General features: G+C 61.6%; 42 protein-coding genes and 6 tRNA genes (2 of these 48 running past the window's edge). 32 read left to right on the top strand and 16 right to left on the bottom strand.

What is annotated here, in order from left to right; all coding sequences use genetic code 11:
* From rnhA to JNO51_RS11660, 10 genes are all read left to right on the top strand, one after another.
* Window positions 1-428: the 3' portion of a ribonuclease HI gene (gene rnhA, locus JNO51_RS11705; RefSeq protein ID WP_215777388.1), read on the top strand. It extends 13 nt beyond the left edge of the window; only the last 428 of its 441 coding nucleotides appear in the window; its start codon lies off the left edge, out of view; it ends in the stop codon at window positions 426-428.
* A 35-nt stretch (window positions 429-463) separates the two neighbouring features.
* Entirely contained in the window at window positions 464-1,183 is a 720-nt protein-coding gene (dnaQ, locus tag JNO51_RS11700) for a DNA polymerase III subunit epsilon (RefSeq protein ID WP_215777386.1), read from the top strand.
* A complete protein-coding gene (gene ispD, locus JNO51_RS11695) occupies window positions 1,180-1,863 on the top strand; it encodes a 2-C-methyl-D-erythritol 4-phosphate cytidylyltransferase (protein ID WP_215777384.1) in 684 nt (227 codons plus the stop codon). The genes dnaQ and ispD overlap by 4 nt, the downstream gene beginning before the upstream one ends.
* Window positions 1,860-2,342 (top strand): 2-C-methyl-D-erythritol 2,4-cyclodiphosphate synthase, encoded by a 483-nt coding sequence (ispF, locus tag JNO51_RS11690; RefSeq protein WP_215777381.1) that lies wholly within the window; start codon window positions 1,860-1,862, stop codon window positions 2,340-2,342. Before ispD ends, ispF begins: the two co-directional genes overlap by 4 nt.
* Before the next feature lie 85 nt (window positions 2,343-2,427).
* Window positions 2,428-3,087: a ribose-5-phosphate isomerase RpiA gene (gene rpiA / locus JNO51_RS11685; RefSeq protein WP_215777379.1), complete on the top strand. Its 660-nt coding sequence runs from the start codon at window positions 2,428-2,430 to the stop codon at window positions 3,085-3,087.
* Window positions 3,088-3,182: 95 nt separating this feature from the next.
* Entirely contained in the window at window positions 3,183-3,887 is a 705-nt protein-coding gene (phoU, locus tag JNO51_RS11680) for a phosphate signaling complex protein PhoU (protein WP_215777376.1), read from the top strand.
* A gap of 170 nt (window positions 3,888-4,057) precedes the next feature.
* Window positions 4,058-5,524: an exopolyphosphatase gene (ppx, locus tag JNO51_RS11675; RefSeq protein WP_371822932.1), complete on the top strand. Its 1,467-nt coding sequence runs from the start codon at window positions 4,058-4,060 to the stop codon at window positions 5,522-5,524.
* Between the two features lie 495 nt (window positions 5,525-6,019).
* Window positions 6,020-6,847 (top strand): formate/nitrite transporter family protein, encoded by an 828-nt coding sequence (locus tag JNO51_RS11670; RefSeq protein ID WP_215777372.1) that lies wholly within the window; start codon window positions 6,020-6,022, stop codon window positions 6,845-6,847.
* 64 nt (window positions 6,848-6,911) lie between these two features.
* Window positions 6,912-7,940: a patatin-like phospholipase family protein gene (locus JNO51_RS11665; protein WP_215777369.1), complete on the top strand. Its 1,029-nt coding sequence runs from the start codon at window positions 6,912-6,914 to the stop codon at window positions 7,938-7,940.
* Window positions 7,941-8,083: 143 nt separating this feature from the next.
* The gene (locus JNO51_RS11660; RefSeq protein WP_215777366.1) at window positions 8,084-8,566 is read left to right on the top strand and encodes a heme-degrading domain-containing protein; all 483 of its coding nucleotides are present in this window, start codon (window positions 8,084-8,086) and stop codon (window positions 8,564-8,566) included.
* 9 nt (window positions 8,567-8,575) lie between these two features.
* On the opposite strand, the gene hemG is transcribed toward JNO51_RS11660, so the two are convergent.
* Entirely contained in the window at window positions 8,576-9,151 is a 576-nt protein-coding gene (gene hemG / locus JNO51_RS11655; protein ID WP_215777363.1) for a menaquinone-dependent protoporphyrinogen IX dehydrogenase, read from the bottom strand.
* Window positions 9,152-9,255: 104 nt separating this feature from the next.
* Here hemG and JNO51_RS11650 point away from each other — a divergent pair, with 104 nt between their 5' ends.
* Window positions 9,256-9,951, top strand: a complete 696-nt coding sequence (locus JNO51_RS11650; protein WP_215777361.1) for a dienelactone hydrolase family protein — start codon at window positions 9,256-9,258, stop codon at window positions 9,949-9,951.
* A 50-nt stretch (window positions 9,952-10,001) separates the two neighbouring features.
* Here the strand turns inward: JNO51_RS11650 and JNO51_RS11645 are convergent, their stop codons facing one another.
* On the bottom strand, window positions 10,002-11,519 hold the full coding sequence (locus JNO51_RS11645; RefSeq protein WP_215777358.1) for a TolC family outer membrane protein: 1,518 nt from the start codon (window positions 11,517-11,519) through the stop codon (window positions 10,002-10,004).
* 110 nt (window positions 11,520-11,629) lie between these two features.
* On the opposite strand from JNO51_RS11645, the gene JNO51_RS11640 reads away from it, so the two are divergent.
* Both JNO51_RS11640 and JNO51_RS11635 read left to right on the top strand, forming a co-directional pair.
* Entirely contained in the window at window positions 11,630-12,331 is a 702-nt protein-coding gene (locus JNO51_RS11640) for a transglutaminase-like cysteine peptidase (protein WP_215777355.1), read from the top strand.
* A 10-nt stretch (window positions 12,332-12,341) separates the two neighbouring features.
* Complete coding sequence (locus tag JNO51_RS11635) at window positions 12,342-14,261, top strand: LapD/MoxY N-terminal periplasmic domain-containing protein (RefSeq protein WP_252346072.1); 1,920 nt, start codon at window positions 12,342-12,344, stop codon at window positions 14,259-14,261.
* 58 nt (window positions 14,262-14,319) lie between these two features.
* Here JNO51_RS11635 and JNO51_RS11630 read toward each other — a convergent pair whose 3' ends face one another.
* The 3 genes from JNO51_RS11630 to JNO51_RS11620 form a co-directional block, all read right to left on the bottom strand.
* A complete protein-coding gene (locus JNO51_RS11630; protein WP_215777350.1) occupies window positions 14,320-26,604 on the bottom strand; it encodes an Ig-like domain-containing protein in 12,285 nt (4,094 codons plus the stop codon).
* Window positions 26,605-26,707: 103 nt separating this feature from the next.
* Complete coding sequence (locus tag JNO51_RS11625; RefSeq protein ID WP_215777347.1) at window positions 26,708-28,114, bottom strand: HlyD family type I secretion periplasmic adaptor subunit; 1,407 nt, start codon at window positions 28,112-28,114, stop codon at window positions 26,708-26,710.
* Window positions 28,111-30,303 (bottom strand): type I secretion system permease/ATPase, encoded by a 2,193-nt coding sequence (locus JNO51_RS11620; RefSeq protein ID WP_252346071.1) that lies wholly within the window; start codon window positions 30,301-30,303, stop codon window positions 28,111-28,113. The genes JNO51_RS11625 and JNO51_RS11620 overlap by 4 nt, the downstream gene beginning before the upstream one ends.
* Before the next feature lie 198 nt (window positions 30,304-30,501).
* On the opposite strand from JNO51_RS11620, the gene JNO51_RS11615 reads away from it, so the two are divergent.
* A complete protein-coding gene (locus JNO51_RS11615; RefSeq protein ID WP_215777344.1) occupies window positions 30,502-32,865 on the top strand; it encodes a heavy metal translocating P-type ATPase in 2,364 nt (787 codons plus the stop codon).
* A 53-nt stretch (window positions 32,866-32,918) separates the two neighbouring features.
* On the opposite strand, the gene JNO51_RS11610 is transcribed toward JNO51_RS11615, so the two are convergent.
* The 3 genes from JNO51_RS11610 to lgt form a co-directional block, all read right to left on the bottom strand.
* Window positions 32,919-33,689 (bottom strand): MBL fold metallo-hydrolase, encoded by a 771-nt coding sequence (locus JNO51_RS11610; RefSeq protein WP_215777342.1) that lies wholly within the window; start codon window positions 33,687-33,689, stop codon window positions 32,919-32,921.
* 164 nt (window positions 33,690-33,853) lie between these two features.
* Window positions 33,854-35,755 (bottom strand): M14 family metallopeptidase, encoded by a 1,902-nt coding sequence (locus JNO51_RS11605; protein ID WP_215777340.1) that lies wholly within the window; start codon window positions 35,753-35,755, stop codon window positions 33,854-33,856.
* A 239-nt stretch (window positions 35,756-35,994) separates the two neighbouring features.
* Complete coding sequence (gene lgt / locus JNO51_RS11600) at window positions 35,995-36,849, bottom strand: prolipoprotein diacylglyceryl transferase (protein ID WP_215777338.1); 855 nt, start codon at window positions 36,847-36,849, stop codon at window positions 35,995-35,997.
* A gap of 212 nt (window positions 36,850-37,061) precedes the next feature.
* Between lgt and ilvD the strand changes: the two genes are divergently transcribed.
* From ilvD to ribD, 7 genes are all read left to right on the top strand, one after another.
* On the top strand, window positions 37,062-38,909 hold the full coding sequence (ilvD, locus tag JNO51_RS11595) for a dihydroxy-acid dehydratase (RefSeq protein WP_215777336.1): 1,848 nt from the start codon (window positions 37,062-37,064) through the stop codon (window positions 38,907-38,909).
* Between the two features lie 85 nt (window positions 38,910-38,994).
* Window positions 38,995-39,717, top strand: coding sequence for a transporter substrate-binding domain-containing protein (locus JNO51_RS11590; RefSeq protein WP_215777334.1), 723 nt, complete (start codon window positions 38,995-38,997; stop codon window positions 39,715-39,717).
* Window positions 39,718-40,314: 597 nt separating this feature from the next.
* Window positions 40,315-41,358, top strand: a complete 1,044-nt coding sequence (locus JNO51_RS11585; RefSeq protein ID WP_215777331.1) for a hypothetical protein — start codon at window positions 40,315-40,317, stop codon at window positions 41,356-41,358.
* 109 nt (window positions 41,359-41,467) lie between these two features.
* Complete coding sequence (gene glyA / locus JNO51_RS11580) at window positions 41,468-42,718, top strand: serine hydroxymethyltransferase (protein ID WP_215777329.1); 1,251 nt, start codon at window positions 41,468-41,470, stop codon at window positions 42,716-42,718.
* Between the two features lie 199 nt (window positions 42,719-42,917).
* Window positions 42,918-43,382, top strand: coding sequence for a transcriptional regulator NrdR (nrdR, locus tag JNO51_RS11575; protein WP_215777327.1), 465 nt, complete (start codon window positions 42,918-42,920; stop codon window positions 43,380-43,382).
* A complete protein-coding gene (locus tag JNO51_RS11570) occupies window positions 43,379-43,930 on the top strand; it encodes a GNAT family N-acetyltransferase (protein ID WP_215777325.1) in 552 nt (183 codons plus the stop codon). Before nrdR ends, JNO51_RS11570 begins: the two co-directional genes overlap by 4 nt.
* A gap of 20 nt (window positions 43,931-43,950) precedes the next feature.
* Complete coding sequence (ribD, locus tag JNO51_RS11565; protein WP_215777322.1) at window positions 43,951-45,054, top strand: bifunctional diaminohydroxyphosphoribosylaminopyrimidine deaminase/5-amino-6-(5-phosphoribosylamino)uracil reductase RibD; 1,104 nt, start codon at window positions 43,951-43,953, stop codon at window positions 45,052-45,054.
* Here ribD and JNO51_RS11560 read toward each other — a convergent pair.
* Window positions 45,026-45,916, bottom strand: coding sequence for an alpha/beta fold hydrolase (locus JNO51_RS11560; protein ID WP_215777320.1), 891 nt, complete (start codon window positions 45,914-45,916; stop codon window positions 45,026-45,028). The genes ribD and JNO51_RS11560 overlap by 29 nt on opposite strands.
* A gap of 112 nt (window positions 45,917-46,028) precedes the next feature.
* On the opposite strand from JNO51_RS11560, the gene JNO51_RS11555 reads away from it, so the two are divergent.
* Together JNO51_RS11555 and JNO51_RS11550 are read left to right on the top strand one after the other, a co-directional pair.
* Entirely contained in the window at window positions 46,029-46,883 is an 855-nt protein-coding gene (locus tag JNO51_RS11555) for a GyrI-like domain-containing protein (RefSeq protein WP_215777318.1), read from the top strand.
* Window positions 46,884-47,026: 143 nt separating this feature from the next.
* A complete protein-coding gene (locus JNO51_RS11550; protein WP_215777316.1) occupies window positions 47,027-47,575 on the top strand; it encodes a calcium-binding protein in 549 nt (182 codons plus the stop codon).
* A 74-nt stretch (window positions 47,576-47,649) separates the two neighbouring features.
* On the opposite strand, the gene guaB is transcribed toward JNO51_RS11550, so the two are convergent.
* Window positions 47,650-49,113, bottom strand: a complete 1,464-nt coding sequence (gene guaB / locus JNO51_RS11545) for an IMP dehydrogenase (RefSeq protein WP_215777314.1) — start codon at window positions 49,111-49,113, stop codon at window positions 47,650-47,652.
* Window positions 49,114-49,277: 164 nt separating this feature from the next.
* On the opposite strand from guaB, the gene uvrC reads away from it, so the two are divergent.
* The 7 genes from uvrC to JNO51_RS11510 all read left to right on the top strand — a co-directional run bounded on the left by uvrC (window position 49,278) and on the right by JNO51_RS11510 (window position 52,248).
* Window positions 49,278-51,086 (top strand): excinuclease ABC subunit UvrC, encoded by a 1,809-nt coding sequence (gene uvrC / locus JNO51_RS11540; RefSeq protein ID WP_215777312.1) that lies wholly within the window; start codon window positions 49,278-49,280, stop codon window positions 51,084-51,086.
* A gap of 32 nt (window positions 51,087-51,118) precedes the next feature.
* Window positions 51,119-51,700, top strand: a complete 582-nt coding sequence (gene pgsA / locus JNO51_RS11535) for a CDP-diacylglycerol--glycerol-3-phosphate 3-phosphatidyltransferase (protein WP_215777309.1) — start codon at window positions 51,119-51,121, stop codon at window positions 51,698-51,700.
* Between the two features lie 73 nt (window positions 51,701-51,773).
* Window positions 51,774-51,849: transfer RNA gene (locus JNO51_RS11530), tRNA-Gly, on the top strand.
* Between the two features lie 25 nt (window positions 51,850-51,874).
* Window positions 51,875-51,950, top strand: a tRNA-Gly gene (locus tag JNO51_RS11525).
* A 21-nt stretch (window positions 51,951-51,971) separates the two neighbouring features.
* A tRNA-Gly gene (locus JNO51_RS11520) sits at window positions 51,972-52,047 on the top strand.
* Between the two features lie 21 nt (window positions 52,048-52,068).
* A tRNA-Gly gene (locus JNO51_RS11515) sits at window positions 52,069-52,144 on the top strand.
* A gap of 30 nt (window positions 52,145-52,174) precedes the next feature.
* Window positions 52,175-52,248, top strand: a tRNA-Cys gene (locus tag JNO51_RS11510).
* Window positions 52,249-52,318: 70 nt separating this feature from the next.
* Here JNO51_RS11510 and JNO51_RS11505 read toward each other — a convergent pair.
* The 4 genes from JNO51_RS11505 to JNO51_RS11490 form a co-directional block, all read right to left on the bottom strand.
* Complete coding sequence (locus JNO51_RS11505; protein ID WP_215777307.1) at window positions 52,319-52,498, bottom strand: zf-HC2 domain-containing protein; 180 nt, start codon at window positions 52,496-52,498, stop codon at window positions 52,319-52,321.
* Window positions 52,489-53,055 carry a sigma-70 family RNA polymerase sigma factor gene (locus JNO51_RS11500; RefSeq protein WP_215777305.1) on the bottom strand — a complete coding sequence of 189 codons (567 nt, stop codon included), beginning with the start codon at window positions 53,053-53,055 and terminating at the stop codon, window positions 52,489-52,491. Before JNO51_RS11500 ends, JNO51_RS11505 begins: the two co-directional genes overlap by 10 nt.
* Window positions 53,056-53,194: 139 nt before the next feature.
* Complete coding sequence (locus JNO51_RS11495; RefSeq protein WP_215777302.1) at window positions 53,195-54,379, bottom strand: class I SAM-dependent rRNA methyltransferase; 1,185 nt, start codon at window positions 54,377-54,379, stop codon at window positions 53,195-53,197.
* Window positions 54,380-54,605: 226 nt separating this feature from the next.
* A tRNA-Asn gene (locus tag JNO51_RS11490) sits at window positions 54,606-54,681 on the bottom strand.
* Between the two features lie 204 nt (window positions 54,682-54,885).
* On the opposite strand from JNO51_RS11490, the gene JNO51_RS11485 reads away from it, so the two are divergent.
* Together JNO51_RS11485 and JNO51_RS11480 are read left to right on the top strand one after the other, a co-directional pair.
* Complete coding sequence (locus JNO51_RS11485) at window positions 54,886-55,893, top strand: folate-binding protein YgfZ (protein WP_215777298.1); 1,008 nt, start codon at window positions 54,886-54,888, stop codon at window positions 55,891-55,893.
* A 123-nt stretch (window positions 55,894-56,016) separates the two neighbouring features.
* Window positions 56,017-56,322, top strand: a complete 306-nt coding sequence (locus JNO51_RS11480) for an H-NS family nucleoid-associated regulatory protein (RefSeq protein ID WP_215777295.1) — start codon at window positions 56,017-56,019, stop codon at window positions 56,320-56,322.
* 66 nt (window positions 56,323-56,388) lie between these two features.
* Here the strand turns inward: JNO51_RS11480 and JNO51_RS11475 are convergent, their stop codons facing one another.
* Together JNO51_RS11475 and JNO51_RS11470 are read right to left on the bottom strand one after the other, a co-directional pair.
* Window positions 56,389-57,516 carry a M14-type cytosolic carboxypeptidase gene (locus JNO51_RS11475; protein WP_215777293.1) on the bottom strand — a complete coding sequence of 376 codons (1,128 nt, stop codon included), beginning with the start codon at window positions 57,514-57,516 and terminating at the stop codon, window positions 56,389-56,391.
* A 142-nt stretch (window positions 57,517-57,658) separates the two neighbouring features.
* Window positions 57,659-57,671: the 3' end of a phasin family protein gene (locus JNO51_RS11470; RefSeq protein WP_215777290.1), read on the bottom strand. Its footprint extends 548 nt past the window's final position; the window shows 13 of its 561 coding nt (coding positions 549-561); the start codon falls outside the window, past its right edge; it ends in the stop codon at window positions 57,659-57,661.

Here is a 57,671-nt window from a genome sequence, read left to right as displayed (position 1 = left end):
AGGTAGAGATTTATACCGACGGCGCCTGCAAGGGGAATCCCGGACCGGGCGGCTGGGGCGCACTGCTGCGTTATAACGGACAGGAAAAAGAGCTGTTCGGCGGCGAACCGGACACCACCAATAACCGCATGGAGCTGCGGGCGGTCATTGCGGGCCTGCAGGCCCTGACCCGTCCCTGCAGTGTCGTGGTCTATACCGACTCCCAGTATGTCAAGAACGGCATCAGCGAGTGGATCCACAACTGGAAAAAACGTGGCTGGAAAACCGCCAGCAAGGAACCGGTGAAAAACGCCGACCTGTGGCAACTGCTCGATGCCGCCCGTGAGCGGCACCAGGTCGAGTGGCGCTGGGTCAAGGGCCATGCCGGCCACGAATTCAATGAGCGGGCGGACCAACTGGCCAACCGCGGCGTCGAGTCCATTTTGTAATTTTCTGCCGCCGGGCGGCAGCGCAGGTGCATCGCATGAGACAAATCATCCTCGATACCGAAACCACCGGTCTCGAACCCTCGCAGGGCCATCGCATCATCGAGTTTGCCGGTCTGGAAATGATCAACCGCAAACTGACCGGGCGGCATCTGCATCTGTATTTCCATCCCGACCGGGCCATCGATCCGGACGCCGAGCGCGTGCATGGCATATCGCTCGACTTCCTGGCGGACAAGCCGCGCTTTTCCTCCAGCGGTCGCGAGGTGGTGGAGTTCATTCGCGGTGCCGAACTGATTATCCACAATGCACCATTTGACGTCGGCTTCCTCAACGCCGAATTCGAGCGCATCGGCATCGAGCCGGTCAAGCAGCTCTGCAGCAGTGTCATCGATACCCTGGCCATGGCGCGGGATCAGTTTCCCGGCAAGCGCAACAGCCTGGATGCCCTGTGCGACCGCTTTGACATCGATCGTTCCAATCGGACACTGCACGGCGCCCTGATCGACTGCGAGCTGCTGGCCGAAGTCTATCTGTCGATGACGCGCGGGCAGGAAAGCCTGGTCATGGACATCGAGCTGGATGATGGCCAGGACCTGCAAATGCACAGCGAAGGTTTCGAGCGCAAGCCTTTGTCGGTGCTGCGCGCCGATGACGCCGAGCTGGCCGAACATCAGCGCTATCTCGATGATCTGGACAAAATCGTCAAGGGCGCCTGTCTGTGGCGGACGCTGGAAGGCGGGGAGGGGACGGCATGACACGCTATGTGGCCCTGGTGCCCGCCGCCGGCAACGGCTCGCGTTTCGGTGCCGCCTGCCCGAAACAATATCTGCAGCTGGGTGGCCGCCCGCTGATGTGGTACACGCTGGCCACCCTGTGCGAGGTAGCGGCCATCGAACAGGTGGTGCTGATTCTCTCGCCCGGTGACGAGTGGTTTGACGACTACCAGTGGGATTTGCCCAAGCTGTCCGTCCATCGTGTTGGTGGCGCATCGCGTGCCCTGACGGTACGCAACGGCCTGGAGGCGCTGCAGCTGAGCGCTGAAGACTGGGTATTGGTGCACGACGCCGCACGTTGCTGTCTGTCGGTGGCCATGGTCGAGCGGCTGCTGAGTCAGGTCGGCGATGATGCGGTCGGCGGCCTGCTGGCCATGCCGGTACCCGATACCGTCAAGCGTGCCGACCGCGAGGGACGCGTGGCCATGACCCTGCCCCGCCAGGGGATGTGGCTGGCACAGACCCCGCAGATGTTCCGGGCCGGTACGCTGTCCCATGCCCTGGCCGGGGAGCTGGGCGACGGGGTGACCGATGAAGCGTCGGCCATCGAGCGCCTGGGACTCAAGCCGGTGCTGGTGGAGGGGGATGCCAGCAATTTCAAGGTGACCTGGCCACGTGATCTGCCGCTGGCGCGGGCCATTCTGGAGGCAAGAAAATCATGACGGACTGGCGTGTCGGACAAGGCTATGATGTGCACCGGCTGGTGCCGGGTCGCCCTCTGATGCTGGGTGGCATTGAAATCGCCCATGATCACGGCCTGCTGGGGCACTCGGATGCCGATGCCCTGTTGCATGCCATCACCGATGCCGTACTGGGCGCGGCCGGCCTGGGGGATATCGGTCGTCACTTCCCCGATACCGACGAACGCTTTCGCGGTGCGGACAGTGCCAAGCTGCTGCAGGAAGCCTATGCCCGGGTGCGTGCCGCCGGCTGGCAGCTGGTGAATGTCGATGCCACCGTGATTGCCCAGGCGCCGAAGCTGGCCGGACATATCGATGCCATGTGCGGGCGGATTGCCGCCATTCTGGCGCTCGATCCGGCCTGCGTGAATGTCAAGGGCAAGACCAATGAGAAACTGGGTTATCTTGGCCGCCAGGAAGCGATCGAGACCCAGGCCATCTGTTTGCTGCAACGCGCATGACCTGCGACATATGCCTTTTTTCATTCATCTGGGATAATGAAGTACAGTCCTGTCATAACATGAACACATTACGGGAGATTGTTGAATGTTGACCCAAGACCAGCTCAAGCTTGCAGTGGCCAAAAAGGCCCTGGAATTCATCCCGGACGAAGCCATCATCGGCGTCGGCACCGGCAGCACCGTCAATCTGTTCATCGATGAGCTGGCCAGCATCAAGGGCCGGCTCAAGGGAGCGGTCTCCAGCTCCAACGCCAGTACCGAGCGGCTCAAGGCGCACGGCATTCCGGTCTACGACCTGAATACCGTCGATCAGCTCCCGGTCTACATCGATGGCGCCGACGAGATCAATCACTACCTGCACATGATCAAGGGCGGCGGCGGTGCGCTGACGCGCGAAAAGATCGTGGCGGCCGCGGCCGATCAATACATCTGCATCGCCGACGAAAACAAATATGTCGAGATGCTCGGCGAGTTTCCGCTGCCGATCGAGGTGGTGCCGATGGCGCGCAGCTATGTTGCGCGCGAACTGGTGCGCCTGGGCGGACATCCGGAGCTGCGCAAGGATTTTGTCACTGACAACGGCAACATCATTCTGGACGTGCACGGCCTGAAAATCAGCAAACCGGTCGAACTGGAAGAGACCCTCAACCAGATCGCCGGTGTCGTCACCAACGGCCTGTTTGCCAAACGTCGTGCCGACGTGCTGGTACTCGGCCGCCAGAGCGGTGTGGAAATTCTCAAGTAATCTCGCTGTTGATCCGGCCAGCATGAACTGTCATCTGACTGTCATCTGGCCGGTTTAAAATCCGCGTTTATCAGTTTCAAATGCATGAGGCGTAAATGGCTGAACATACTTCCAAACAGTTTGATCTCGAGCTGGAAAACGTGCGTACGCGCGTGCTGCAGATGGGCGGCCTGGTCGAGCAGCAGATCCGCTCGGCGATCGAGGCGCTGATGGCCGGCGATATCGAGAAGCTGCAGAAGGTGGTGGATCAGGATACCCAGGTCAACGCCATGGAAGTCTCCATTGACGACGACTGCACCCACATCATTGCCCGCCGCCAGCCGGCGGCCAGTGACTTGCGCATGGTGATGACGGTCATCAAGACCATTACCGATCTGGAGCGGATCGGTGACGAGGCGCAGAAAATCGCGCGCATGGGCAAGACCATTTACCAGACCGAACGTTATCAGGTGCCGCGCTTCCGTGAGATCCGCAAGATGGCCGAGGTGGCGCTGGGCATGGTGCGTCGCGCACTGGATGCCTTTGCCCGCATGGATGTCAGTGCAGCCGAGGAGCTGGAGCGCGAAGATCGCCGTCTGGACGACGATTTCAATGCCGAGCTGCGCCAGCTGATTACCTTCATGATGGAAGACCCGCGCACCATCAGCATGTCGATCGATACCCTGTTCATGGCCAAGGCCATCGAGCGTATCGGTGACCATGCCACCAATATCTCCGAGTATGTGGTCTATCTGGTCAAGGGGACGGATATCCGTCACCTGCCGCCGGAAGCCAAGCTGAATGCAGCGACGGGCGTCTGATGACGACGACGTACTAAACACAGGGGTGACGGCCTCGGCAAAACAGCGGTAACATTCGGTTGCCGCTTTTTTTATGCTTATATGATGAAGATATGCCCCGGCATGGGGTATTCACCAAACCCTCCGCCGAAGGGGCTGCCTTGACTACCGAATCACAACCTTCTTACGACGTGCTGGCGACGGTCGACCTGGGGTCGAACAGCTTCCGGCTGCAAATCTCGCGCCTGGTCGACGATCAGCTCTATACCCTGGATGCCCTGAAGGAAACCGTGCGTCTGGGCGCCGGCCTCGGGCGAGACAAGGTGCTCGACGATGATACCCAGCAGCGCGCGCTGGCCTGCATGGCCCGCTTTGGCGAGCGCCTGCGCGGCTTCGCCCCCGGTCAGGTGCGCGTGGTCGGTACCAATACCCTGCGCGTGGCGAAGAATGCCCCGGCTTTCATCGAGCGGGCCGAAACCCTGCTCGGTTTTCCGATCGAAATCATCGCCGGCCGCGAAGAGGCCCGTCTGATCTATTTGGGGGCGGCCCACTCCCTGCCGGCGACCCGCGAGCGTCGTCTGGTGGTCGATATCGGCGGCGGCTCGACCGAGTTCATCATCGGCAGCCAGTATCGCGCCCTGGTGACGGAAAGCCTGCCGCTGGGCTGCGTCAGCTACAGCCTGCGCTTCTTCCCTGACGGCAAGCTGGGCAAAAGCCAGTTTCGTGATGCCACCCTGGCGGCACGCAACGAAATCCAGCGCATTCGTCACGCCTTCCGGCCGGAAGAGTGGCAACTGGCGGTCGGGACTTCCGGCACGGCCCGTTCGCTGCGCGACATCCTCGAAATCAATGATTACACCCCGGCGGACATCACCCTGGAAGGCATGGAGCAGCTGCGTGCCGAGATGCTGCGGCGCGGCCATGTGAAGAACATCACGCTCAATGGCCTGAAAGCAGATCGTGCCCCGGTATTGCCGGGTGGCCTGGCGATCATGATCGGCATCTTCGAGGAGCTGGAAATCAGCAAGATGACGGTGGCCGAAGGGGCGCTGCGCGACGGGGTGCTGTACGACCTGCTCGGCCGCCAGCGCGAACACGACATGCGCGAAACCACGGTCAATCAGTTCTGCCGCCGCTACCATGTCGATGTCGAGCAGATGAAGCGGGTAACCGTTCTGGCTGAAAGTCTGTTCCGCAAGGTGTGCGGCGAAGATCTGGACCAGGACTGGCTCAAGCTGCTGATCTGGGCGGGCCGTCTGCATGAAATCGGTCTGTCGATCGCGCATACCGCCTATCACAAGCACTCGGCCTATATTCTGCAATATGCCGATATGCCCGGTTTTTCCCGGCGCGAACAAACGGCGCTCGGCCAGATCGTGCTGGGCCACCGTGGCGACATGGGCAAGCTGTTGCCCTATATCAACGACCGCATGCTGTGGGTGGCCATCGTCTGCCTGCGCATGGCCGTGCTGTTCTATCGCAGTCGCCATGACAATACCTTGCCCGGCCGGCTGGATCTCAAGCCCCATCCGCGCGGCTTTACCCTGACGCTGGAGCGCGACTGGCTGGCGGCCAACCCGCTGACGGCCAATGCCCTGCGCCAGGAGGTCAGTCAATGGAAGAACATTGGCTACCTGCTGGAGTTGCAGCAGCTCTGACCGGAAAGCCATGATCCTGCCCCTTGGGTGCGGGGCAGGCTGTGTTGGCAAAGGGGGAGGGCGACCGGTTTGCAGGGCCCGGCACCGCCGGGCCCTGTCGCCAACGGACTGATTTCCCCGCCTGTCCATTGAAATTCAATCCCCGCTGAGCGAATCAAAGATTCGCACGCATGCCCGCCCTTGCCCTGCAAGGGCGCGTCCGTGATGCGGACAAAGTTTTGTCAGCAAGCAGATCCCGCAAAAGCGGGTTTTTTTACGCACCGGAATGATCGTAAACGAACATAAGATGTTTGTTTGAGATCAATGTGTTGTTTTTTGAATCTGGGTAATCTTTCAAAAAATCAATGTATATAGTGATTTGCAGGCCAGTTGATGAATGGTTCCTGGTGATTGCAAACGCACCTTCCGGTTGTATTTTTTCGTTTTGGAATATTTTTTCGTCATCGAAACCCACTGATTTGATCGGCCCGGCCGATCCGGAGCGCTTGGAATCTTATGGCTACCCTTCACCCGCTTCCCTACGTTGTTGCTGAATCCGCGCGCAAGCGTCAGATCATGAATGCCGCCCCCCTGCGCTATTTCATGAGTGCCGTCATGGCCGGGGCCCTGATTGCCGTGGTGCTGATCGTCAGCCTGCAGCTTGGGCAGACACTGCATCTGGCCGGCTCGCCGCTGTACTACGCCGCCAGTGCCGGCTTCTTCGGTACCGCACTGTGCACCATCATCGTCAGCAAGACCGAGCTGTTTACCAGTAATGTCATGTACATGACCGTCGGCGTGCTGTCGCGCCGTGTCAGCTGGCCGGAGCTGGCCAAGAGCTGGCTGCTGGTCTACGGCGGCAATTTCGTCGGTGCGCTGCTGCTGGCGCTGATGTATGCCCAGACCGGGGCCCTGGCTCACCTGCCGGCCGATCACCTGCTGTTCGATGTGATCGGTCACAAGGTGCATGCCGACAGCTGGGCGATTTTCTTCAAGGGCGCGCTGTGCAACTGGATCATCTGCCTGGCCGTCTGGGTACCGCTGCGCCTGACCAACGACATGGCCAAGCTGGCCATGACCATGCTGCTGGTGTTCGTGTTCTTCTTCAGCGGCTATGAGCACAGCATTGCCAACATGGCATTCTTCAGCCTGAGCTGGTTTGCCTCGGCCGGCGTTACGCCCGACTGGGCCTCGACCCTGCACAACCTGATCCCGGCGACCCTGGGCAATATCGCCGGTGGTGCCATCGGCGTGGCCGCGCTCAACTTCTACCTGGAGCGCGATACGCTGGAAGAAACCAGCCCGTCTGCCGTCAAGCCCGAGGTCGCGCTGGCCCGTTCCTGATCTTTGCTTGTGAGACGTCCGGCCATATGCCATGCTTGTTGCGATGCAATAACGAGGGGCAAGCATGTTCGGACGTCGTCTTCCCTTACCCTCCCTCAGCCTGGCGCTGCAAGGCGGTGGCGCCCACGGCGCCTTTACCTGGGGCGTGCTGGATGCCTTGCTGGCCAGCGGGCTGTACCGCTTTGACGGACTGAGCGGCACCAGTGCCGGCGCCATGAACGCCGTGGCCGTGGCACACGGCCTGGCCTGCGGTGGTCCCGATGCCGCACGCGCGACCCTCGAGACCTTCTGGCTGCGTGTCGGCGCCAGTCTGCCGCCGGAAATGCTGCAGCCCATGATGCCCGGCGACGATCTGTCCATTCCCCCCGGGCTGCAGATGGCCCTGCAATTTTCGCGCTGGTTTTCGCCCTACCAGCTGAATCCGCTCGACTACAACCCGCTGCGGGCCATCATCGACGAGCTGTTCGATTTTGACCGTATTCGCCAGGCCTCGCCGGTCAAGATCTACATCGCCGCGACCCAGGCCAACAGCGGGCGCCTGCGTCTGTTCGACAAGCAGCAGCTGTCGACCGACGCGCTGCTGGCTTCCGCCTGCCTGCCCAGTCTGCAGCAGGCCGTCAGCATCGATGGCGAAGACTACTGGGATGGTGGCTTTGCCGCCAATCCGGCCGTCTTCCCGCTGATTCGCTACTGCCGTGCCGATGACATTCTGCTGATCCTGCTGACGCCGATGGCGCACGGTACGACACCGCGCAGTGCGGAAGACATTCGCCAGCGCATCCTCAACCTGGGCTTCAATAGTGCCTTTCTGCGCGAGATGCGCCTGTTGGCCCTGTTGCGCGAGATGGCGCAGGAGTCCGGGCCGATCAAGGGCAAGCTGGAGCGCCGGCTGCTGGCGACGCGTTTTCACCTGATCGAGGCCGATGACCTGCTGACTGAGCTGGATGCCGCCAGCAAAGCACTGGCACATACGCCTTTCCTGCTCTGGCTGCGCGATGCCGGCCGCCAGCGTGCCCAGCAGTGGCTGGCACAGCATGGCCGGCAGGTCGGGCACCAGGCCAGTGTCGATATCCACCACCTGTTCTTCGAGTGAGTCCGGGCGAGATAAGCGCAGGTTTTTCAGGCAAAACGGTCACGTTATTGCTGTCTATTAGTTATGCGTGATATTCTTTTTGCATTGCGTCTGCTTGTCGCACATTATCTGACAGTGGCACCCGAGGGTGTCCGGAGAGTGAAATGGGACTTGATCAAGAGTTGCAGAAAATTCTGCGCCAGGAAGTCGAACTGGTTTTTCCGCGCTTTGATGCCGCTGCGGCATGGGAGCTCGGTGTTGCCCTGCGTGCCGCCGCCCAGAAGCGTGGCGCGGCCGTGGTGATCGATATTCGCCGCGGTGATGAAATCCTGTTCTACCATGCCATGCCGGGCACGACCCCGGCGCATGCCGACTGGGCGCGCCGCAAGCGCAATGTGGTGGAACTGACCCGCCGCAGCTCCTATGCCGTCGGTTTGCAGAATCGTCTCGGGGGGGAAACGCTGGAGCAGAAAATGGGGCTGCCGGTCCGTGATTACGCCTGCCATGGTGGCGGTTTCCCGATCACTGTCTCGCATACCGGCTATATCGGCTCGATTGTCGTTTCCGGCATGGAGCAGCGTGAAGACCACAGCATGATTGTCGAAGTCCTGGCCGAATTGCTCGGCCGCGAAGCCATCAGCGCCTGATATCCGGCCTTATGGCGATGGCACCGTACTGCGTTGGCAGACGGTGCTTTTTTTTGTCCCGGCCACTGCCTGAGCAAAATTCGCCGCCAATGCCTCTACTGCCTGCCAGTCGGTAAAGTCATGCACGCACTGCGGGTCGGTGGGACCGCCCGTCAGCCACATGATCAATCGGATCATTTGCCGGTCTGCCCAGCGATAGCGTGGGTAATCGAGTTTGCCGGCCAGTACGGCCAGCAGGGCGGGTTGCCAGCCAAGCTGGCGGAGCAGTCGGCGCAGATAGGGGTTGTCGGCGACAGTGGCGCGATTCGGTTTGCGCGCAGAAAGGTTGACGGAGAACAGGCCACAGGGCATGGCCTGCAGCGTGGCGGCATGGTCGCTGAGATACGTGCGGACGGCCGGCTGATGTCGACCATAGCGGATGGCCGCCCCCAGCAGCAGCCCCTGATAGCCGTTCGGGCCGGGGGCTTCGCCGATGCTCGCCAGCGTGACGTCATGCCCGCTGGCCTGCAGGCGCAGTCCGATATGCCGGCAGATCTTTTCGGTGTGGCCATCGGTCGAGGCATATACAATCAAAACATTTGGCATGGCGCATCTCCGGCACAGGAACACAAAATCATAACCAGCCTGCCGGCGATGGCCATTGTCCTGAGTCAGTCGTCGTGAAGCCCATCAAGCAGCAAGGAGAAAGCATGAGTGCCAACTGGATCACCATCAACACGCCACAAGGCGACAGTTTTTCCGCTCACCTGGCCCGGCCCCCGACCGGCCGCGGGCCGGGCATTGTCCTGATTCAGGAAATCTGGGGCGTCAACGAGCACATTCGGGCCGTGGCCGAGCAATATGCCCTGGCTGGCTTCGTGGTGCTGGCCCCCGACATCTTCTGGCGCCAGCAGCCGCATCTGTCGCTGGATTATGATCAGGCCGGTTCCGCCCGGGCCTTCGAACTCTATGGCCAGGTCGACAAGGCGAAGGCTGCGGCAGACGTGGCCGCCACCGTGGCACATCTGCGCAGCCTGCCGCAACTGGACGGCAAAGTGGCCACACTGGGTTTCTGCCTGGGGGGCTTGCTGGCCTATCATGGCGGCATCCTGGCCAAGGCCGATGCCATCGTCGCCTATTACGGCGGCGGCATTGCCCAGCACCTGGCGCTGGCCGCCGAGCTGACCCAGCCGGTGCTGTTCCATCATGGCGGTCTGGACAGTCACATCACGCAAGATCAGGTCGACCAGATCAAACAGGCCTTCCAGGGGCGCAGCAACGCCACCTTCTTTGATTACCCGCAGGCAGAACACGGCTTCAATTGCTGGGGGCGGCCGATGTACCGTCAGCGAGATGCCGCCCTGGCCCAGGGGCGTACCCTGCAGTTCCTGGCCGGACAGCTGTAAGGCCCTGGGCCGGACAAGAAAAAACGCCGCGCTGTATGCGCGGCGTTGCTTTATTTGGCTTGCTGGATGATGACGGGCTTGCGGGTCGCATCCGTACCCGGTGAGGGCGGCAGGCCCGGCAACGGATTGTCATCGGTGCCGTCGTCACCGGCGGGATTACTCAGCTGACGCGCGGGGATGGCCTGAACATCGACCATCTTGGGTGCCTCGAAATGACTGTCACAGCTGGTCAGGTCTTCTTCGCTGGCCGCCTTGCCCGGCTGGCTCTCATCCAGCGGTTTGAGCTTGAGTGCCGCCAGCAGGCCGCCACTATTGCTCAGCACATTGGCCTGGGCGACCACATACTGCGATTGTGCTGCCAGGTAATTGCGTTGCGCCGTGAACAGCTCGTTCTCGCTGTCCAGCACATCAAGCAAGGTCCGCTGTCCGATATCAAACTGCTTGCGGTAGGCATTCCGGGCTTTTTCCGTCGACAGCTGGTGCTGCAGCAGCGACGCCATCTGTGCCTTGTACTTGAGGACGTTGTCCCAGGCCAGTCCCAGCGTCTGGCGCAAGTTGCGGCAGGCGAGTTCGCGCTGATCCAGCGAGGCATTCAGCTTCTCTGCCGCCGAGCCGAGTCTTGCCTTGTCGGCCCCGCCGCGGAACAGGTTGACGCTGAAAATCACCGCCGCGGAGGACAGGTTGGTGCGCCCCTGGTAGCCGTTGTAGCTTTCAGTCGGTGATTTACTCAGTTGCAGATTCAGCGTGGGCGCGAAGGCGCCGCGACGGACATTCAGCTCCGCCTGGGCCGAGTGCAGGGTGGCGATGGCGGCGAGATAACCCGGGCTGTGGTGGATGGCATTGGCCATCAGGGCCGACTCGGCGGGCAGTGCCGCACTCAGGGACGGCACCTCATTCATTTCCGCCGGCGGCATCTGGCCTGTCAGACGGGTAAAGCGGGTATTGGCATCCTGCAAGGTGGCGTTATCGGTAATCAGATTGGTTTCCGCCAGAGCCAGACGACCTGCCGCCTGCTCCAGGTCGACCCGGCGACCGACGCCGGCCTGAACACGTTGCGCGATCTGGTTCAGGATGCCTTTATGAATGGCGTAGTTGTCTTTGGCGATCTGGACCAGCTGTCGATACAGCAGGACATCCTGGTAGGCCTGCAAGGTCTGCAAGGCGATGTTTTCGGTGGTTTCCAGAAAGCCGAAATAGCTGGCCTGACTTTCATAGCCGAGCTGGCGGACCTGGTTGATGGTTTGCAGCCCCTGGAACAGATTCTGGTTCACATTCACCGACCAGCCACGCGTGGTGTAATGCTGCGGCGTCACCCCCGATGCCGGCGAGTAGTCGAATTTCTGCCGATTGGCCTGATAGCTGACATCCACGGTCGGAAAGAAGTCTGCCCGCGGGACGTTGGCGTCTTGTTCCAGGCTGCGGAACTCGTGCAATTTCTGCAGCACTTCCGGATGGTTGACGATCGCACTCTGCACCGCATCGTTCAGTCCGATCGCCAGTGCCACCGGGCTATACAGCGCCAGCCCGCCCAGCGCGACAGAGACCAACAAGCCCAGGGGATTTCGCATACAATTCATTCAGAACGCCTCATACGTGCATGTCATCGCGTAAGCACTTTACACTATTATGCCGTGCTGAAATCGCGTTTTGTTGATAATTCACCCGGAACAGGTCCGAAATGATCCGCTGTGCGGCAATGCCCTCTTGCCCGACTGTTCGTCGCCCATTGCCGGCCGCTTTGGTACGTGCGCTGGTCTGGGCGTTGCTGGGCGGCTGGCTGATGCTGTCGGTCACGGCCAGTACCTTGCCGTCCGAGAGCACGGTGGCCCGTTATGGTCCCCAGGCACAGAAACTCTTCCATCAATGGCAGACCCTGCTGCTCAGCCTGGCCAGTCGCGGCGACGCACAGGCCCTCAAGAGCATCAACTTGTTTTTCAACCGGCGGATTGTGTTCGCGCAAAACCGCAATGTCTGGAATCAGGCAGATTACTGGGCAACCCCGCTGGAAACGTTTGGCAAGGGGGCAGGGGACTGCAAAAGCTTCGTCATCAACAAGTATGTGTCGCTGCGCCTGCTGGGCATGGCGCCGGAGAAGCTGCGGCTGGTCTATGTCAAGGCACGGATCGGCGGGGCCGGCAGTCAGGTGTCGGAAGCGCATATGGTCCTGGCCTATTACCCGAGCGCCGCTGCCGAGCCGCTGATTCTCGACAATCTGGTCGACAGCATCCTGCCGGCCTCGCAACGCCCGGACCTGACGCCGGTCTTCAGTTTCAACATGGACAATATTCGGGTAGGCAATGTGCAAAGTGACCAGGTCAATCAACTGGCCCGCTGGAAGCAATTGCTGGACAAATTGAATGCTGAAGGTTTTTCTTTCTGAGAAGGCTGCCGTGAGTACGACGAAATTTTCCCTGATTCAGCGCTTGTGGACCTTGTTGCTGCTGGTCGTGGCCCTGTCGATTGGTGGCGCGCTGATTGCCAATCTGCTCAACGCGCGCCAGTACCTGGAGCAGCAGCTGAGTGCCCAGAGCGCCGATACCGCACACTCACTGGCCCTGATGCTGACCCAGTACCATGCCGACCCTGTCATGGCACAGACCTTGCTCAATGCGACCTTCGACCTCGGGCATTTCGCCGAGATCCGCTGGGAGCGACAGGGCGCGGGGGAGCCGATTCATCTCAAAGCGCCTGCCGCGGTAACCAATGTGCCGGCCTGGTTTCGCGCCCTGCTGCCGCTGACGCCCGCCGCGGGCACCGCCTCGGTGAACCGGGGCTGGTTGCAGGCCGGCCGCATCGTGGTCATTGCCCAGCCGGCCTATGCCTATCAGTCACTCTGGCAGGGGGCGATGCAGACCGTACTCTGGTTATGCGTCATCGGCGTGCTGGCCGCCTTGCTCGGTGCCATCGACATTCGCCGGCTGCGGCGTCAGCTGACCGCGGTGGTCGGCCAGGCCCATGCCATCAGTGAGCAGCGTTTTCATAAAATGCCTGTCCCCGGCATTCCCGAGCTGGCCGAAGTGGTGTTCGCCATGAACCAGATGGTGGATCGTCTGCAGAAATATCTGGAGGGAATGCGGGATGAGCTGGACCGTACCCGTCAGAAGGTGCTGACGGATCACAGTACCGGCTTGCCCAACCGTGAGGCCTTCGATCAGGCATTCGCCACCCTGCTGGCTCCTCAGGATGATCCGGTCAGCGGATTTTTACTGCTGATCCGCGTCTCCGGTCTGGCCGAACTCAATCAGCGTCTGGGCGGGCGCAAGACCGATGCCCTGCTCAAGCGGGTGGCGGAGGATCTGCAGGCGCGTTGTCAGGCGCACCGGGGCTGGATGGCCACCCGCCTGCGCGGGGCGGATTTTGCCATGCTGTGTCCGGAAATCTCGGTCTCCGGCGCCCGCCAGCTGGCCGAGGAGTTGTGCGCTGCCTGGGAGATCTATCAGGACATGGGGCTGACCGATCAGGCTGGTGTCGGCCACATCGCCATTGTCGACTTCCACTCCGGCGACGACAGCGGGCAGACCCTGATGCGCGCCAGCCAGGCGCTGACGGTGGCCGAAGCACAGGCGCTCAACAGCTGGACCCTGGACGAGGGGGGCAAGGCGCCGGATGCCGCTGCCAGCGATCACGACTGGAAGCAGTTGCTGGATCTGGTCTGTCATGATGGCTCCCTGCAGCTGCGCTGGTATCCGGTCTGCCATCCGGATGGTGCCGTACTCTGGCAGGAGGGCATGCTGTTCCGGCCTCAGCGTGGTGACCTGCCGCAGATGAGTGCCTTGCGCCTGGTCTCGCATGCCCTGCGCCTGGGACGGGCCTACCAGATTGATCTGAACACCCTGGAGCTGGCGCTGACCCTGGGGCCGCGCGGGCGCCTGGCCATCAATATGTCACCGGCTTCGCTGGCGCACGATGATTTCCTGCCCGCCGTCCTGCAGTGGTTGCAGCGCTACCCGGATCGCCAGATCAATTTCGAGTTTCATGAGACCGGGCTGGATGAACAGTGGGCCGCCTTCGTCAACTTCAGTGCGGCGGTCCGGACCGGCGGTCATCGCGTGGCCGTGGAGATCCAGGGGCACGACATGGGACTGGTGGCGCGTACCCATGAGGCCGGCATCGCCTACCTGGTACTGGACCATGCCCTGACCCAGGGCATTCATGCCGATGAAGGCCGTGCCGCACTGGTGCGCGGGCTGTTGCAGATGGCTTCACTGATGGCCGTGGAGATCGAGGCCAAGGGCGTCAACGACCGGGAAGACCTGGAGATGCTGGTGGCCATCGGCGTGCACTGCCTGACCGGGCCGGTGGTGCGCTGACCGGTACAAAAAAAGAGGGGGTTGTCAGTGATGACAACCCCCTCGTCATTGCCAGTGCTCAGTCGGTCTGCAGTCTGCCGTTACCCAGCAGATTCTGCAGGATGGCCTGATCACTCAGCAGTGTGGTGCCCAGATGGGTCAGATCGACGTTATGCAATACGATCTGTGCCGTGTCATTGGCCGGGCTGCTGCTGTGGGCAAACTGACCCGTCTCGCTGACATGCACCACAGTACTGACAATGCCGCCGCTATTGACGGTGCTGAAGTGCAGATAGTTGGCCAGATTGCCGACCGGCGATGCGCCGGCCGCCGCATGACTTTCACCTTGCAGCAGGTCGCGCAGGTCCAGAATGCTCTCCGGCGTATTGGCGGCGGTACTGCCCATGCTGAAGTTGTTGATCGTGGCCACGTGCGGCGAACCCGCCGGACCATCCAGCGGCAACTCGAATTTGAAGGTCTCGACACCGGCAATGGCATTGATGGTGCTGTCGCCATTCACCAGCGTCGTGCTGACCGTATCCGAGCTGATGCCGTGCGCGTCAGTGAGGGTGACGGACACGGTGGTGCTGGCACTGCTGCTGTCCAGGCTGAAACCGATGGTGCCCTGCTGATAGCTGTAGGCATGGCCATGTGCATCGACCAGGGCATTGCCGCTCAGGTGCAGGGTGGTGTCCAGCCCGGTCGAACTGGTCAGGTGCACCGAGCCGCCATTGGTCAGCAGGCTCTGGTTCAGGGTGTCGAGCGTGATGTCGAAGCTGCTCGGATGCCCCCCCGGGTAGTAGCCATTCATTGCCCCCGGATCGGCAATGTTCAGATTGCCGGTCGTCAGGCCGGCAGCCGTCAGATCGGCGACGCTGCTGACCAGATGGAAGTTGCTGGTATTCAGATTCAGCGCGCTGCCGCCATCGACACTGACCTGCAGGTTAAAGCTCAGCAAGTCCGAGGCATGGTAGGCCGCCAGGGTGTACCAGCCATCTGTCTGGGCATGGAAGGTGCCACCGGCAGCACCCGCCGCAAAAATACCCTGCGACAAGTTCTGGCCACCGACATTGACCAGCCAGGCATCACTGCCACTGTTGCTGAAGGTATAGCTGTGGCCGGCCTGCAGGTAGATCAGACCGGACAGCTGTACCGTGCCCAGCCCCTCGGTGGCGCGCGTGTCGCCTGCGCCACTGACCAGGCGCGTGTCATCCGGCTGGTCACCGGAGCGCGAGGTCAGGTGCTGCCAGGCACTTTCGCTGTTGCCAAAGTTATGGTTTTCCAGCGGCGACCAGGGGTCTGCCCAGAAACGCTGGGTCAGCCCGACCGAGGGCAGGGCGCTGACCGCCGTGCTCTGTGCCGTCGTGTAGAAGCCCTCCAGGCTGTGACCGTGCCAGGGCACGATATTGCCTACAGACAGACCGGCGTTGCTCAGGTCGGACAGATTGCTGACCAGGTGGAAATTGGCCGTATTCAGTTCGACGGCCTGAGCACCATCCACGCTGACCTGAACCTGGAAATGACCCGGACCGGCTTCATTGTCGTGATAGGCCGCAATGGTGTACCAGCCGCTGGCCTGCGGCGTGAAGCTGCTGCCCTCCAGCTCACCCTGATCATCCCCCCAGGTCGCGGTCAGTGTATGGCCGCCCACCTTGAGCAGGAACGAATCATCCTCGGTGCCGCTGAACGTATAGTTGTGACCCGCTTCCAGATAGATCAGCCCCGAGACCCGCGTGGCCGTACCGGCGGCCACATTGGCTTGTGCCAGGTCGGTCAGGGTGCCGGTGCTGGTCGGCAGGGTGCTGGTGTTATCGATCGCCAGACGCAGTGCATACGGGTCAGTGCCCCAGCCGCCGTTGTGATCCAGGCTGAGTACGCTGTCGTGCGCCCAGGTCTGCCACAGCAGGCCGGTCGAGGGCAGGGCGGACGGCACCACCGAGATGGACGGATTATCCACCACCAGGGCGGAGGTTGCCGCCAGGCTGGAGGTATTGCCGGCGGCATCGGTCTGGCTGGCGCTGAGCGTGAGGCTGCCATGATCGATGCTCAGCGTGGTCGGGATCACCACCACCCCGTTGCTGTAGCTGTAGACCTGCCCGTTGCCATCCACCAGCTGGTTGCCATTCCAGTGCAGCACCGTACTCTGGCTGATCCCGTCTTGCGTGGTCGTGATATTCAGCGTGCCGCCGGCCGCCAGATCGCTTTGCGCACTACTGCCCAGCGTGATGCTGGTATTGACCGTGGTGTGGCCGTTGAGCTCCCCGGCCGTGATCACGCCCGCGGCCGCCGGGTCAGTGGCAATCTGCAGACCGGGCAGGGTCGGGGCCGTGATGTCTTCCAGCACGCTGGCACGCTGAGTGGTGCTGCCAAAACCGTTGCCATCGGTTTGGGCGGCGCTGATCGACAGGCTGTGGCCATCGCCCGGTTCAGCCACCGTCAGCGACAGCACGCCATTGCCATAGCTGGCCGTCATGCCGGCCGGAATACCGCTCACGCTGCCATTGCTGTTCACCAGCAAATTGCTGATCACCCCATTGTCGTTGACGGTGATATTGGCGTGACCGCCGCTGGCCAGCGAGCCGGCATCCAGTGCGACGGTGGCATGCAGGGGAGCGGTGCCATGATTGGTCTCGGCGGCATTGAGGACACCATCGTGGTTGACATCACTGCCGATGCTGATCACCGGGCTGGCGGGTGCCTGGTAGCTGGTGCTGGCAGCGGGCGACAGATTGCCGGCGCCATCGGCCACGCTGGCGCTCAGCGTCAGCGTCTCACCAGCGGCCGGTGCCGGAACTGGCAGATAGACCGTGCCATTCTGGTAGGCATAGACCAGGCCATTGCCGTCGACCAGCTGGCCGGCGCTGTTGAACGACAGCTGCACCGTCTGGCCATGACCTTCATTGACCGACAGCACGCCATGATGAGCCAGGGCGTTCTGCGCCGAGCTGTCGAGCGCCACGGCGGCAATCATGCTGCCTGCCGGCGGGGCGACACTGATCGGCGTCGGCACGGTGCCGGCCGGGGCGCCGGTCGGTGTCAGACCGACCTGCAGCGTGGCCTGCCCGCCCTGATCCCAGTAGACGATCTGAATGCTGTGCAGATCGCCGGCGGTATGACCGAGGGTGATGGCGGTGTTGGCGACGGTCGGCGACTGATTGCCGGCAAACTGCGCCACCACATGACCATCGACGATGATCTGATAGCCGTCATCGGCATTGACGTTGAGCGTATAGGTGCCTGCGGCGGCACTGAAGGCGCCGCCGAGGGTGACGATGCTCTGCTGGGTGCTGTTGAAGCTGCCGTTGAGCTGCAGATTGCTGGCACTGTTGCCGAGGAAGGCATTCAGATTGTTGAGCGAGCTGCCGAGGCTGTTGCTGAAATTGGTGGTGCCGTGCCAGACGCCGCCCTGCTCGCCGAAGTTGAGCGCCTGGGCGATGAAGCTGGCGCTGGGGCTACGGCCCTGCAGGTCGGCCAGCACGGTCGACAGTGCGGTCTGTCCGGCCAGCGGGCTGGAGATATGGCTGTCGGCGACGTTGAAGAACTGGCCGCTCAGGCCGTTGGGCAGCAGGCTGATGCTCGGTGCATTGGCTGCGCTCAGATCCAGCGTGCCGCTGTCGCTGCCGATGGCCGACACATTGCCCAGGGCATTGGTCTGGCTGGCATTGATCGCCACCTGGGCACCATTGGCCGGTTCCGGCAGGCTCAGTGTCACCACGCCATTGGCGTAGCTGGCACCGATGGCCGGATTGCTGCTGCTCAGATGGCCCTGGCTGTCGACCGTCAGCGTCGACAGCGTACCGCCTGCATTGATGGTGATGCTGGCGCTGCCGTTAGCCGCGAGGCTGGCGGCATCCAGCTGCACCGTGGCCTGAATGTGACCATTGACCAGATTGTCGTTGCCGATCTGCCCGTCCTGATGATCAAAGTGCTGGGCGATCGAGACCACCGGCGTGGCCGGTGCGGTCAGATTGAGGGTGCCGCTGTCGCTGCCGGCGGCAGAGTGGTTGCCCAGTGCATCGGTCTGCACGGCGCTGACCTGCACCTGGGCGCCATTGGCCGGCTGCGGCAGGCCGAGCGTGAGCACACCGTTGCTGTAGCTGGCCGTGATGGCGCTATTGCTGCTGGTGATACTGCCATCGCTGTGCACCGTGACGGTCGACAGGCTGCCGCCGCTATTGACGGTGACACTGGCACTGCCATTGGCGGCCAGACTGGCGGCATTGAGCGTCACGCTGGCCTGGACCTGCCCGTTGCTCAGATCGCTGCTGCTGATCTGATTGTTCATGCTGTGATGCTCGGCCAGGGTCACTACCGGGCTGCTCAGCGCCTGATAGCTGGTGCTGGCGGCAGGCGACAGATTGCCGGCGCCATCGGCCACGCTGGCGCTCAGCGTCAGCGTCTCACCAGCGGCCGGTGCCGGAACCGGCAGATAGACCGTGCCATTCTGGTAGGCATAGACCAGACCATTGCCGTCGACCAGCTGACCGGTGCTGTTGAACGACAGCTGCACCGTCTGGCCATGACCTTCATTGACCGACAGCACGCCATGATGGGCCAGGGCGTTTTGCGCCGAGCTGTCGAGCGCCACGGCGGCAATCATGCTGCCTGCCGGCGGGGCGACACTGATCGGCGTCGGCACGGTGCCGGCCGGGGCGCCGGTCGGTGTCAGACCGACCTGCAGCGTGGCCTGCCCGCCCTGATCCCAGTAGAGGATCTGAATGCTGTGCAGATCGCCGGCGGTATGACCGAGGGTGATGGCGGTGTTGGCGACGGTCGGCGACTGATTGCCGGCAAACTGCGCCACCACATGACCATCGACGATGATCTGATAGCCGTCATCGGCATTGACGTTGAGCGTATAGGTGCCTGCGGCGGCACTGAAGGCGCCGCCGAGGGTGACGATGCTCTGCTGGGTGCTGTTGAAGCTGCCGTTGAGCTGCAGATTGCTGGCACTGTTGCCGAGGAAGGCATTCAGATTGTTGAGCGAGCTGCCGAGACTGTTGCTGAAATTGGTGGTGCCGTGCCAGACGCCGCCCTGCTCGCCGAAGTTGAGCGCCTGGGCGATGAAGCTGGCGCTGGGGCTGCGGCCCTGCAGGTCGGCCAGCACGGTCGACAGTGCGGTCTGTCCGGCCAGCGGGCTGGAGATATGGCTGTCGGCGACGTTGAAGAACTGACCGCTCAGGCCGTTGGGCAGCAGGCTGATGCTCGGTGCATTGGCTGCGCTCAGATCCAGCGTGCCGCTGTCGCTGCCGATGGCCGACACATTGCCCAGGGCATTGGTCTGGCTGGCATTGATCGCCACCTGGGCACCATTGGCCGGTTCCGGCAGGCTCAGTGTCACCACGCCATTGGCGTAGCTGGCACCGATGGCCGGATTGCTGCTGCTCAGATGGCCCTGGCTGTCGACCGTCAGCGTCGACAGCGTACCGCCTGCATTGATGGTGATGCTGGCGCTGCCGTTAGCCGCGAGGCTGGCGGCATCCAGCTGCACCGTGGCCTGAATGTGACCATTGACCAGATTGTCGTTGCCGATCTGCCCGTCCTGATGATCAAAGTGCTGGGCGATCGAGACCACCGGCGTGGCCGGTGCGGTCAGATTGAGGGTGCCGCTGTCGCTGCCGGCGGCAGAGTGGTTGCCCAGTGCATCGGTCTGCACGGCGCTGACCTGCACCTGGGCGCCATTGGCCGGCTGCGGCAGGCCGAGCGTGAGCACACCGTTGCTGTAGCTGGCCGTGATGGCGCTATTGCTGCTGGTGATACTGCCATCGCTGTGCACCGTGACGGTCGACAGGCTGCCGCCGCTATTGACGGTGACACTGGCACTGCCATTGGCGGCCAGACTGGCGGCATTGAGCGTCACGCTGGCCTGGACCTGCCCGTTGCTCAGATCGCTGCTGCTGATCTGATTGTTCATGCTGTGATGCTCGGCCAGGGTCACTACCGGGCTGCTCAGCGCCTGATAGCTGGTGCTGGCGGCAGGCGACAGATTGCCGGCGCCATCGGCCACGCTGGCGCTCAGCGTCAGCGTCTCACCAGCGGCCGGTGCCGGAACCGGCAGATAGACCGTGCCATTCTGGTAGGCATAGACCAGACCATTGCCGTCGACCAGCTGGCCGGTGCTGTTGAACGACAGCTGCACCGTCTGGCCATGACCTTCATTGACCGACAGCACGCCATGATGGGCCAGGGCGTTTTGCGCCGAGCTGTCGAGCGCCACGGCGGCAATCATGCTGCCTGCCGGCGGGGCGACACTGATCGGCGTCGGCACGGTGCCGGCCGGGGCGCCGGTCGGTGTCAGACCGACCTGCAGCGTGGCCTGCCCGCCCTGATCCCAGTAGACGATCTGAATGCTGTGCAGATCGCCGGCGGTATGACCGAGGGTGATGGCGGTGTTGGCGACGGTCGGCGACTGATTGCCGGCAAACTGCGCCACCACATGACCATCGACGATGATCTGATAGCCGTCATCGGCATTGACGTTGAGCGTATAGGTGCCTGCGGCGGCACTGAAGGCGCCGCCGAGGGTGACGATGCTCTGCTGGGTGCTGTTGAAGCTGCCGTTGAGCTGCAGATTGCTGGCACTGTTGCCGAGGAAGGCATTCAGATTGTTGAGCGAGCTGCCGAGACTGTTGCTGAAATTGGTGGTGCCGTGCCAGACGCCGCCCTGCTCGCCGAAGTTGAGCGCCTGGGCGATGAAGCTGGCGCTGGGGCTGCGGCCCTGCAGGTCGGCCAGCACGGTCGACAGTGCGGTCTGTCCGGCCAGCGGGCTGGAGATATGGCTGTCGGCGACGTTGAAGAACTGGCCGCTCAGCCCGTTGGGCAGCAGGCTGATGCTCGGACTGCCAATCGGGTCCAGATGAACGACGGCACTGCTGTTGCCTGTTCCGGAGGTGTTGCCATAGGGATCGGCAATGCTGGCGCTGACATTGAGGGTGGCGCCATTAGCCGGTGCGCCGACACTGAAGCCGACCTGGCCCGCACTGAGGTCGCTGGCGCTGACCACGTGACTGATCTGGCTGCCAGTATTGCTGCTCAGCGTGATGGTATCGCCGACCTTGACCGAGCCATCCAGCGCCACATTGACGCTGACCATGCCGTTTTGTTCATCTGCGCTGCCGATGACGCCATTGTGATCGACGATGGTGACCGCCGGCGTATTCGGTGCCTGGGTATCCACTACCGCACTGGCGCTGCCCGCCGCTGAAACGTTGCCGGCCTGATCGGTGAGGGTGGCCGAGAGGGTTAGCGTCGCCCCATTGGCCGGTGCGGCCAGATTCAGCTGTACCTGTCCGTTTTGTACTTCGCTGGCGGTGATGATATGGGACAGCGGCAGGCCGTTGCTTGACAACAGGGTCAGCGTATCGCCGACTTGTACGCCATGATCAAGACCGATCCTGACGCTGACGAGTCCATTGCTCTCATCGCTGCCGGCAATGGTGCCGTTGTGGTCCATGATGGTGATGGTCGGTGCCAGTGGTGCCACGGTGTCGACCAGCGCACTGGCTGTGCCGACCGGGGACGTATTGCCGGCCAGATCGGTGATGCTGGCGGCAACCTGCAGGGTTTGACCATTGGCCGGGGCCGTGACGTTCAGCACGACATGGCCTGCCTGCAGATCGCCGGCCTGAACCGTGTAGTTGATCTGGGCACCTGCACCGGTACTCAGGTGGATGATGTCGCCCGCCTTGACCGCCGAATCAAGCCCGATCTGTACACTCACCTGTCCCTGATGTTCGTCGGCGATGCCGATCTCGCCATTGTGGCCGAGGATGACCACGTTGGGGGTGTCGGGTGCCTGAGTGTCGACCAGCGCACTGACCGTGCCGGCCGGGGAGGTATTGCCGGCTGCATCGGTCAGCGTGGCGTTGAGCGACAAGGTGGCGCCATTGGCCGGTACCGTCAGATTAAAGTTGACGTGACCGTTGACCAGATCGGCAGGCTGAACGGTATAGCTGATGTTGATACCCGGACTGCCGGTTAGCGTCAGGGTGTCGCCGGCCTGCACGCTGCCATCCAGTGCGACCTGAACCGATACCTTGCCGTTGTGCACATCGGCGATGCCGATTTCGCCATTGTGGCCGGCAACGCTGATTTGCGGTGCATTGGGGGCCTGTGTATCCACCAGCGCCGAATCGGTGCCTGCATCCGAGGTGTTACCCAGGGTATCGGTGATGGTGGCGCTGACTTGCAGGGTTTCACCATTGGCGGGAGCCGAAACATGCAGCGTGACCTGGCCAGCGCTGATGTCTGCGGCCTGCAGGACATAACTCACAGGCAAGCCATTGCCCGTGCTCAACAGGACGGTGTCGCCCGCTTTGACCGATTCATCCAGCGAGACCAGTACCGATACCTGGCCCTGGTTGATATTGCCAAGACCGATTTCGCCGTTGTGGTCCAGGATGCTGACCTCGGGCGGGTTGGGCGCGGTGGTATTGACCACGGCGCTGTCGCTGCCAGCCTGCGACTGGTTGCCCAGGGCATCGGTCAGTACGGCACTGACGTCCAGCGTCTGGCCATTGAGCGGTGCGGTGACGGTCAGGGTCACATTGCCGGCGTGGATTTCTTCGGCCGTGACCACATGGACAAACACATCCCCACTGGATGTCTGCATGGTCAGGCTGTCACCCGCCTTGACCGAGCTGTCGAGGTTTACCTGAACCTGTACCTGGCCGTTGCGCTCATCCGGCGTGCTGATCACGCCGTTATGGTCAACGATGGTGACGGTCGGGGTGTTCGGGCCGGTGGTGTCCACCACGGCAGACGCACTACCGGCAGCCGAGCTGTTGCCGAGCGCATCGGTGATGGTGGCGGAAGCATTCAGGCTCTGGCCGTCGGCCGGGGCAGCGACGCTGAAGCTGGCATGACCGGCGTTCAGGTCCGCACTGCTGACGACATGGCTCAGGGTGACGCCGTTGGCGGTCAGACTGATGGTGTCACCGGCCTTGACCGAACCATCCAAAGCGACTTGCACCGTGACCTGGCCATTGCGCTCATCCGGGGTGCTGATGACGCCGTTATGGTCAACGATGGTGACGGTCGGGGTGTTCGGGCCGGTGGTGTCCACCACGGCAGACGCACTACCGGCGGCCGAACTGTTGCCGAGCGCATCGGTGATGGTGGCGGAAGCATTCAGGCTCTGACCATCGGCCGGGGCAGCGACGCTGAAGCTGGCATGACCGGCGTTCAGGTCCGCGCTGCTGACGACATGGCTCAGGGTGACGCCATTGGCGGTCAGACTGATGGTGTCACCGGCCTTGACCGAGCTGTCGAGGTTCACCTGAACCTGTACCTGACCATTGGGCTCATCCGGCGTGCTGATCACCCCGTTATGGTCAACGATGGTGACGGTCGGGGTGTTCGGGCCGGTGGTATCGACCACGGCAGACGCACTACCGGCAGCCGAGCTGTTGCCGAGCGCATCGGTGATGGTGGCGGAAGCATTCAGGCTCTGGCCGTCGGCCGGGGCAGCGACGCTGAAGCTGGCATGGCCGGCGTTCAGGTCCGCGCTGCTGACCACATGAGTCTGGGTGACGCCATTGGCGGTGAGCGAAATGGTGTCACCGGCCTTGACCGAGCTGTCGAGGTTTACCTGAACCTGCACCTGACCATTGCGCTCATCCGGGGTGCTGATCACGCCGTTATGGTCAACGATGGTGACGGTCGGGGTGTTCGGGCCGGTGGTATCGACCACGGCAGACGCACTACCGGCGGCCGAGCTGTTGCCGAGCGCATCGGTGATGGTGGCGGAAGCATTCAGGCTCTGGCCATCGGCCGGGGCGGCGACGCTGAAGCTGGCATGGCCGGCGTTCAGGTCCGCGCTGCTGACCACATGAGTCTGGGTGACGCCATTGGCGGTCAGACTGATGGTGTCACCGGCCTTGACCGAACCATCCAAAGCGACTTGTACCGTGACCTGGCCGTTGCGCTCATCCGGCGTACTGATCACCCCGTTATGGTCAACGATGGTGACGGTCGGGGTGTTCGGGCCGGTGGTGTCCACCACGGCAGACGCACTACCGGCGGCCGAGCTGTTGCCGGCAGCATCCGTGACAGTGGCGGTGACTGTCAGGGTTTGTCCATTGGCCGGGGCATTGAGACTGAAGGATGCCTGTCCGTTCTGGATGTCTGCTGTACTGATGGTGTGGGCGTAACTTTGTCCATTGCTGCTTTGCAGGGTCAGGATGTCGCCGACCCGGGCCGAGCTGTCGAGGAAGACTCGGACCTGTACCTGACCGTTGTGCTCGTCGGGCGTACTGATGACGCCGTTGTGGTCGACGATGGTGACGTTAGGCGCGTTGGGCGCCTCGGTGTCGACCAGGGCGCTGGCGCTGCCGGCGCTAGAGGTGTTGCCGGCGGCGTCGGTCAGGGTTGCCGTGACGGTCAGTGTCTGGCCGTTGGCCGGTGCGCTGACATTGAGCAGCACCTGTCCGGCGCTCAGGTCGCTGGCCTGCACCGTGTAGACGATGGGCTGGCCATTCCCGGTCGACAGGGTCAGGGTGTCGCCGGCCTGGACGCTGCTGTCCAGAACCACCCGCACTTGCACCTGCCCGTTGATTTCATTGGCGCTGCCGATTTCACCGTTATGTCCCTGGATGAATACCTGGGGGGTGTCCGGGGCGACGGTGTCGACCAGGGCGCTGGCGGTCCCTGCCGCCGAGGTATTGCCGGCGCCGTCGGTCACGGTGGCACTGACGACGAGGGTTTGTCCGCTGGCGGGGGCGGTCACGTTCAGGGTGGCATGACCGGCCGTCAGGTCGGCAGCCTGTACCGTATAGGCTACGGTGGCGCCGGTGCTGGTGGTCAGCAGGATGCTGTCACCGACCTGGACGCTACGGTTGAGCGAAACCTGAACCTGGACCTGGCCATTGGTTTCGTTGGCGGCACCAATTTCGCCGTTGTGGCCGAGGATGCTGACTTGCGGTGCATCGGGCGCCACGGTGTCGACCAGGGCGCTGGCGCTGCCTGCGGCCGAGGTGTTTCCGGCGGCATCGGTGATGGTGGCGCTGACGACAAGGGTTTCTCCGTTGGCCGGAGCGGTCACATTGAGTGTGACATGGCCCGCCGCGAGATCGGCAGCCAGTACGGTGTAGGCGATCGTGGCACCACTGCCGGTGCGCAGCTGGATGCTGTCGCCGGCTTTCACGCTGTTGTCGAGGGTGACCTGTACCTGGACCTGACCATTGGTCTCGTCGGCGGCGCCAATTTCGCCGTTGTGACCGAGGATGCTGACTTGCGGCGTGTTGGGCGCCACGGTGTCGACCAGGGCGCTGGCGCTGCCTGCGGCCGAGGTATTGCCGGCAGCATCGGTGATGGTGGCCGAGACGCTCATGGTCTGGCCATTGCCCGGTGCCGTGACATTCAGACTGGCATGTCCGCTGCTCAATTCTGCGGCGGTGACGGTATGGGAGAGGGTACTGCTGCCGTTGCTGAGGCGAATGACATCGCCGGCATGAACGCTATTGTCCAGCGATACCTGAACCTGCACTCTGCCATTGGTCTCGTCGGCGGCGCCAATCTCGCCGTTGTGCCCGATGATGCTGACGGTCGGCGTATTGGGCGGGATGGAGTCGACGGTGACCGATGCCGAGGCGACGGCAGTCTGCCCGGCGGTGTTGGTCGACGAAGCAATCAGCGTGGTGCTGCCCTGGCCCAGCGGGACGGTCGGCGTCAGACTCCATGTGCCGTTGCTGGCGACGACGGCGCTGCCCAGCACGGTGCCGAGGCTGGTGCTGACCAGCACGGTGAGTCCTGGTTGGCCGGTGCCGCGCAGGGTGGGTTCGACCTGGTTGGTCAGGGTGATGCCGGCAATGCTGACACTGGCAGGCGGGGCGCCGTTAGTGCTGCTTTGTTGTGCCAGCAGTTGGGGCTGGTTGTTGCTGATGCGCCCGAAATTATCCAGCGAAGCAATGCTGTTGCTGCTGCGCAGGCTGCTGACGGTGGTGGTGCTACTGATGTCTGTCGAGGACAGGGTAATGAAGGTATGGCCCAGATTGCTGCTGGTCGAGGTGTCTGCCTGCAGGCCGGCGCTGGCCGGATCCAGCTGGGCTGTCGGGTCCTGGCCACTGGCCAGGTTGTTCAGCACTTGCTGGACGTCGGTATTGGCGTTGCCGCCATTGCCGTCTGTCTGCGCCGCGTTTTGCTGGTCGCTTGCCGGGGCCGAGGGCTGGTCCTGTTCTCCCGAGAGGACGACGGTCCCCCCCGAATCCTGGCTCAGCGTCAGGCTGGCGCCCTTGTCGAACAGCAACTGTTCCCCCGGGCGGATGACCTCCCCGACCTTGAGGATGTGCTCATGACCCTGAGCGTCAATAACCTTGACCACCCCTTTGAGGTGGGCGATGCGACCGGACAGTGCGGGGGTAGCCATGAGCGACTCCGGCAAAATGGGTTGAATAAGGTTCTCTGTTGTTCAGAGAAACACTGTTTGTATCTTTACGGCCATACGCGTACGACGACGGATATGGCCGAGGCTAACGTTCGCTGAGCGCCTCTGTCTTGGCGCGCAGTACCGGCTTGAGCATATATGACAATATACTTTTCTTGCCAGTCATAATGTCAACCTGGGCAACCATGCCGGGGATGATCGGCAAGTGTTTGTCACCCAGCGAGCTTTGACGGGTACGCACCTTGACGATGTAGAACGAGTTGCCGTGCTCGTCGGTTTCGGTATCGGCGCCGACGTCCTGGACGACGCCGTCCATGCCACCGTAAATGGTGTAGTCATAAGCGGTAAATTTGACCTTGGCATCCTGGCCGGTGCGCAGGAAGGCAATGTCGCGCGGCGAGACCCGGGTTTCCACCAGCAGGGAGTCGCCGATCGGCACGATTTCCATCACATCCTTGCCGGGCTGCACCACGCCACCAACCGTATTGGCATAGATCTGCTTGACTTCGCCGCGTACCGGAGAGCGCAGTTCCGATAGCTTGACCTTGTTGGCCAGACCGGTGGTGTCGGCAGAAAGGCTGTTGATTTTGGCCATGGTTTCGGACAGTTCGGCGCTGGCCTGATTGCGGAAGCTCAACTCGGTTTCGCGTACCTTGCGGTTGGCTTCGATGATGGCCGCCTGCAGGCGGGCAATCTGTGCTTCGGCCATATCGCGATCACCCTTGAAGCGCGAGACATCGCGTTGCAGCCGCAGCAGGTCGACCTGCGACACCGCCCCGCTGTCCAGCAGGGGACGGGTTTGCTCCAGTTCGCGGGCAGTCAGTTGATAGCTTTGGTCGGCCTGTTGCCGCCGGGCGCGCATTTCGCTCAGCTCCTGGGTGCGCTGGTTCAGTTCCTGATGGGCGATCTGGACCGTGTCTTCCAGCTCCTGCTGTCTGGCGCGATAGAGGTCGCTTTCCTGCTTGGCAATGTCCGGTGCTTCCTGCGTGACCTGGGCCGGCATGTTGAGCGGGGAGCCTTCGGCAATGGCGCGCAGCCGTGCCGCCTTGCCCAGCAAGGCCAGGTACTGTGCCTGACTGGCTTGCAGCGAGGAGACGAAGCGGGTGTTGTCGATGTTCAGCAACAACTGGCCTTTCTGTACCACCTGTCCTTCGTGCACCAGGATGCGCGACACCACGCCGCCATCCAGGCTCTGGATGTGCTGGTTCTGGCTGGAGGCGACGACCTTGCCTTCCCCCTTGGTCACTTCGTCGATCTGGGCAAAGGCGGCCCACAGCAGGGCAACGAGGAAAAAGCCGGTGACGGTCCAGACAAACACCCGCGGCCGGCCTGGATTCTGCTCCAGAATGGCCCAGTCGGCATCGGTGGCAAAATCGAGGTGCTCCTGCAGGTCTCGAGCCGCAGCCCAGTCCATCAGGCGATCCCAGTATGGCGAGGTTTTTTCCTGGCCGCGGACAATCCAGTTTTTCCAGAAGGGGCGGTGTTGGCTCATTGTGCTTGCCCCCGGTTGACCTGACCTTGTTGCAGGGAACGAATGACCGCGTCCTTGGGCCCGTCGGCCATAATAGTGCCGTTGTCGACGACGATCAGTCGGTCGGCCAGCTCCAGCAGCGAAGAATGGTGCGTGGTCAGGATCACGGTCTTGCCTTGCATGATTTTGTTCAGTGTTTGCTTGATATGGGCTTCGGCCGAGCTGTCCATATTGCTGGTGGGTTCATCCATCAACAGGATCGGCGGCGCATTGAGCAGGGCACGGGCGATGGTGACAGCCTTGCGCTGGCCGCCGGACATGGTTTCACCGCGTTCGCCAACAATCATGTCGAAGCCCTGCGGGTGGCTGTTGACGAACTCCGACAGGCCGGCGAGTTCGGCAGCGGCCTGGATGCTGGCATCGTGGCTGTGGGGCGCGCCCATCGTGATGTTCTGTCGCAGCGTGCCGTAGAACAGCATCGATTCTTGCGGTACATAGCCGATGTGGCGACGCAGTTCGGTCGGGTCGATCTGGTTGATGTCGATGCCGTCGATGCGTACCGAACCTTCATCGGGCTGGTACAGGCCGAGGATCAGTTTCTGCAGGGTCGACTTGCCGGAGCCGATGCGGCCAATGATGGCAACCCGTTCTCCGGCCTTGATCTTGAACGAGACGTTGCGCAGTGCCTGCGCCGGGTTCTCCGGATAGCTGAAGCTGACATTGCGGAATTCGATCTCGCCCCGGAAGCTGGTGCGGTGGAAGAAGTTGGCATTCTGCTCGCGTTCAACCGGCAGCTTCATGAAGGTGTCGAGCGAGCCGAGCGAGATCTTGGCATTGTGGTACTGGGTCAGCAGGCCGACCAGCTGGCCCAGGGGCGCCATGGCGCGACCAGACAGCATCACGGCGGCGATCACACCACCCTGCGAGGTGTCTCCGCTCATGATCAGGTAGACCCCGACGATCAGCACCACGATGCTGACCATCTGCTGGACGAAGCCGGCAAAGTTGCTGGCGGAGGCCGCCAGCAATTTCAGGCGCGCGCCGATTTGCGACAAAAACAGGGTGGCCTGCTCCCAGCGGGCCTGTTGCTGTCCTTCGGCGGCCAGAATCTTGATGGTTTCCAGCTCGGCGAGGTTTTCCACCAGTTGGGCGTTGCGTTGGGCCGAGGCGCGCAGCGTCGACTCGGTCAGGACTTTCATCTTCTCCTGGATCAGCAGTGAGAAGATCATCATGGCGCCGGCGCCCACCAGTACCGGGATGACCATCAGCGGCGAAATCCACAGCACGACCAGCAGGAAGATCAGTACGAAGGGCAGGTCGATCAGTGCGGTGATCGAGGCGGAGGCGATGAAGTCGCGAATGGTTTCGAACGAGCGCAGATTGGCGGCAAAGGCGCCTACCGAGGCCGGGCGTGCCGACATGCGTACGCCCAGCACGCGTTCCATGATCAGGGAGGACAGTGAAACGTCAATGCGCTTGCTGGCCAGGTCGAGCATGTAGCCACGGGTCATCTTCATCAGGAAGTCGAACACCAGGACGATGATGCTGCCGATGGCCAGAACCCACAGGGTGGAAAAGGCGAGGTTGGGCACCACACGGTCGTAGACGTTCATCGACACCAGCGGGATGACCAGGGCGAACAGGTTGATCAGGAAAGAGGCCACCAGCGAGTCACGGTACAACGGCAGGCCGCCATAGACCGCATGCCAGAACCAGTGACGCGAGCGGATATCCCCCATCTCCGGTGCCCGACGGTCATAGTTGAAGCGCGGCCTGACGAAGATGGCGATGCCGGCGTAGTTTTCACCCAGTTGCTCGAGCGGGATGGTTTCGACGGACTCCGGGAGTTCGGAGAAGCTGAAGCGGGCGGTCCCTGTCTTGTGGTCAATGCCGCGCAGGATGCAGGCCTCGTCGTTCTTGAGCAGGATCACCGCCGGCAGCAAGGCATCGCGCAGCTTGTCGAGCGGGCTGCGCACGACGCGCGAGGTCAGGCCGATGCGTCGGGCTGAACGCGAAAACATGGACGGCGTGAGCCGGCCATTGGTCAGTGGAATGCCTGCAACCAGGGACTCGCGGGTGGCATTGATGCCATATTGGCGAGCCAGAGCGAACAGGCAATCCAGCAAGGGATCCAGGTGGGTCGAATGCAAGGGGATGGTGCTGTTTCGCATTTCCTGGGTGATCGGCTGCATCTTTACCTCGGGGCGCATGGTGAACTTTTCCCGATGACTCGGTCCTCCCCGACGTTATCATAAATATTACAAGTTTAGTAAGGAAAATAGGTAAATTAAATTGATATTTGTCACAGAAAATATGCCGAAGGCATGATGCGCTACGGCAGATGCGGCGGATGTGAATGGCTTGTTTTTATACCCTATGGGGGTATATGATCAGGTCAGGAGATCATCATGCAAAATTCCGTTCTGGTATTACCCATCAAGGGCATGCACTGCGCTGCCTGCGCCCAGCGTATTGAAAAGATGCTGAACCGCCTGCCAGCGGTGCAGGCGACGGTCAGTTTTGCCAGTGAGACGGCGCGGGTAGAGCTGGGCGAGGGGGCGTCGCTGGATGAAGCCGTCGCGGCCGTCCGGGCCGCCGGATTCGAGGTGGCGGCGTCCCGGCTGACCCTGGCACTGGGCGGGATGCATTGTGCTGCCTGCGCTCAACGTATCGAAAAGGTGCTCAACCGGCTGCCGGGGGTGAGTGCGACGGTCAACTTTGCCAGTGAGCAGGCCAGCGTGCATTTTGTCCCCGGTGCCTGTGAGGCGGCGCAGATGGTGACTGCCGTGGAGCAGGCCGGATTTACCGCCAGTGTGGTGCAGGCTATGCAGCGTGAGACGCTGCGGGCGCAACAGGTGACGGCGTCGCGCCGCGAGGGGGTGCGGGTGGCGCTGGCGGCGCTGCTGGCGCTGCCACTGTTGTGGCCAATGCTGTCCATGATGACGGCGGCCGACATGCCGATGTTGCCGCTGTTCTGGCAATGGGGGCTGGCGTCGGTGCTGCAGTTTGTTTTCGGCTGGCGCTTCTACCGTGGGGCCTGGCTGGCTTTGCGTGGCGGCGCCGCCAATATGGATGTGCTGGTCGCACTGGGGACCAGCGCGGCGTACGGCTACTCCTGCTGGCTGGTCTGGTCCGGTCAGGCGCATGAGTTGTATTTCGAGGCATCGGCCTGGGTGCTGGTGCTGGTCATGCTGGGCAAGTGGCTGGAGCGGCGCGCCAAAGGAAGGGCGGGCGATGCGATTGCGGCGCTGCTGGACCTGGCGCCGCGTACAGCGCGAGTGGAACGCGATGGACAGCAGGTGGAGGTGCCGCTGGACCAACTGCAGCCCGGCGAATTGGTCTGGGTGCGCCAGGCCGAACGCGTGCCGGTGGACGGGGTGATCGAGCAGGGCCAGGCCGCGCTGGACGAAAGTATGCTGACAGGAGAGAGCCTGCCGGTGGACAAGGGCGTCGGCGCACAGGTCTATGCCGCCACCTTGAATCAGTCGGGGCTGCTGCAGATCCGCGCGACCGGCGTTGGCAGTGATACGCAGCTGGGACGGATTGTCCGCATGGTCAGTGAGGCACAGGGGTCCCGCGCACCGATCCAGCGTCTGGCAGATCAGGTGTCGGCGTGGTTTGTTCCCGCGGTCTTGCTGATCGGCCTGCTGACACTGCTGCTGACCGGTGCGCTGAGCGGTGACTGGGGGCGGGCGCTGATTCATGCGGTCGCCGTGCTGGTGATCGCCTGTCCTTGTGCCCTGGGGCTGGCCACGCCGACCGCCGTCATGGTCGGGGTGGGTAACGGGGCGCGGCACGGCATTTTGTTTGCCCGCGCCGAGGCACTGGAGCAGACCGGGCGCCTGCAGGTGTTGGCCATGGACAAAACCGGCACCTTGACCGAAGGCAGGCCAAGGCTGGTTCAACTGGCTGCATTGGGTATCAGCGAGGCGCGGCTGCTGCAACTGGCGGCCAGCGCCGAGGCGGGCTCGACGCATCCGCTGGCACAAGCCCTGCTGGCCGCTGCTCAGGCACAGGACGTATCGCTGCTGCCGCTCAGCGGATTTACTGCACAGACCGGCGCCGGGGTCACGGCGCAGTTGCCGGATCTGGGCGAGTTGCGCGTCGGGCATCCCCAGTGGGCGGGCGTGCCGGCATTCGCCGACTGGCCGCGGTGGCGCGAGCAGGGCATGACGGTGATTGGCGTGGCACTCAATGGTGAGCCGCTGGGTGTGCTGGCACTGGCGGACAGCTTGCGTGCATCGGCTAGCGGGGCGGTGTTCCGGCTAAAGCAGATGGGCATCCGGGTGGTAATGCTTAGTGGCGACCACCCGGCTGCCGCCGGGTATATCGCCGCTCAGGCCGGGATAGACGAGGTCCATGCCGGCCTGTTGCCCGAGGACAAGGCCACCCTGATCCGGCAATGGCGTGAGCAGGGTTTGCGGGTCGGCATGCTGGGTGATGGTGTCAATGATGCGCCGGCACTGGCGGTGGCTGATGTTGGCATGGCGATGGGGGGCGGGTCGGAGGTCGCCATCGAGGCTGCGGATCTGACCCTGATGCACAATGATCCGATGCATGTGGTCGATGCCGTCAGTCTGTCGCAGCGTACGCTGGGCAAGATCCGGCAGAATCTGTTTTTTGCTTTTGCCTATAACGTGCTGGGTATTCCCCTGGCGGCCAGCGGCTTGCTCAGCCCGGCACTGGCGGGGGCGGCCATGGCGGCCAGTTCGCTGTCGGTGGTCAGCAATGCGCTGTTGCTCAAGCGCTGGCGGGCCGGTGCCTCTGGCTGAAACGACAAGACTCCCGCGCAGGGAGTCTTGACGGGTGCGGAGGGGGCGGGGAACTAGAGGTCGATCACGCTGCTGTGCTGCAGTTCGGCGATGTTGAGACCGGCCGGCGCCAGGCGCTTGAGTTCACCCAGAGCCTGTTCGCGCAGCGAGGGGTCCAGATGGCTGATCCAGATCTGCACATTGGGCGGAATCAGCTCCAGCATGGGCAGCAGGGTGGCCGGCGTCATGTGGCCCTCCTGTGCGGCCCGTTCCGGGTCACTGCTCGGGTAGGTGACTTCACAGATGATGTCGGACAGCGACGGGACATTGGCCGCCCAGTGCCAGAAGGCCGGGCACAGGGCCGAATCGCCGGTATAGGCGAGGGCGCGCCAGGGGCCCTCAATGACCCAGCCGATGCTGGCGATGTTGTGCTGGGCCGGCAGGGCGGTGGCCATGCCGTCTGCCAGCGGGATGGCATCGCCGACTTCGAGTGCGGCAAAGCGCAGCAGGGGCTCGCCTTGCGGGGTTTGGGCCTGCAGATAGCCCTGATGGCCGGGTTCGGCCATCAGGCCATTCAATAACTCGTCAATGGTTTCCTGCTGGCTGTGAACGGTCAGCCCTTTGCCGCCATGGGCAGCATGGCAGGCGAGCAGTGCCGGCAGGCCGCTGCAATGATCCAGGTGAGAGTGGGTCAGTAGTACGCGTTCCACCGCCAGTTGGCTTTCCGTCGACAGCGTTTCCACGCCGCTGCCGCAGTCCATCAGGGTGCTGACATCGATCAGGTAGCTGGAGGTGGCGATTTGCGAGCCGTTGCCGGCCGCGGTGCCAAGGACGGAAACAATCATCGGTCATCCTGTCATTTGAGGGGGGCTTGCCGAATCATTGTAGCTGAGTTGTGGTATCGCTGCATGACGAATGCGTTGAGGCCTGCCCCCGGTATGGCTGGTGCTGCGGCAAAAAAAGCGGCCGGGCAATGGCCCGGCCGCTTTTTTTCAGAGGCAGACCGATATCACTCGACCTTGCCGACCGGGTACATATAGCGGTTGCTGTCGGCGAACGGCGTCTGGTTGTAGAACCAGTTCAGGCGCGCGTTGCGATCCTTGGCAAAGGCTTTGTCTTTCTTCAGCTTTTCTGCGAAGGCCTGACGCAGTGCCGGGCTTTCGGCCAGCATGGCACGAGCCATCGGCTCCATGACGTAGGCTTCGGGCGCTTCGGCCGAGGTCAGGTTGGCATTGAAGAAGCCCCAGCTCAGGAAAGAGTCCGGGCTGGCCGGTTCGAGCAGGTCCATGGCCAGTACGCCCAGACGCTGGTTCGGGTCGATGACCACAGAGCCGGCCGGGTAGGTGACCTTGCGGTGTTCCGGAACCGGTTTGCCGGTGATCAGCAGGCGACCTTCATAGCCCGGGATCTTGTCGGCGGACTCGCGGTCGGGCTCGAACGGGGTGCCCAGCTTGACGTCTTCCAGGCGATAGACCGTCACGTCGTAGGCCGTCGGCGCGCTCAGGGTGGTCATCTGGATGCCATGGACCTTGAGACGGTCGATCACTTCATGCCATTGCGCCGGCACGATATAGGCCTTGGGACGCGGTACGATCAGGTCCGGCTGGGTCTGCGGGGTGTAAGGGATCTTGTAATCCTGCGGCTTGTTGGTCCAGCGCACGATCTTGTCACCGGTGATCGGCGACAATTCCTTGGTGTATTTCACGCCCTTGAAGTCGACCAGTTGCGGCTTGCCATCCGGGGCTTTCCAGGTCAGCGCCACCTGGTTGTCACGTACAGCGCGGTCTTTGGCAATCGCGGCGGCCAGGCTGTCCTTGTTGTCGCCGACGGCTTCGAAGATGGCCTTGTACAGGGTGTAGTTGCCCAGTACTTGCTGGCGGTACGGCTTGAGGGCGTGCAATTCGACCAGGATGCCCGGAATGCCGCGGATATCGGCGTACTGGTTGGAGAAGCGGGCATAGTCGCTGTAGTACGGATAGTACCCCTGGGTCATATCCTCATTGTCGTTCATGCTGATGCAGTCGTTCGGCAGATGGCCATAGTCTTTCAGCTCGGCGAACACGCGCGGGGTCATGACGCTGTTCATCCAGGTGGTACTGTTCTTGGCCCAGCCCATGCCGTTGTTGCAGTAGGTGACATCGTACTGGTAGATCACGCCATCGGTGGAATGGGTGTCGATGAAGAAGTCCGGGTCGTATTCGTTGAGGATGCGGGCGACGTTGCGGATTTCCGGACTGTCGAGCTTGGCGAAGTCGCGGTTGAGGTTCAGGTTGCGCGAGTTGACACGCCAGCCGGTATTGTTCGGGCCGTTCTGGTTGATGCGTCCATACTTGCCGTTGCGCAGGTCACCGTCGATGTTGACCACCGGGACGAAGATCAGGTTGATCTTGTCCAGCAGGGCGGTCTGGCTGCTGCCGACGGTCATGTCGCGAATCATCATCAGGCCGGCATCCTTGCCGTTGGCTTCGCCCGGATGGATTTCGGCTTCGACGTAGACGGTCGGTTTGCCCGAGGCCTTGAGGCCGGCGGCGGATTTGTCGGCGGACTTGGAGACGATCACCATGGTGAACGGGGTGCCGGCATCGGTGGTTTCACCGTAGGTCATCATCTTGATGAGGCCCGGTTTGGCATCCTGCAGTTTCTTCAGGTAGTCCAGCGTTTCGGTGTAGGTCGGGGTGTGCTGGAAATCGGACGCTTCGATCGGGGTGATATAGGGGTCGTTCTTGGCTGCGATGAATTGTTCGCTCTTGCCGTTCCAGGCGATATCTGGCGGCAGAATGTGTTTGCGCGCCGCGGCCAGATAGGCGTTGTCGTCGACATAGTCCGGTGCGGACGGCACGGCAAAGGCCGGAAGGCTTGCCAGCATCGAGGCCAGCATGGTCAGTTGCATGCAAAGGCGGGTTTTTTTCATACCTGACTCCCTGTTTGTATTGTCGGTTCACAGGCGGATCACGCGCTGTGTCACTGAGCCACGGGCAAGGGGTGACCTTGTCGCGGCATCCAGACCGCAAGCGTAACGCGCCAGGGAATATCAGTATGTGCTAAATCGATTTGATTTGATGGCAATCAACGGCTGGAGCACGTTGTTGCGGCGTGCAAATGACAACATGGCCGGGCAGAGGCCCGGCCATGTTGCGAGGTGATGGTGAATCAGTGGCCTTGCGGCTGCTTGCGCGACCAGGCCCAGAGGGCCAGCCCGGCGAGGATCATCGGCAGGCTCAGCCATTGTCCCATGCTCAGGTTGGCGGCCAGCAGACCAAGGAAGTCATCGGGTTCGCGGGTGAACTCGGCGATGAAGCGGAAGGCACCGTAGCCGATCAGGAACAGTGCGGAGACGGCGGCGCGCGGACGTGGCTTGCTGCTGAAGCCCCACAGGATGAAGAACAGGGTCATGCCCTCCAGCGCAAACTCATACAGCTGCGACGGGTGGCGTGCCAGTCCGCCGTATTTGACATAGGTGTCGACCCACTCCGGGTGGGTGGCTGCCCAGGCACGGTCTGCCTGCTGGGCCTGCGGGAACAGCATGGCCCAGGGGGCCTCCGGGTTGGTGACCCGCCCCCACAGTTCACCATTGATGAAGTTGCCGATACGGCCGGCGGCCAGGCCCAGCGGCACCAGCGGGGCGACGAAGTCGGCCACGTCCCAGAAGCTCTTGCCATGGCGGCGGGCAAACAGCCACATGGCGATCAGTACGCCGAGGAAGCCGCCGTGGAAGGACATGCCGCCTTCCCAGACCCGCAGGATTTCCGCCGGGTTGTGCAGGTATTCGCCGGGTTTGTAGAACAGCACATAGCCCAGCCGTCCGCCGAGCACCACGCCGAGCACGCCGTAAAACAGCAGGTCGTCCAGCATCTTGCTGGTCATGAAACTGCGGCCGGCACGGATGCGACGATTGCCGAGCAGGATGAACAGCAGGAAGCCGGCCATGTACATCAGGCCATACCAATGCACGGCGAGTGGCCCGAGGTGGATGGCGACGGGGTCGTATTGCGGATGAATGATCATTTGTCAGTCGTACGTGTTTGCGGTAAAAGTGATGAGACTGAATTATACGGAAAGCGTTGCATATCGTCGCGGGCGATTACCCTCGCATGCGATTTCCGGGGCTGATACCACGGCCCCGCCGCCTTGCACGGCGCACCGATTGACTGGACCCAGTCTTTTGAAAGTGCGACCGGAAACGCTGGCATTTTAGTGAAATAGAGCAAGGAATTGTCATGCCTGAATATCGTTCCAGAACTTCTACCGCCGGCCGCAACATGGCCGGCGCCCGTGCGCTGTGGCGCGCCACCGGCATGAAGGATGAAGACTTCCAGAAGCCGATCATCGCCATTGCCAACTCGTTCACTCAGTTTGTTCCGGGGCATGTGCACCTGCATAACCTGGGGCAACTGGTGGCCCGGGAAATCGAACGCGCCGGCGGCGTGGCCAAAGAGTTCAACACCATTGCCATTGATGACGGCATTGCCATGGGGCATGGCGGCATGCTCTACAGCCTGCCTTCGCGTGACCTGATTGCCGATTCGGTCGAATACATGGTCAATGCCCATTGTGCCGATGCGCTGGTCTGCATTTCCAACTGCGACAAGATTACCCCGGGGATGCTGATGGCGGCCCTGCGGCTGAACATCCCGGTGGTGTTTGTTTCCGGCGGGCCGATGGAAGCCGGCAAGGTGAACTGGCAGGGCGAGGCCCGTGCGCTGGATCTGGTCGATGCCATGGTCGAGGCGGCCAACCCGGCGGTCTCCGATGCCGAGGTGGCCGAGCTGGAGCGCTCCGCCTGTCCGACTTGCGGATCGTGTTCCGGCATGTTTACCGCCAACTCGATGAACTGTCTGACCGAGGCGCTGGGCCTGTCGCTGCCGGGCAATGGCTCGCTGGTGGCCACCCATGCCGATCGCAAGGAGTTGTTTCTGCGTGCCGGTCGTCTGATCGTGGATCTGGCGCGGCGTTATTACGAGGGGAATGATGACAGCGTCCTGCCGCGCCGCATTGCCTCGCGCGCAGCCTTTGGCAATGCCATGTCGCTGGATGTGGCGATGGGCGGCTCGACCAATACGGTGCTGCATTTGCTGGCCGCGGCGCACGAAGCGCAGGTGGATTTCACCATGGCGGACATCGATGCCATCTCCCGCAAGGTCCCTTGCCTGTGCAAGGTGGCCCCGGCCACGCAGAAATACCATATGGAAGATGTACACCGTGCTGGCGGGGTGATGGCCATTCTGGGTGAGCTGGACCGTGCCGGGTTGCTGGCGCGCGAAGTGCCGACCGTGCACAGTCCGTCGCTGGGGGCGGCGCTGGATCAGTGGGATGTGGCCCGTGATGGCGTGGATGAGACCGCGACGCGTTTCTATCGCGCGGCGCCGGGCGGGGTGGCCACGACGCTGGCCTTCTCGCAAAGCATGCGTTTCCCCGAACTGGATCTGGACCGGGCCGCCGGCTGCATTCGCCGCCGGGCCAATGCCTATAGCCAGGATGGTGGTCTGGCAGTGTTGTTTGGCAATCTGGCCGAGGATGGCTGCATCGTAAAAACCGCTGGCGTCGATGACAGCATTCTGCGCTTTGATGGCCGGGCCCGGGTGTTCGAGAGCCAGGATGCGGCTGTCGAAGCCATTCTGGCCGACAAGATTCAAGCCGGTGATGTGGTGGTGATTCGCTACGAAGGGCCGAAGGGCGGGCCGGGTATGCAGGAAATGCTTTATCCGACTTCCTATCTGAAGTCCAAGGGGCTGGGCAAGGCGTGTGCGCTGCTGACCGATGGTCGTTTCTCCGGCGGTACCTCTGGCCTGAGTATCGGCCATGTTTCGCCGGAAGCGGCCGAGGGCGGCCTGATCGGTCTGGTGGAGGAGGGGGATCTGATCCGTATCGATATCCCTGCGCGCAAGATTGAGCTGGCGGTCGACGAGGCGATCCTGACGCGTCGCCGCGCCGAACGCGAGCAGCAGGGCTGGCGGCCTCAGCGTCGTGACCGTCTGGTCAGTCCGGCTTTGCGGGCGTATGCCGCCATGACGACTTCGGCCTCGACCGGTGCGGTACGGGATGTCAGTCAGGTAGAAAAGCGGTAAAGTACGCCCGTCGCAAGCCAGGAAAACCGGTTCGGCCTTGCCAGCCGGTTTTTTTGTTGCAGGATGGTCATGAGCAGGAGGAAAAATGAATCGGTTCGTCAGCTTGCTGTTGCTGCTGTGGGTTGGTCTCTCATCTGCCTGGGCTGCCGGGGTGGTGCGAGTCGGCATCAACGCCAGTTACGCGCCCTTCGAGTCGGTGGATGATCATGGCCGTCTGTCCGGTTTTGATATTGATGTGGTCAATGCCTGGGCGAAGACCCAGGGCAAGAGCGTCAAGCTGGTGAATTTGGCCTGGCCGATGTTGTTGCCGGCGCTGACCGAAGGCCGGGTCGACATGGTGGTTTCTGCCGTGGCGATCACACCGGCGCGGCAACAACACTTCGATTTTTCCCGTCCCTATTTCTATGAGCCGCAAGTGCTGCTGATTCCGGCGCGCGGTGGCCGGACAGATCCGCGCAGCATCGAGTCCATCGGCGTGCTGGCCGACAGCAGTGCCATCGGCTGGTTGCAGCGTCTGGGGGTGCCGGCTGCCGCCCTGCGTCTCTATCCCGGTCTGCCCCCCATGCTGGCGGATCTCAAGTCTGGCGATGTGCACGCCATCTTTGGCGATTTGCATGCCCTGCGGCGTGCCGATGCCGAAGATCCGTCCCTGCGGCTGATTTCTCGTCCGTCCTTTGGGCAGGATGCCTATGCCTTTGTGGTGCGCAAGGGCGATCATGCCCTGCTGGCAGCGGCCAATGACGGCCTCGCGCGCATGCAGGCCGATGGCACACTGGCCCGCTTGCGCAAGGCCTGGCCAGGTCTCTGACGTCCTACCCTGCCGGTCGGATCAGGCTGTCCGTGGCCTGTATCCGATCAGGTCTGGCATTAAAATGCCTTTTTGCTATCCGTATGACATCCACTTGGGGTGAAAAATGTTCGTTTTTCGCACTGACGAACATGGTTCGTTGCTGACTTGTCAGAAAGCGAACTGTATACAATCGATTGTTTTGCCGGTGATAGGTGGCGCCAGGAGAGGCCGTCGCCGGCTGGCATTTTGCTCAAGGTCAGGTCGCCGAAGGGGGATGTCTGCAGGGTGGTCTTGGGTTTTGAAATGACGTTTTTTTGGGTAAGTGCCTGAAAAAAGGCAAAAAAATGCGCGGGCCTTGGGTCCGCGCTAAGTCTACAAAGGAGAAATAGAGGAGAAACTATCAAGAAGCAATTGCTGCATCTCAACGTGGCTGAATTATCCGTAGCACACCGAGAAGTGTCAATTCCTGCCGTTCGGGAGTGCGCGGAAAATGTAAAATTCTGTCGCTTATTATCTAATCCTTATGTTTGAAAACGAAAATAACCGCCATTTTCAAGGGGTCTTTGTCGCTGTCTGTTGTGAGACAATACTGCTTTTGCATTGCAGCAGGATGACATGATGACGCCCAAGCATTTGCCCGATCCCCGTCTGTATCCCACCGCCAGTGTCAGTAACCGTTTGATCCACATGGCCGGCACCGTGCTCGCCTCGGCCTCGGAGGAGGCCCGGGAGCTGGAGCAACTGGCCTTGCGCGACGCCATGTCCGATCTGCTGGCGCGGGACGAGGTGCTGCTGATCTCGGTGGCACTGAACATGGCGCCTTCGCAGGCGGCTTATCAGGTGCTGTGGCAGGCGCTGCGTCAGGCCGTCGAGCAGGTGCCGGGGCGGCATGCCGAGGTGTTTGCCATGCCGCTGGTGCTGGTCGCGGGTTCGCGCCAGCGTGCCACGCTGCCGGACCGGATTGCCGATGTGGACGGTCTGAATGGCCTGCTGCGCCAGCACGGTGTCTTTGCCGAACACAGTGAGGTCTTCCTCTCGGGCAAGCTGCTGCATCCGGACGATGTGGTGGCCATTTCGCCGGCCCAGCTCTACCGCTATCACCGCCAGCTGGCGGATGCTGCGCGGGGGCTGCCGCTGCCGCTGGAGGCCAGTGCGGTGACGGTCAAGGAGGAGGGGGTGTTTCTGCGCTATCTGGTCGGGGTGGCGATCCGTGAGGAGGACCATGTCGCGCCGGTCGATTATTCAGTCCGTATCGGTGCCTGGGGGACGGCGATGATGAAGTTCCTCGGTGAGGCGCTGAAGACCGAGGGGGTGACCCTGTTCCCGATTTTCCGTGCCCCTGCTCCGCTGATGCAGGCCATGGTAGCCGGCAATCAGGCGCGCCTTGAGGTCGCTATGCAGGTGTTTGTCAGCGCCTTGCTGCGCAAGCTGCGCAGCGAGGGTCGTGAGCCGGTGGTGACCTTGTCGGCCCATGAGGGCGGAGAGTTGCAGCTGTCGATCGCCACGGCCGACCAGCCGGAAGTGGCCGAGCGGTTTGTCTGGCCCCTGGCCCCGCTGGATCATGTCGAACGCATCGAACAGGACGTGCTGGCGCTGCTGCATGAGTGTCAGGTGGAAATGGTTCGAATTGAAGAGATCGTTTTGCCCGCCCGTGCTTGATTTGTATGCGTTTTTTGCCTGAATAAATGCGTGGAATGACATGACGCAGTAGTGGGTAAATCATGTAAAATCGCCGTTATCGTTAACCCACCTTATGGGATGTGCCAAGATGTTTGCAGCCGATCTGACGATTGCCAAGTATGACCCGGAACTGTCCGCCGCCATGGAGGACGAATACCGCCGTCAAGAAGACCATGTGGAGCTGATTGCTTCCGAGAACTATGTGAGTCCGGCCGTAATGGAAGCGCAGGGTTCGGTGTTGACCAACAAGTACGCAGAGGGTTATCCCGGCAAGCGTTATTACGGTGGTTGCGAGCATGTCGACAAGGTGGAGGCGCTGGCCATCGAGCGCCTGAAGGCACTGTTCGGCGCCGAGTATGCCAACGTTCAGCCGCATTCCGGTTCGCAGGCCAATCAGGCGGTTTACGTGTCGGTGCTGAAACCGGGCGATACCATTCTAGGCATGAGCCTGGCGCACGGCGGTCACCTGACCCACGGTGCCTCGGTGAATATCTCGGGCAAGCTGTACAACGCCATTACCTACGGTCTCGATGCCAATGAAGTGCTCAATTATGAAGAAGTCGAGCAACTGGCCCGCGAGCACAAGCCGAAGATGATTGTTGCCGGTGCCTCGGCCTATGCGCTGAAGATCGACTGGGCCCGGATGCGTCAGATAGCCGACGCCGTCGGTGCCTATCTGTTCGTCGATATGGCCCACTACGCCGGCCTGGTTGCCGCCGGTGAATATCCGAACCCGGTGCCGTTTGCAGACTTCGTGACCACCACCACCCACAAGACCCTGCGCGGGCCGCGTGGCGGGGTCATCCTGTCGCGTGCCGAACACGAGAAGATCCTTAATTCGGCGATCTTCCCCTGCCTGCAGGGTGGTCCGCTGATGCATGTGATCGCAGCCAAGGCCGTGGCGTTCAAGGAAGCCGCCAGCCCGGAGTTCAAGGCCTATCAGCAGCAGGTGAAGAAGAACGCCCAGATCATGGCCGAAACCCTGATCGAGCGTGGTCTGCGCATTGTCTCCGGCAAGACCGAGAGCCATGTGTTCCTGCTGGATCTGCGTGCCAAGAAGATTACCGGCAAGGATGCCGAAGCCGCTCTGGGTCGCGCCCATATCACCGTGAACAAGAATGCTATTCCGAATGATCCGGAAAAGCCCTTTGTGACTTCCGGTATCCGTATCGGTACGCCGGCGATGACCACGCGCGGCTTTGGTGATCAGGAAGCCCGTGAACTGGCCAATCTGATTGCCGATGTGCTGGAAGCGCCGCAGGATGAGGCCGTGCTGGCCAATGTGGCCGAAGCGGTCAAGGCCATGTGCCAACGCTTCCCGGTTTACGGCCGCAAGTAAGCGGCGGTTTGTTGTCCTGGAAAGAACGCCACGCAGGTCGTGGCGTTTTTCTTTTGTGCCCATGGGGCATGACCCAAGATGTTCCGTCAGACCGCACTAATTGCGACACATTTTGCGATTTTGATGGCGAAATCATTAACTTGGCATATTATTGCTGTTAAGATCGCATTTTCCGGACTGTCAACAGGGGTTTAAAGCCATGAAATGCCCGTTTTGCGGCCATGCCGATACCCAGGTGATTGACTCGCGTGTCAATGAGGACGGCACCAGCATCCGTCGCCGACGTCGTTGCCTGAAGTGCGAAAAGCGCTTTACCACCTTTGAAACGGCCGATGTGCGCATGCCGCAGGTGGTCAAGACCGGCGGGCATCGTGCCGAGTTCGATCCGGAACGCGTGCGTACCAGTTTCATGCGTGCCCTGCACAAGCGTCCGGTATCCACCACCCTGGTGGATGAGGCCATCGACCGTATCAGCCACCGTCTGCTGCAGCTGGGCGAGCGCGAAGTGAGCTCGCGCCAGATCGGCGAGATGGTGATGAACGAACTGGCGCGCATGGACAAGGTGGCTTATGTGCGCTTCGCTTCTGTCTACCGCAGTTTCGAGGATGTCGCCGAGTTCAGCGAGGCCATCCAGGAAGTGCAGAAGTCCAGTCGCCAGGGATGATGCTGTCGGTCGGTGACGGCATCGTCCTGCGCGAGCCGGAAGAGAGCGATGCCGAGGCCTTGCTGGCCTTGATCAACGACAACCGCGCACTGCTGGCGCCGTGGATGCCCTGGCTGGCGCAAATGCGCGATGTGACCGACAGCCTGAGCTATATCCGCTTTTCCCGCGATGGCAATCGCGATGGTCGTTTTCTCAATCTGCTGCTCTGTGTGGATGGTTTTCCGGCCGGGGTGCTGTGTTTCTTTGCACTGGAGCCCGCCATGCGCCGCAGCGAAATCGGCTATTGGCTCGGTACGGCCTGGCAGGGGCGCGGCATCATGCGGCGAGCCTGCCAGACGCTGATCGACTATGGCTTTACCCATCTCAATCTCTATCGGATCCAGATTGCCTGCGCTGTGGATAACCTGTCGAGCCGCGCCTTGCCGGAGCATCTCGGCTTCACGCTCGAGGGGATTCTGCATGGTCGCGAATGGGTGGGAGAACGTGTCCTTGACCATGCCATCTATGGTCTGCTGCTGCCGCAATGGCGTGCGCGGCAGGCGTCCTGAGTTTTCACGGAATACCATCTATGTTCACTGCCGATGATCATGTCTTCATGCAGCAGGCGCTGCGTCTTGCCGAGGCGGCCACGCGCCGTGCGGCGCCCAACCCCGGGGTGGGCTGCGTGCTGGTGCGTGATGGCCGCATCATTGGCAGCGGTGCCACCTTGCAGGCCGGCAGTGATCATGCCGAGGTACAGGCACTGAAGGACTGTGCGGCGCGCGGCGAGTCGCCGGCCGGGGCCACGGCCTACGTCACGCTGGAGCCCTGCAGTCATTACGGTCGTACCCCGCCTTGTGCCGAGGCCCTGATTCGCCACGGCCTGGCGCGGGTGGTCGCGGCCATGGTCGATCCCTATCACGAAGTCTCCGGCCGCGGGCTGGCCATGCTGCAGGCAGCAGGGATTCCCGCTCAGTCCGGCTTGCTGGAGGCCGAGGCGCGGCGGGTGCATCGCGGTTTTTTGTCGCGTGTGTCGCGCCAGCGGCCTTGGGTGACCCTAAAGGCGGCGGCCACGCTGGATGGCAAGACCGCCTTGCTCAATGGCAAGAGCCAATGGATTACCGGCCCGGAGGCGCGCCAGGATGTGCAGCGGCTGCGCGCCTTCCATGATGGCATTCTCACCGGCAGTGGCACGGTGCTGGCAGATGATCCGCAACTGACCGTGCGCGACATCGCCCAGGCCGCTCAGCCGCAACGCGTGGTGCTGGACAGTGCGCTGGTGACGGCACCGGAGAGCCGGATTTATCAGGGTTTGCCGACCTGGCTGGCGACGTGTGAGTCGGATGCGGCAAAGCGGGCGCGTTTTCAGCTGCCCGGGGTCGAGCTGCTGAGCGTGCCTGCCCGGGAGGGGCGCGCCGATCTGACCGTGCTGCTGAGTGTGCTGGCCCAGCGCGGTATCAATCATCTGATGGTCGAGGCGGGTGCCGGGCTGAATGGCGCCTTGCTGCGGTCCGGACTGGTGGATGAGATCGTGCTGTATCTGGCGCCGGCCCTGGCCGGGGATGCTGCCCGCGGCCTGTTTGCCTGGCCGGCACTGCAAGACCTGGCCGACAAGCAGCGCGTCACCATCGATGACGTACGCCTGGTCGGCCGCGATGTGCGCTTCAGTCTGCGTCCGCGCTGCCCGGACTGAAGAAATCTTCCAATACCCGAGCCAGTGCCTCGGGTTGCTCCCACTGGATCATGTGACCGGCATCGGCCACGGTTTCCTCGCGCAGATTGGCAAAGCAGCCTCGACGCTGGTCCAGCGTATCAAATACGCCTTTGGCCATCGGGTGATCCCACATATCGCCCCCCATGACCCACAGGACGGGTGCCGTGATGCGGCGCCAGCAAGCCTGGGCTTCGCGCAGCCGATAGAGCACCGGGTTGACCATTTTGTGGCGCGGATCGGCGCGGTAGGTCCACTGCTCGTTGTCAGGCAGCGGGCGGGTCAGCTGGGCGGCCAGCCAGTCGGCGCGTTCCCGGCTCAGTCGCCGGTTGCGCTCGATCAGTTTGTCGGCCACCTGCGCCAGCGAAGGCAGCGGCGGGAAGGTCGGTGGCTGACGCAGCTCCTTCAGCCAGCGCGCATAGCGACCCGGCGCCTCATCCGGCTTGCTGTCCGGCAGACCGAACCCCTCGACCAGCGCCAGCGCCCTGACCCTTTCCGGGCGAATGCCGGCATACAGGCCGCTGATCATGGCCCCCATGCTGTGGCCGACCAGGCGCGCCGGTTCGTCGGGGCTGTAATGGCTCAGCAGGGCATCCAGATCACCCTGGTAATCGGCCGGGTGGTAATGGTCGCGATTCCATTCACTATCACCAAAACCGCGCCAGTCGGGGGCAATCACGTGCCAGGATTGCTGCAGGGCCGCGACCAGAAATTCGAAGGTGGCCGCACAGTCCATCCAGCCGTGCAGCATGAACAGTTTCGGTGCTCCCTCATCGCCCCAGTGGCGGATGTGATAACGGTGCTGGCGCAGCAGCAAGGATTCGGTACGGCATGTTGTGTGCATTTTGTTTGGTCATTCGTCATGGTTTTCGCTGATTATAACGACATCAGCCAGCTCGCAGGCTGGCTGTGCATTTGCGCAAAAACGATCAATGAGGATCCGCTAGGCTGTGAACATGAAAACTGGCTACCGTCGTCATGACACAGATCTCCGCTACCTGGCCCGATTGCGCCTGGCCTTGCGTTTCCTGTGGGCGAATCTGGATCAGGATGTGTCGCTCGAGCGTCTGGCCGAGGTGGCCTGTTTCTCGCCCTGTCATTTTCACCGTATTTATCGCGGACTGATGGGGGAAACTGTGTTTGACACGGTGCAGCGTGCCAGGCTGTTGCGGGCAGCGCGCCAGCTGTCGCATGCCGATCTGTCGCTGCAGCAGGTGGCCAGACAGGCAGGATATGGCAGTCCGGCTGCCTTTGTGCGGCGTTTTGCCCGGCATTATGGCATGTCGCCCGGCCGCTATCGCGCCGGAGTCCGGCGCGCCCCCCGCTTTGATCTGGAGACGTTTATGCAGACTGTTCGAATCGTGACGCTCGACCATCCTATGACCTTGCTGTTGCGCCCGCATCAGGGCGATTACATGCGCATTGGCGAGGCTTTTGATGATTTGATGCTGCGCGGCATGCCGGGCTGTGGTTCGGGTGAGTCGCCACGCGTATTCGGCCTCTATGACGACGATCCGGACAGCGTGCCGGTCGAACGCCTACGCTCGGCAGCCGCCATGAGCTGGCCTGCGGATCGGCCCGCGCCGGAGGGCTTGGTGTTGTGGCGCTTGCCAGCAGGCCGTTTCGCAGCGACCCGCCACACCGGTCCGTACAATGAGTTGACCCGCAGCTGGCGCAGCCTGTATCGCGAGTGGTTGCCGCAAAGTGGCGAGGAGCCGGCCGACTTGCCTTGTATTGAGGAGTATTTGAACAACCCGCGCACGACAGCGCCGATGGCGTTGCAGACGGATTTGTGGATTCCCTTGCGGTAGCGATGCTGACGGCGAGGGAGTCAGGTTGCGTCGGTCGGTACTGAAGCCGTGCCAAGGCGGAAATTTCCGCCCGCAGGGTCGCTCTCAGAGCGTGGATGCCGGATGGCAGGCGTTCACACTTTTCATCTTATAGGAGCGAATCCATGCAAAAGCATAATGTTTGGTCGTCCACGACTTCGGCCGTTCAAGTGGAAGATGGCACCACCCTGCTTGTGCCGCCGCTGTTTATCGATGGCAGCGATCAGGATGACGTAATGCAGGGGGGGCGTTACGGCGAGATCATGGATGGTGCCGCCGGTAACGATCGCATCGACGGCAGCGATGGTCATGACTCACTGGAGGGGCGCGACGGCAATGATGTGCTGCTGGGCGGGCGTGGTGATGATCGTATTGCCGGTGGGGCGGGTGAGGATCTCATGACCGGTGGCGAGGGCCGTGATGAGTTCTTCTGGCACCGCGAGGAGCTGGGCGGGACCGATACGATTACCGATTTTGAATTGGGTATCGATCGCCTCTATCTGCCGCAAGGCATGGATACGGTGCTGGTAGCAGGTACCGAGGGTACGGCGCTGCAGCTGTTCGATGCCGGTGACAGTACGCTGCAACAGACCATTCTGTTGCAGGGGGTGAGCTGGTCGCCGGAGGCGCAGAGCCAGGCCGAGATGCTGGAACGCTTGTTGATGCCTGTCTGAGACCACCCCGTGACGGGTCGATAAAAAAACGCCGCGAAGTGATTCGCGGCGTTTTGTTGTCAGGACGGCGGGTATCAGCGGTCGACGTGGTAGTTCGGCGCTTCCTTGGTGATCTGCACATCGTGCACGTGCGATTCACGCATGCCGGCCGAGGTGATTTCGACGAAGCCGGCTTTCTGGTGCATCTCGTCGATGCTGTTGCAACCCAGATAGCCCATCGAGGAGCGCAGACCACCCATCAGCTGGTGGATGACCTGAGCAATCGGACCCTTGTAAGGAACGCGGCCTTCGATGCCTTCCGGGACGAACTTGTCGGTGTTGGCTTCGTTGTCCTGGAAGTAGCGGTCTGCCGAGCCCTGGGTCATGGCGCCCAGCGAGCCCATGCCACGGTAGGACTTGTAGGAGCGGCCCTGATACAGCTCGACTTCGCCCGGCGCCTCTTCGGTACCGGCAAACATGCCGCCCAGCATCACGCAGTTGGCGCCGGCTGCCAGCGCCTTGGCGATGTCGCCGGAGAAGCGGATGCCGCCGTCGGCGATCATCGGGATGCCGGTGCCACGCAGGGCTTCGGAGACGTTGTGGATGGCCGTCAGTTGCGGTACGCCGACACCGGCGACAATACGGGTGGTGCAGATGGAGCCCGGACCGATACCGACCTTGACCGCATCGGCGCCCACGTCGGCCAGTGCCTTGGCGGCAGCGGCGGTGGCGATGTTGCCGCCGATGACGTCCACGTGCGGGAAGTTCTTCTTGACCCACTGTACGCGCTCGATCACGCCCTGGCTGTGACCGTGGGCGGTATCCACTACCACCACGTCCACGCCGGCGGCAACCAGCAGTTCGACACGCTCGTCGGTGCCGGCACCGACGCCGACGGCGGCGCCGACGCGCAGGCTGCCCTGGCTGTCCTTGCAGGCGAACGGGTGTTCGCTGGTCTTGATGATGTCCTTGACGGTGATCAGGCCCTTGAGCTCAAAGGCATCGTTGACCACCAGCACGCGCTCGAGGCGGTGGTGGTGCATCAGCTCACGTGCCTCGTCGATGCTGGCGCCTTCCTTGACGGTCACCAGGCGCTCGCGCGGGGTCATGATCGAACCGACCGTCTGATCCAGACGGGTTTCGAAACGCAGGTCACGGTTGGTGACAATCCCGACGACCTTGCCGTTCTCGATGACCGGCAGGCCGGAAATCTTGTGTTGGCGGGTCAGCAGCACCAGATCGCGCACCAGCATGTCCGGGGCGATGGTGATCGGGTCTTTGACGACGCCGCTTTCGTGGCGTTTCACCTTGGAGACTTCCAGCGCCTGTTTTTCCGCAGTCATGTTCTTGTGCAGAATGCCGATGCCGCCTTCCTGGGCCATGGCGATCGCCAGGCGGGATTCGGTCACCGTGTCCATGGCTGCGGACAGCAATGGCAGATTCAGCTGAATGTTGCGGGACAGTTTGGTGGAGAGTTGTACGTCGCGAGGCAGTACTGCGGAGTGCGCGGGGACGAGGAGAACGTCGTCGAAAGTATAGGCTTTCTCGATGATACGCATCTGGCGTTTCCTTTGCGGCAAATGAGCATTATACAGGTACAAGGGTTATGGATGCAAAACCCTGTGTTGGCAAGCCGCTTTTGCAGCATACGCCAAGCGGGTTGAAATGCTTGATAGAATGAGCGCTGGGCGCGGCCGGACCGCGAGTCGCAAGCATGGAAGCCATGAGCAAAACACCCCCGTTTGACCCTAAACCGATTCTGGCCAATCTGCCTCAGTTGCCCGGTGTCTATCGCATGCTGGATGCCCAGGGCAAAGTGCTGTATGTCGGCAAGGCCGTCGACCTGAAGCGTCGGGTCAGTTCCTATTTCCAGAAAAGCGATCTGTCGCCGCGCATCCAGCTGATGGTGCGCCAGATTGCGGCCATCGAGACCACCGTGACGCGCTCCGAGGCCGAAGCGCTGATTCTGGAAAACAATCTGATCAAGGCCCTGACGCCGCGCTACAACATCCTGTTCCGCGACGACAAGTCCTATCCCTATCTGATGCTGACGGCGCATGCCTTTCCACAGATCCGTTATTACCGCGGCGAGCCAAAGCGGCCGCATCAGTATTTCGGCCCCTTTCCCAACAGTTATGCCGTGCGCGAGAGCATTCAGATGCTGCAGAAGGTTTTTCGCCTGCGTACTTGTGAGGATGCCGTTTTCACCAATCGCTCGCGGCCCTGTCTGCTGTATCAGATCAAGCGCTGCTCGGCGCCTTGCGTGGCGCATATCGATCAGGAGGGCTATGCCGCCGATGTTGCCAGCGCTGTGGCCTTCCTGCAGGGACGGGACTCGGATCTGACGGATCGCCTGACCGAGCGCATGATGGCCGCGGCGGAACAGATGGCCTTCGAACAGGCGGCCGAGCTGCGCGACCAGATTCAGGCGCTGTCGACCATGCGCGAGAAGCAATTCGTTTCCAGCAATGCGGCCCAGCATGACGCCGATGTGGTGGCGGTGGTGGCGCGCGAGGGCGTGTATTGCGTCAATCTGGTGATGATTCGCGGTGGGCGCCATCTGGGCGACAAGAGCCTGTTCCCGAGCAATGACGAGGGCGCGGATCTCGACGCGGTGCGTGAGGCCTTTCTGGCGCAGCATTATCTCGGCGCCCCCTTGCCGCCATTGATTGTCACCAATGGCGAGATTTCCGCCGCCCTGCGCGAACGGCTGGAGGAGCAGGCCGAGCGCCGGCTGGCCCTGGTACACAACCCGATCGGCGAGCGCCGTGTCTGGCTGGAAATGGCAGAGAAAAATGCCGATCTGGCCATCCTGCAGAAACTGGCCAGTCACGCCAATCAAGCGCACCGTCTGGCGCAGCTCAATCAAGTGTTGTCGCTGGAAGGCGTTGAGCGGATCGAGTGCTTTGATATCAGCCATACTCAGGGTGAAGCCACCGTGGCTTCCTGCGTGGTGTATGACCAGACGGACATGCAGCCCTCGGAATATCGCCGTTTTAATATCGAAACCGCCAAGGGCGGGGATGATTACGGTGCCATGCGCGAAGTTCTGTCACGTCGTTATGGCAAAGTGATGGCCGGTGAGGGCAAACGCCCGGATCTGGTGCTGATCGATGGCGGCAAAGGGCAGGTGGGGGTGGCGCTGGAGGTTTTTGCCGAACTGGGCTTTGATGTGCCGATTGTCGGGGTGGCCAAGGGCGAGGAGCGCAAACCGGGTCTGGAAACACTGATCCTTCCCTACTTGCAAAAAACGGTACAATTGCCGCATGACCATCCGGCCTTGCATTTGATTCAGACCATCCGTGACGAATCTCACCGCTTTGCCATCACCGGTCACCGTGCGCGACGGGCCAAGGCACGCATCGCCTCCAGCCTGGAAGAGATCCCGGGGGTCGGGGCCAAACGGCGTCAGCGGCTGCTGATGCGTTTTGGCGGATTGCGCGGGGTGGTGGCAGCCAGTCAGGATGATCTGGCCCAGGTCGAGGGAATCAGCCGGACGCTGGCCGAACAAATTTATAACGCCTTGCACTAGCCCTGGCAGTGCAAATTACAAGAAGCAGTGCGATGCCGTTCAATTTGCCGATATTACTGACCTGGATTCGGGTCGCCTTGATTCCGATTTGCGTCGCGGTCTTTTTTCTGCCCGATACGGTGCTGAATTTCGACATGCGCAACATCGTCGGCGCGCTGATCTTTGCCCTGGCAGCGATCACCGACTGGCTGGATGGCTATCTGGCCCGCCGCCTCAAGCAGACCTCGGCATTCGGTGCGTTCCTGGATCCGGTGGCCGATAAACTGATCGTCGCCGCGGCGCTGATCCTGCTGGTCGAGCTCAATCGCACCCCGGGCTGGATGGCGATGATCATCATCGGGCGGGAGATCGCCATTTCCGCCTTGCGCGAATGGATGGCGGAAATGGGCAGCCGCAAGAGCGTTGCCGTGGCCTATATCGGCAAGCTCAAGACGACCGCGCAGATGGTGGCGATTCTGCTGCTGCTGTACGCAGGTCCGGTGATCCCGGGGTTTGACACATTGCTGCTGGGAAATATTTGCATGGTTGTCGCCGTCATTTTGACTTTGTGGTCAATGGTTTATTACCTCCGAATGGCCGCCGGTGAATTTTCAGGTAAAAAAATTGATCTGTAATCGGTTGACAGAAGCGGATTAATCTTTATAATTCGCAGTCTCTCGAAGCAAGCTTCGGGAAGAAATCCGGAGTGCGGGAATAGCTCAGTTGGTAGAGCGCAACCTTGCCAAGGTTGAGGTCGCGAGTTCGAGCCTCGTTTCCCGCTCCAACACCCCGGTAAAGTTTTTAGCGACGCGGGAATAGCTCAGTTGGTAGAGCGCAACCTTGCCAAGGTTGAGGTCGCGAGTTCGAGCCTCGTTTCCCGCTCCAAAATTTAATGTTGTGCCGTATGCGGGAATAGCTCAGTTGGTAGAGCGCAACCTTGCCAAGGTTGAGGTCGCGAGTTCGAGCCTCGTTTCCCGCTCCAGCGACACACAAACAGTTTTACGCGGGAATAGCTCAGTTGGTAGAGCGCAACCTTGCCAAGGTTGAGGTCGCGAGTTCGAGCCTCGTTTCCCGCTCCAGACTGGATCGCATTGCGATCAACACCTCATGGCGGGGTGGCAGAGTGGTTATGCAGCGGCCTGCAAAGCCGTGTACGCCGGTTCGATTCCGACCCCCGCCTCCAAGTTCAAAGCCCGGTTACTCGATGAGTAACCGGGCTTTGTCGTATGGGCGGCATCTTCTCTGCGCGCTATTTATGGCTGCGGGGGCCTGCGTCGGGCGGCCTGGCGGATGAAGCCGAGGCTCCGGCGGAAGTTGCTGCAGGCATCGCAAACGCTCAGGTGCAGCCGCAGCTTGATGCGTTCACCCAATGACAGAGGTTGATCCTGAGCCTGCGACAGCAGTCGTGACACCTGTTGGCAAGTCAATCGCATGATGTTTCTCCAAACCAGTTCTTCTCAAGGCATAAGCGCAGGCTCATGCGTGCCCGGTATAGCAGTACCGAGCAATGAGACGCGGTGATCTCCAGTTGCTGGCAGATTTCGCCGATCTCCATGTCCTGAACCTCGCGCAGGGTGAAGACCAGGGCGCTGCGGGGTGGCATGCGCTGGCTGCACTCGCGGAAGACTTGCCAGAACTGCTGGTCTTCCAGATTGCTTTCAGGCTTTTGCCAGCGTCTTGGTCCATCCGATCCCCAGTGTCCGGTATGGTCGAACAGGGTTGCCAGATCAGACAGGTCTTCCTCTTCATCAGGGGTGAGCGTCAACTCGCGACCTTGCCGGCGTTGAGCATCCAGCAGCTTGTGCTTGAGGATGCCGGTCAGCCAGGTGGCCAGCGCCGAGTTGCCGGCGAAGCTGTCCGGTTTTTCCAGTGCGGCGACAAATGTCTCCTGTACCAGATCGTGGGCGGCATCTTCGTCTCGCAGGCGAAACAGTGCGTAGCGCAGCAAACCCTGGCGATGTGGCTCCAGCTCCTCGGCACGGACGGTCATGCTGTCTCCAGGGGAAAAATCCCTGTGTAGCATGATGAATGTGCGGCAGCAAGTTGTCTGTAGGTTAGTCGCGTCAGAAGCGATTTTCTGACAGGCGTGACGCCGGACCGTACGGCGACGGCCCGGCGCAGGGGGATCATCAGGCACCGGCCTTGCGAACCAGCAGGCCTTTCAGGTAGTCGCCTTCCGGGAAGGACAGGGCGACCGGGTGGTCGGGGGCGGCCGTGAAGCGCTCGACAATGCTGGCGTCACAGCGGGCGTCGACCGCCGCCGAGGCGACGATCTTCTGCAGCAGGTCGGCGCTGACGCCGCCCGAGCAGGTGAAGGTGGCCAGCAGGCCGCCCGGGCGCAGCAATTTCAGGCCGAGCAGGTTGATATCCTTGTAGGCGCGGGCAGCCTTTTCCACGTGCTGTGCCGTCGGTGCAAACTTGGGAGGGTCGAGAATGATCAGGTCAAAACTGCGGCCCTGGTCGCGCAGCAGACGCAGGTATTTGAAGGCGTCGGCCTCTACCCAGTCGGCGCGTGCCGGGTCCAGTCCGTTGAGTTGCAGGTTGCGTTCGGCCTGCTGCAGGGCTTCCGCCGAGGAGTCTACCGAGACGACGTGCCTGGCCCCGCCGCGCAAGGCGGCGAGCGAGAAGCCGCCGCTGAAGCAGAAGCAATTGAGCATGTCGCGGTCACGCGCCAGTTCGCCGATGCGGCGGCGGTTTTCCCGCTGGTCGAGATAGAAGCCGGTTTTCTGGCCGTTGACCACATCCACCTGCATGCGCAGACCGTACTCTTCAATATTCAGTACCCCGGCCGGCAGCTGGCCCCACAAGACGCCAGCCTGAGGCGGCAGGCCTTCCAGGGTACGTACGTCCACATCCGAGCGTTCATAGATGCACTGGCAGTCTGTCAGTTGTCGCAGTGATTCGACCAGTGCCGGTTTGAAGCGCTCAATGCCGGCTGACAGGGCTTGCAGGACCAGAACCGGACCGTATTGATCGACCACCAGTCCCGGCAGGCCATCGGACTCGCCATGGACCAGGCGCTGCCCGGCATCGTGGCGAATGGCGGGTCGGGCGGCGATGGCTTGCTGTAGCCGGCGGTGTAAAAAGGCCTCGTCGATCACCGCTTGTTCGTTGACGCTCCATACCCGGGCACGGATTTGAGAGGCCGGGCTGAAGGCGGCGTAGCCCAGAAAGCGACCGTCGTGTGCCCGTAGAAGGACGGTTTCACCGCTTGTCGGCTGGCTGTCCATGCGATCAATGGCACCGGAAAAAACCCATGGGTGGCGATTGAGCAGGGATTTTTCCCGGCCGGGTTTGAGCGTGAGTGTGATCATGGTGATGTGAGATGTGGGTGGGTGCGCAGAAGCCCGAAGCTTAGCCAGCAGCCGGGGTGTGGTCAAGAAAGCCTAAGGCGGCCGGGGCCTGTTGTCGCTGGTTTGGTGGTCTAAATGTCTGTCTGACGTATTTGTTGAAAATTCAGGCCGTGTTGCGGTCGTTCTGTCATTTTTTGTCGGGCAGAAATGCAAAACCCCAGTCATTCATGACTGGGGTTTTTGAATTTGGCTCCCCGAGCAGGGCTCGAACCTGCGACCTGCGGATTAACAGTCCGTCGCTCTACCAACTGAGCTATCAGGGAATCGTGAGGCAGAACTATACTGGCCAATTGGCAGTGTGTCAAACGATAATTTGTGTCGGCAGCGATATTATTTTAGCTTTGTGTCTAAGACCATGAATTAAAATATATTATGAAAATGACATTTTTCTGCGCCAAGGATCCTGCTATGGCTGACGTCGGCATTTTGGTAGGATATTCAGTATTAAAACTAAAGGGAGTCCAGCCATGAGCAGCGAATTGCAATCCGGGTTATCTGGTGCACTAAGCCATGATGCTGAAATGGTCTTTGCCGATTATCCGGCGCAGTTGGCCGCCCTGCAGCAATCCTCCGTGGTTTGTTCTCTGAGTCAGTTTCGCTTGCTCAGGGTAACGGGTGAAGAGGCGGGGAGTTTTCTGCAGGGGCAGTTGAGCAATGATGTCCGTTTGCTCAATGGTAGTAACGCTCAATATACCGGTTATTCCTCGGCCAAGGGACGTCTGTTGGCCTCGTTTTTGTTATGGCAATTTGGCGAAGATTATTATCTTCTTGTCGCGTCAGATTTGGCTGAAACGATAGCAAGAAGATTGGCGATGTTTATCCTGCGCTCGAAAGTCAAATTGACCATTTGTGATGACTGGGTGCTGAGCGGGTTGAATGGTGCCGATGCGGAATCCTGGCTGAGTCAGCAAGGGCATGTGATTCCGGAATCTCCTCTGCAATTGACTGCTGCTGTGCCTGGAACGATGCTGCTGCGTTTGCGTCATGGCGCCCTGTTGCTGTTGTCTCCGGCGCAAGGTGGTGTGGTATTGCCGCAGGCCGGGCTGCCGGTTGAACCTGAGGTCTGGTCTCTGCTGGATATTGCGGCCGGGGTGCCCTGGATTTCCCTGGCTGTTCAGGATGAGTTTGTCGGGCAAATGGTCAATCTGGACCTGATCGATGCGATCAGTTTTACCAAAGGCTGCTACCCCGGGCAGGAGATCATTGCCCGTACGCGATATCTTGGCAAAATCAAACGCCGCATGCTGAAAATCCGCCTGCCCGGCGAGGCAGTCTCCGGCGCCCCTTTATATTGTCAAAGCATGGGGGATCAGTCGGTTGGGACGATTGTCAATGTGGCGCGGGAGCAGCCTGGATTTAGCCTTGCACTGGCCGTTATTCAGTTGTCGACAATTGACGAGGGAATTTATCTCGATAAGGCGCTGTCACAAAAAATCGAAATTCAGTCCTTGCCTTATTCAGTTTCTGATGAATAAAATAAATAAAAAACACAGCCAGTACGCCGGTACTCGGCTGGCGAAACAGGTGTAAATGCATGAATTCTATCTCCCGCATATTTCTGTGGGATACCCAATGAACATGACAAGGTAGGCAGATAAATGGAACTGAATAAACTCAGCTATGCAGAGTTGCTTGATTTGAAGTCAAAGCTGGATGTCGAGATCAAATCTCGCGAGCAAGAAGAAAAAGCCAAGGCTAAAAAGCAGATTATGGATCTGGCCAAGGCCCATGGCCTGACCATCGAAGAAGTCCTCGGCAAGTCCGGCGGTGTGCGCAAGCCGGTAGAGGCCAAGTACCGCCATCCGCAGCATCCGGAACTGACCTGGACCGGTCGTGGCCGCAAGCCGGTGTGGGTACAGGAGCTGCTGAACGCCGGTAAAACCATGCAGGATCTGGCAATCTGATTCTGCCGGCAGGCAAATAAAAAAGCGCCTAACAGGCGCTTTTTTTATGCCCGGCGGGCATCGGCGTTAGCGTACCTTGCCGAGAATGCCATAGATGGCGCTCAGCATGGCTTCGCCCAGCCGCAGGCTGCGCTGGCCGTTCCAGCCGAAATCGTCATCGGGCAGGTTGGCATTGTCCTTGAAGGGCATTTCCAGCGTGTAGGCCAGGCAGCGGAACTGCTCGCCGACCCAGTTGGTGGCCATCGACAAATCGGCGGTTCCCGGTGCGCTGCGCGCGTAGCCAAACTCGTCCTGGAAGTCGGGGCTGGCCTGCTTGAAGAGTGACCTGAATTCGTTTTCGATGGCTTCGATGCGCGCATCGTAGGAAGGCACACCCTCGGTGCCGGAGAAGAACACATAGGGCAGGCCTTCATCGCCATGAATGTCGAGAAACAGGTCGACGCCGGTCTGCTGCATCTTCTCTCTGACATGCAGGACTTCCGGGCTGCGTTCAGCGGTCGGGGCCAGCCACTCGCGATTGAGGTTGGCGCCGGCGGCGTTGGTGCGCAGATTGCCGTGAATGGCGCCATCCGGATTCATGTTCGGCACCACGTAGAAGGTGGCGCGATCCAGCAGGGCACGCGATGTCGGGTCCTGGGTGTCGAGCAGGCGGTTGAGCAGTCCCTCGATGAACCACTCGGCCATGGTCTCGCCGGGATGCTGGCGGGCGATGATCCAGACCTTCAGGTCGGATTCGACTTCGTGGCCGATGGTCAGCAGATCGATGTCGCGGTTTTCCACGGTCGATCCCAGGCAGGATACCTGGCAAAGCCCCGAGCCCTGTGCCTGACCGATCAGGTTCAGGTGCTGCTCGTAGGAGTAAGGCTCGAAATAGGCGTAATAGATGCTATTGGCCAGCGGCACATGTTCGATGGTCATGACTTCGCCATCAAACTCGGCGGGGACACGGAACCAGTTGATGCGGTCGTAGGACGCCATCGGCTGGTAATCGACCCAGCCCTTGGGGTAAGCGCAGGCCCCGGCATTCAGGAAGCGGATGGTACAGTTCTCGTACGCCGCGCCTTGCAGGCGGAAATAAAACCACTGGGCGAAACTGGCGGCATTGTCCGCACGGATTCGCAGCTGGATATCGTCGAATTGTTGAGCGGAAACGATCTCGATACTACCGGCATCGAAGTTATGACTGATTTTCATGCGCTGAACCATGAAGGGAGGGTTCAAAACCCCGGATTGTAAACCTGTCTGACCTGCCTTGCATGACTTCCTGTGCGGTGGTGCTGTGCAAAGCAACAGCGGCCACCCAGGGGTGGCCGCTGTCAGACCGGCAAGCGGGGGGTCAGCCCTGTGCG

It is taken from the genome of Paludibacterium sp. B53371 (assembly GCF_018802765.1).
Classification (GTDB): Bacteria; Pseudomonadota; Gammaproteobacteria; order Burkholderiales; family Chromobacteriaceae; genus Paludibacterium.
The sequence above is the reverse complement of the archived record's forward strand: the minus strand, read 5'-3'. Positions and strand labels throughout refer to the sequence as shown.

Bases quoted from the DNA above. Each gene is read 5' to 3' on its own strand.
- dnaQ (WP_215777386.1), top strand. From the start codon at position 464: ATGAGACAAATCATCCTCGATACCGAAACCACCGGTCTCGAACCCTCG.
- ispD (WP_215777384.1), top strand. From the start codon at position 1,180: ATGACACGCTATGTGGCCCTGGTGCCCGCCGCCGGCAACGGCTCGCGT.
- ispF (WP_215777381.1), top strand. From the start codon at position 1,860: ATGACGGACTGGCGTGTCGGACAAGGCTATGATGTGCACCGGCTGGTG.
- rpiA (WP_215777379.1), top strand. From the start codon at position 2,428: ATGTTGACCCAAGACCAGCTCAAGCTTGCAGTGGCCAAAAAGGCCCTG.
- phoU (WP_215777376.1), top strand. From the start codon at position 3,183: ATGGCTGAACATACTTCCAAACAGTTTGATCTCGAGCTGGAAAACGTG.
- JNO51_RS11670 (WP_215777372.1), top strand. From the start codon at position 6,020: ATGGCTACCCTTCACCCGCTTCCCTACGTTGTTGCTGAATCCGCGCGC.
- JNO51_RS11665 (WP_215777369.1), top strand. From the start codon at position 6,912: ATGTTCGGACGTCGTCTTCCCTTACCCTCCCTCAGCCTGGCGCTGCAA.
- JNO51_RS11660 (WP_215777366.1), top strand. From the start codon at position 8,084: ATGGGACTTGATCAAGAGTTGCAGAAAATTCTGCGCCAGGAAGTCGAA.
- hemG (WP_215777363.1), bottom strand. From the start codon at position 9,151: ATGCCAAATGTTTTGATTGTATATGCCTCGACCGATGGCCACACCGAA.
- JNO51_RS11650 (WP_215777361.1), top strand. From the start codon at position 9,256: ATGAGTGCCAACTGGATCACCATCAACACGCCACAAGGCGACAGTTTT.
- JNO51_RS11645 (WP_215777358.1), bottom strand. From the start codon at position 11,519: ATGCGAAATCCCCTGGGCTTGTTGGTCTCTGTCGCGCTGGGCGGGCTG.
- JNO51_RS11640 (WP_215777355.1), top strand. From the start codon at position 11,630: ATGATCCGCTGTGCGGCAATGCCCTCTTGCCCGACTGTTCGTCGCCCA.
- JNO51_RS11630 (WP_215777350.1), bottom strand. From the start codon at position 26,604: ATGGCTACCCCCGCACTGTCCGGTCGCATCGCCCACCTCAAAGGGGTG.
- JNO51_RS11625 (WP_215777347.1), bottom strand. From the start codon at position 28,114: ATGAGCCAACACCGCCCCTTCTGGAAAAACTGGATTGTCCGCGGCCAG.
- JNO51_RS11620 (WP_252346071.1), bottom strand. From the start codon at position 30,303: ATGCGCCCCGAGGTAAAGATGCAGCCGATCACCCAGGAAATGCGAAAC.
- JNO51_RS11615 (WP_215777344.1), top strand. From the start codon at position 30,502: ATGCAAAATTCCGTTCTGGTATTACCCATCAAGGGCATGCACTGCGCT.
- JNO51_RS11610 (WP_215777342.1), bottom strand. From the start codon at position 33,689: ATGATTGTTTCCGTCCTTGGCACCGCGGCCGGCAACGGCTCGCAAATC.
- JNO51_RS11605 (WP_215777340.1), bottom strand. From the start codon at position 35,755: ATGAAAAAAACCCGCCTTTGCATGCAACTGACCATGCTGGCCTCGATG.
- lgt (WP_215777338.1), bottom strand. From the start codon at position 36,849: ATGATCATTCATCCGCAATACGACCCCGTCGCCATCCACCTCGGGCCA.
- ilvD (WP_215777336.1), top strand. From the start codon at position 37,062: ATGCCTGAATATCGTTCCAGAACTTCTACCGCCGGCCGCAACATGGCC.
- JNO51_RS11590 (WP_215777334.1), top strand. From the start codon at position 38,995: ATGAATCGGTTCGTCAGCTTGCTGTTGCTGCTGTGGGTTGGTCTCTCA.
- JNO51_RS11585 (WP_215777331.1), top strand. From the start codon at position 40,315: ATGATGACGCCCAAGCATTTGCCCGATCCCCGTCTGTATCCCACCGCC.
- glyA (WP_215777329.1), top strand. From the start codon at position 41,468: ATGTTTGCAGCCGATCTGACGATTGCCAAGTATGACCCGGAACTGTCC.
- nrdR (WP_215777327.1), top strand. From the start codon at position 42,918: ATGAAATGCCCGTTTTGCGGCCATGCCGATACCCAGGTGATTGACTCG.
- JNO51_RS11570 (WP_215777325.1), top strand. From the start codon at position 43,379: ATGATGCTGTCGGTCGGTGACGGCATCGTCCTGCGCGAGCCGGAAGAG.
- ribD (WP_215777322.1), top strand. From the start codon at position 43,951: ATGTTCACTGCCGATGATCATGTCTTCATGCAGCAGGCGCTGCGTCTT.
- JNO51_RS11560 (WP_215777320.1), bottom strand. From the start codon at position 45,916: ATGCACACAACATGCCGTACCGAATCCTTGCTGCTGCGCCAGCACCGT.
- JNO51_RS11555 (WP_215777318.1), top strand. From the start codon at position 46,029: ATGAAAACTGGCTACCGTCGTCATGACACAGATCTCCGCTACCTGGCC.
- JNO51_RS11550 (WP_215777316.1), top strand. From the start codon at position 47,027: ATGCAAAAGCATAATGTTTGGTCGTCCACGACTTCGGCCGTTCAAGTG.
- guaB (WP_215777314.1), bottom strand. From the start codon at position 49,113: ATGCGTATCATCGAGAAAGCCTATACTTTCGACGACGTTCTCCTCGTC.
- uvrC (WP_215777312.1), top strand. From the start codon at position 49,278: ATGAGCAAAACACCCCCGTTTGACCCTAAACCGATTCTGGCCAATCTG.
- pgsA (WP_215777309.1), top strand. From the start codon at position 51,119: ATGCCGTTCAATTTGCCGATATTACTGACCTGGATTCGGGTCGCCTTG.
- JNO51_RS11505 (WP_215777307.1), bottom strand. From the start codon at position 52,498: ATGCGATTGACTTGCCAACAGGTGTCACGACTGCTGTCGCAGGCTCAG.
- JNO51_RS11500 (WP_215777305.1), bottom strand. From the start codon at position 53,055: ATGACCGTCCGTGCCGAGGAGCTGGAGCCACATCGCCAGGGTTTGCTG.
- JNO51_RS11495 (WP_215777302.1), bottom strand. From the start codon at position 54,379: ATGATCACACTCACGCTCAAACCCGGCCGGGAAAAATCCCTGCTCAAT.
- JNO51_RS11485 (WP_215777298.1), top strand. From the start codon at position 54,886: ATGAGCAGCGAATTGCAATCCGGGTTATCTGGTGCACTAAGCCATGAT.
- JNO51_RS11480 (WP_215777295.1), top strand. From the start codon at position 56,017: ATGGAACTGAATAAACTCAGCTATGCAGAGTTGCTTGATTTGAAGTCA.
- JNO51_RS11475 (WP_215777293.1), bottom strand. From the start codon at position 57,516: ATGAAAATCAGTCATAACTTCGATGCCGGTAGTATCGAGATCGTTTCC.